This window comes from Pseudomonas sp. VS40, from assembly GCF_018587885.1.
In the GTDB taxonomy this organism is placed as follows: Bacteria; Pseudomonadota; Gammaproteobacteria; order Pseudomonadales; family Pseudomonadaceae; genus Aquipseudomonas; species Aquipseudomonas pergaminensis.
Genome location: NZ_JAGYWD010000002.1, coordinates 342,892 through 400,562, shown reverse-complemented (window position 1 = coordinate 400,562; position 57,671 = coordinate 342,892). Strand labels below are relative to the sequence as shown.

At 61.5% G+C, this 57,671-nt stretch carries 47 protein-coding genes (1 of these 47 running past the window's edge); 20 read left to right on the top strand and 27 right to left on the bottom strand.

Annotated elements, in window-relative coordinates; translation table 11 throughout:
• Window positions 1-40: 40 nt before the first annotated feature.
• From KHP07_RS06905 to KHP07_RS06880, 6 genes are all read right to left on the bottom strand, one after another.
• Complete coding sequence (locus KHP07_RS06905; protein WP_214496856.1) at window positions 41-2,566, bottom strand: acyl-CoA dehydrogenase; 2,526 nt, start codon at window positions 2,564-2,566, stop codon at window positions 41-43.
• A 267-nt stretch (window positions 2,567-2,833) separates the two neighbouring features.
• On the bottom strand, window positions 2,834-4,288 hold the full coding sequence (locus KHP07_RS06900) for an outer membrane protein transport protein (RefSeq protein WP_078048770.1): 1,455 nt from the start codon (window positions 4,286-4,288) through the stop codon (window positions 2,834-2,836).
• Window positions 4,289-4,419: 131 nt separating this feature from the next.
• Window positions 4,420-4,914: an alkane oxidation protein activator PraB gene (gene praB, locus KHP07_RS06895; protein ID WP_078048771.1), complete on the bottom strand. Its 495-nt coding sequence runs from the start codon at window positions 4,912-4,914 to the stop codon at window positions 4,420-4,422.
• A 132-nt stretch (window positions 4,915-5,046) separates the two neighbouring features.
• On the bottom strand, window positions 5,047-5,541 hold the full coding sequence (gene praA / locus KHP07_RS06890) for an alkane oxidation protein activator PraA (protein ID WP_028616492.1): 495 nt from the start codon (window positions 5,539-5,541) through the stop codon (window positions 5,047-5,049).
• 133 nt (window positions 5,542-5,674) lie between these two features.
• Window positions 5,675-6,955, bottom strand: a complete 1,281-nt coding sequence (locus KHP07_RS06885) for an alkane 1-monooxygenase (RefSeq protein ID WP_214496855.1) — start codon at window positions 6,953-6,955, stop codon at window positions 5,675-5,677.
• Between the two features lie 294 nt (window positions 6,956-7,249).
• The gene (locus KHP07_RS06880; protein ID WP_214496854.1) at window positions 7,250-8,248 is read right to left on the bottom strand and encodes an alpha/beta fold hydrolase; all 999 of its coding nucleotides are present in this window, start codon (window positions 8,246-8,248) and stop codon (window positions 7,250-7,252) included.
• A gap of 266 nt (window positions 8,249-8,514) precedes the next feature.
• Here KHP07_RS06880 and KHP07_RS06875 point away from each other — a divergent pair, with 266 nt between their 5' ends.
• Genes KHP07_RS06875 through KHP07_RS06865 form a run of 3 tightly spaced genes read left to right on the top strand, consistent with a single transcriptional unit; the run spans window position 8,515 to window position 11,789 of the window.
• Window positions 8,515-10,053 carry a flavin-containing monooxygenase gene (locus KHP07_RS06875; RefSeq protein WP_214496853.1) on the top strand — a complete coding sequence of 513 codons (1,539 nt, stop codon included), beginning with the start codon at window positions 8,515-8,517 and terminating at the stop codon, window positions 10,051-10,053.
• A complete protein-coding gene (locus KHP07_RS06870; protein ID WP_099491625.1) occupies window positions 10,050-10,940 on the top strand; it encodes an SDR family NAD(P)-dependent oxidoreductase in 891 nt (296 codons plus the stop codon). The genes KHP07_RS06875 and KHP07_RS06870 overlap by 4 nt, the downstream gene beginning before the upstream one ends.
• A gap of 15 nt (window positions 10,941-10,955) precedes the next feature.
• Complete coding sequence (locus KHP07_RS06865) at window positions 10,956-11,789, top strand: metal-dependent hydrolase (protein ID WP_078048776.1); 834 nt, start codon at window positions 10,956-10,958, stop codon at window positions 11,787-11,789.
• Here the strand turns inward: KHP07_RS06865 and KHP07_RS06860 are convergent.
• Window positions 11,783-13,861, bottom strand: coding sequence for a PTS sugar transporter subunit IIC/EAL domain-containing protein (locus tag KHP07_RS06860; RefSeq protein ID WP_099491629.1), 2,079 nt, complete (start codon window positions 13,859-13,861; stop codon window positions 11,783-11,785). The genes KHP07_RS06865 and KHP07_RS06860 overlap by 7 nt on opposite strands.
• A 252-nt stretch (window positions 13,862-14,113) precedes the next feature.
• On the opposite strand from KHP07_RS06860, the gene KHP07_RS06855 reads away from it, so the two are divergent.
• Window positions 14,114-14,443, top strand: coding sequence for a DUF6388 family protein (locus tag KHP07_RS06855; RefSeq protein WP_078048778.1), 330 nt, complete (start codon window positions 14,114-14,116; stop codon window positions 14,441-14,443).
• Between the two features lie 4 nt (window positions 14,444-14,447).
• Here the strand turns inward: KHP07_RS06855 and KHP07_RS06850 are convergent, their stop codons facing one another.
• The 16 genes from KHP07_RS06850 to tssA are packed head-to-tail and all read right to left on the bottom strand — an operon-like array spanning window position 14,448 to window position 34,156.
• Window positions 14,448-15,293 (bottom strand): serine/threonine-protein kinase, encoded by an 846-nt coding sequence (locus tag KHP07_RS06850; RefSeq protein ID WP_214496852.1) that lies wholly within the window; start codon window positions 15,291-15,293, stop codon window positions 14,448-14,450.
• A complete protein-coding gene (locus KHP07_RS06845; protein WP_214496851.1) occupies window positions 15,290-16,003 on the bottom strand; it encodes a PP2C family protein-serine/threonine phosphatase in 714 nt (237 codons plus the stop codon). Before KHP07_RS06845 ends, KHP07_RS06850 begins: the two co-directional genes overlap by 4 nt.
• Entirely contained in the window at window positions 16,000-19,362 is a 3,363-nt protein-coding gene (tssM, locus tag KHP07_RS06840) for a type VI secretion system membrane subunit TssM (RefSeq protein ID WP_214496850.1), read from the bottom strand. The genes KHP07_RS06845 and tssM overlap by 4 nt, the downstream gene beginning before the upstream one ends.
• Before the next feature lie 15 nt (window positions 19,363-19,377).
• A complete protein-coding gene (gene icmH / locus KHP07_RS06835) occupies window positions 19,378-20,241 on the bottom strand; it encodes a type IVB secretion system protein IcmH/DotU (protein ID WP_214496849.1) in 864 nt (287 codons plus the stop codon).
• Window positions 20,242-20,246: 5 nt separating this feature from the next.
• Window positions 20,247-21,575 carry a type VI secretion system baseplate subunit TssK gene (gene tssK / locus KHP07_RS06830; RefSeq protein WP_078048781.1) on the bottom strand — a complete coding sequence of 443 codons (1,329 nt, stop codon included), beginning with the start codon at window positions 21,573-21,575 and terminating at the stop codon, window positions 20,247-20,249.
• 1 nt (window position 21,576) lies between these two features.
• Window positions 21,577-22,062 carry a type VI secretion system lipoprotein TssJ gene (tssJ, locus tag KHP07_RS06825; RefSeq protein ID WP_214496848.1) on the bottom strand — a complete coding sequence of 162 codons (486 nt, stop codon included), beginning with the start codon at window positions 22,060-22,062 and terminating at the stop codon, window positions 21,577-21,579.
• 5 nt (window positions 22,063-22,067) lie between these two features.
• Window positions 22,068-23,240 (bottom strand): type VI secretion system-associated FHA domain protein TagH, encoded by a 1,173-nt coding sequence (gene tagH, locus KHP07_RS06820; protein WP_214496847.1) that lies wholly within the window; start codon window positions 23,238-23,240, stop codon window positions 22,068-22,070.
• A 16-nt stretch (window positions 23,241-23,256) separates the two neighbouring features.
• Window positions 23,257-23,388 (bottom strand): type VI secretion protein, encoded by a 132-nt coding sequence (locus tag KHP07_RS29465; protein WP_078048784.1) that lies wholly within the window; start codon window positions 23,386-23,388, stop codon window positions 23,257-23,259.
• A 42-nt stretch (window positions 23,389-23,430) separates the two neighbouring features.
• Complete coding sequence (locus tag KHP07_RS06815) at window positions 23,431-24,963, bottom strand: sigma-54 interaction domain-containing protein (protein ID WP_214496846.1); 1,533 nt, start codon at window positions 24,961-24,963, stop codon at window positions 23,431-23,433.
• Window positions 24,960-27,392: an AAA family ATPase gene (locus KHP07_RS06810; protein WP_214496845.1), complete on the bottom strand. Its 2,433-nt coding sequence runs from the start codon at window positions 27,390-27,392 to the stop codon at window positions 24,960-24,962. Before KHP07_RS06810 ends, KHP07_RS06815 begins: the two co-directional genes overlap by 4 nt.
• Before the next feature lie 12 nt (window positions 27,393-27,404).
• On the bottom strand, window positions 27,405-28,412 hold the full coding sequence (gene tssG / locus KHP07_RS06805) for a type VI secretion system baseplate subunit TssG (protein ID WP_214496844.1): 1,008 nt from the start codon (window positions 28,410-28,412) through the stop codon (window positions 27,405-27,407).
• The gene (gene tssF, locus KHP07_RS06800) at window positions 28,376-30,163 is read right to left on the bottom strand and encodes a type VI secretion system baseplate subunit TssF (protein WP_214496843.1); all 1,788 of its coding nucleotides are present in this window, start codon (window positions 30,161-30,163) and stop codon (window positions 28,376-28,378) included. The genes tssG and tssF overlap by 37 nt, the downstream gene beginning before the upstream one ends.
• Window positions 30,153-30,554, bottom strand: a complete 402-nt coding sequence (gene tssE / locus KHP07_RS06795) for a type VI secretion system baseplate subunit TssE (protein WP_214496842.1) — start codon at window positions 30,552-30,554, stop codon at window positions 30,153-30,155. The genes tssF and tssE overlap by 11 nt, the downstream gene beginning before the upstream one ends.
• Window positions 30,555-30,568: 14 nt before the next feature.
• Complete coding sequence (gene tssC / locus KHP07_RS06790; protein ID WP_214496841.1) at window positions 30,569-32,044, bottom strand: type VI secretion system contractile sheath large subunit; 1,476 nt, start codon at window positions 32,042-32,044, stop codon at window positions 30,569-30,571.
• Between the two features lie 28 nt (window positions 32,045-32,072).
• Window positions 32,073-32,570, bottom strand: coding sequence for a type VI secretion system contractile sheath small subunit (tssB, locus tag KHP07_RS06785; protein ID WP_078048791.1), 498 nt, complete (start codon window positions 32,568-32,570; stop codon window positions 32,073-32,075).
• Window positions 32,571-32,602: 32 nt separating this feature from the next.
• A complete protein-coding gene (gene tssA / locus KHP07_RS06780) occupies window positions 32,603-34,156 on the bottom strand; it encodes a type VI secretion system protein TssA (protein WP_214496840.1) in 1,554 nt (517 codons plus the stop codon).
• Between the two features lie 443 nt (window positions 34,157-34,599).
• On the opposite strand from tssA, the gene KHP07_RS06775 reads away from it, so the two are divergent.
• On the top strand, window positions 34,600-35,115 hold the full coding sequence (locus tag KHP07_RS06775) for an Hcp family type VI secretion system effector (RefSeq protein ID WP_078048793.1): 516 nt from the start codon (window positions 34,600-34,602) through the stop codon (window positions 35,113-35,115).
• A 52-nt stretch (window positions 35,116-35,167) separates the two neighbouring features.
• Here the strand turns inward: KHP07_RS06775 and KHP07_RS06770 are convergent, their stop codons facing one another.
• Entirely contained in the window at window positions 35,168-35,989 is an 822-nt protein-coding gene (locus KHP07_RS06770; RefSeq protein WP_214496839.1) for an aldo/keto reductase, read from the bottom strand.
• A 106-nt stretch (window positions 35,990-36,095) separates the two neighbouring features.
• Here KHP07_RS06770 and KHP07_RS06765 point away from each other — a divergent pair, with 106 nt between their 5' ends.
• The 15 genes from KHP07_RS06765 (at window position 36,096) to KHP07_RS06695 (ending at window position 55,252) form a co-directional block, all read left to right on the top strand.
• Window positions 36,096-36,590: a DUF1543 domain-containing protein gene (locus KHP07_RS06765; protein ID WP_078048795.1), complete on the top strand. Its 495-nt coding sequence runs from the start codon at window positions 36,096-36,098 to the stop codon at window positions 36,588-36,590.
• Between the two features lie 97 nt (window positions 36,591-36,687).
• On the top strand, window positions 36,688-37,788 hold the full coding sequence (locus tag KHP07_RS06760; protein ID WP_214496838.1) for a polyamine ABC transporter substrate-binding protein: 1,101 nt from the start codon (window positions 36,688-36,690) through the stop codon (window positions 37,786-37,788).
• A gap of 25 nt (window positions 37,789-37,813) precedes the next feature.
• On the top strand, window positions 37,814-39,232 hold the full coding sequence (locus KHP07_RS06755) for an aminotransferase (protein ID WP_078048797.1): 1,419 nt from the start codon (window positions 37,814-37,816) through the stop codon (window positions 39,230-39,232).
• A gap of 65 nt (window positions 39,233-39,297) precedes the next feature.
• Window positions 39,298-40,146, top strand: coding sequence for a response regulator transcription factor (locus tag KHP07_RS06750; protein WP_214496837.1), 849 nt, complete (start codon window positions 39,298-39,300; stop codon window positions 40,144-40,146).
• 88 nt (window positions 40,147-40,234) lie between these two features.
• A complete protein-coding gene (locus KHP07_RS06745) occupies window positions 40,235-40,516 on the top strand; it encodes a peptidylprolyl isomerase (protein WP_003174386.1) in 282 nt (93 codons plus the stop codon).
• A 130-nt stretch (window positions 40,517-40,646) separates the two neighbouring features.
• Window positions 40,647-42,506 (top strand): extracellular solute-binding protein, encoded by a 1,860-nt coding sequence (locus KHP07_RS06740; RefSeq protein ID WP_214496836.1) that lies wholly within the window; start codon window positions 40,647-40,649, stop codon window positions 42,504-42,506.
• The gene (locus KHP07_RS06735; protein ID WP_034104519.1) at window positions 42,506-43,567 is read left to right on the top strand and encodes a microcin C ABC transporter permease YejB; all 1,062 of its coding nucleotides are present in this window, start codon (window positions 42,506-42,508) and stop codon (window positions 43,565-43,567) included. Before KHP07_RS06740 ends, KHP07_RS06735 begins: the two co-directional genes overlap by 1 nt.
• Window positions 43,567-44,589 carry an ABC transporter permease gene (locus KHP07_RS06730; protein ID WP_214496835.1) on the top strand — a complete coding sequence of 341 codons (1,023 nt, stop codon included), beginning with the start codon at window positions 43,567-43,569 and terminating at the stop codon, window positions 44,587-44,589. The genes KHP07_RS06735 and KHP07_RS06730 overlap by 1 nt, the downstream gene beginning before the upstream one ends.
• Before the next feature lie 10 nt (window positions 44,590-44,599).
• Window positions 44,600-46,171 carry an ABC transporter ATP-binding protein gene (locus tag KHP07_RS06725; protein ID WP_214496834.1) on the top strand — a complete coding sequence of 524 codons (1,572 nt, stop codon included), beginning with the start codon at window positions 44,600-44,602 and terminating at the stop codon, window positions 46,169-46,171.
• A gap of 141 nt (window positions 46,172-46,312) precedes the next feature.
• Window positions 46,313-47,722, top strand: a complete 1,410-nt coding sequence (locus KHP07_RS06720) for a sigma-54 interaction domain-containing protein (protein ID WP_214496833.1) — start codon at window positions 46,313-46,315, stop codon at window positions 47,720-47,722.
• A 286-nt stretch (window positions 47,723-48,008) separates the two neighbouring features.
• Window positions 48,009-49,400: a GntP family permease gene (locus KHP07_RS06715; protein WP_099491666.1), complete on the top strand. Its 1,392-nt coding sequence runs from the start codon at window positions 48,009-48,011 to the stop codon at window positions 49,398-49,400.
• A gap of 7 nt (window positions 49,401-49,407) precedes the next feature.
• The gene (locus tag KHP07_RS06710; protein WP_046034061.1) at window positions 49,408-50,181 is read left to right on the top strand and encodes a 3-hydroxybutyrate dehydrogenase; all 774 of its coding nucleotides are present in this window, start codon (window positions 49,408-49,410) and stop codon (window positions 50,179-50,181) included.
• A gap of 162 nt (window positions 50,182-50,343) precedes the next feature.
• Entirely contained in the window at window positions 50,344-52,302 is a 1,959-nt protein-coding gene (locus KHP07_RS06705) for an acetoacetate--CoA ligase (RefSeq protein ID WP_214496832.1), read from the top strand.
• A 135-nt stretch (window positions 52,303-52,437) separates the two neighbouring features.
• On the top strand, window positions 52,438-54,933 hold the full coding sequence (locus KHP07_RS06700) for a PAS domain-containing hybrid sensor histidine kinase/response regulator (RefSeq protein ID WP_078048806.1): 2,496 nt from the start codon (window positions 52,438-52,440) through the stop codon (window positions 54,931-54,933).
• A gap of 43 nt (window positions 54,934-54,976) precedes the next feature.
• A complete protein-coding gene (locus KHP07_RS06695) occupies window positions 54,977-55,252 on the top strand; it encodes a peptidylprolyl isomerase (RefSeq protein WP_003174397.1) in 276 nt (91 codons plus the stop codon).
• Window positions 55,253-55,300: 48 nt separating this feature from the next.
• Here the strand turns inward: KHP07_RS06695 and KHP07_RS06690 are convergent, their stop codons facing one another.
• The 3 genes from KHP07_RS06690 to KHP07_RS06680 all read right to left on the bottom strand — a co-directional run.
• Window positions 55,301-56,209, bottom strand: coding sequence for a sugar kinase (locus tag KHP07_RS06690; protein ID WP_214496831.1), 909 nt, complete (start codon window positions 56,207-56,209; stop codon window positions 55,301-55,303).
• Between the two features lie 117 nt (window positions 56,210-56,326).
• Entirely contained in the window at window positions 56,327-57,535 is a 1,209-nt protein-coding gene (locus KHP07_RS06685; protein WP_078048808.1) for an amino acid deaminase, read from the bottom strand.
• An 8-nt stretch (window positions 57,536-57,543) separates the two neighbouring features.
• Window positions 57,544-57,671, bottom strand: partial view of an IclR family transcriptional regulator gene (locus tag KHP07_RS06680; protein WP_078048809.1) — the final stretch only. The gene runs 637 nt beyond the window's last position; the window shows 128 of its 765 coding nt (coding positions 638-765); its start codon lies beyond the right edge, outside the window — the gene reads right to left on this strand; it ends in the stop codon at window positions 57,544-57,546.

The following is a 57,671-nucleotide window of genomic DNA, read 5'->3' as shown; positions in this document are numbered from 1 at the left end:
CTTCGCAGGCAAGCCAGCTCCCACCTTGACCGTGATTTTCCTAATTGACCGAGGCGTTTTCGCTTTGGTTGTTGCGACGTTTCGTCGTCGGTTCCAACGCCTGCTTGCGCTGCTGCAACGCTTCCAGCAAGCCGAAGTCCTGGGGGAAGTCGTCCACCTGGATGCCGTGGTCGGCGTATTCCACATAGCGCCCCAGCAAGGTGTCTTCTTCGTCGCTGATCAGGTCCAGTGCCCGCGCCTTGACGCGCCAGGCGGTAAAGGCCGTGGCCGAGATCGGCATCGGCGCGATCAGGCCCTGCTTGACCGCCGGTTTGAGTCGGGCCTCGATCAACTCGACTTGCGGCAGCAGGCGGAAGCCCAGTTCGCCGTAGGCCAACTTGTCGATTTCCGGACGGGGTATGTAGGAATTGGCCAATAGTCGGTCGCGGGTTTCGCCCGGTGTCTGCACCACATCAGCAACTTCGGCCAGCAGGCGGTCCGACGGTTTGCGCAGCGGGATACCGAACGGGAACGTCAACGCCTTCAGCACGCTTGCGGCCACTTTCGACGGGTAGTTATCGAGCACTTCGGCCAACGCTTCATGGGCGCGCAACAACGCGTCCTGGGCCGACCAGTGCACCAGCGGCAGGTCTGCCTGGGGCCGGCCGTCATCCTCAAAGCGCTTGAGCACGCAGGACAGGATGTACAGCTGCGACAGAATATCGCCCAAACGCCCGGTGATACTTTCCTTGCGCTTGAGGGCACCGCCCAGCACGCCCATGGAAATGTCCGACGTCAGCGCGAGCACCACCGACAGGCGATTGGCCTGGCGGTAGTAGGACGCCAGTGCCGGATCGGTCTTGGCCGGGGCAGAAATCAACCGCCCGCCTGTCAGGGCATGCACCGCTGCGCGGACGGTATTGGCCAGCACGAAACTCACGTGGCCGAACATCGCGCTGTCAAACGCTTCCAGCGCCTGGCGCCGGTCCGGGTTGCGCGCGGCTTCCATCTCACGGAACACATAGGGATGGCAGCGGATCAGGCCCTGGCCAAAGATGATCAGGCAGCGCGTCATGATGTTCGCGCCTTCTACCGTAATCGCGATGGGGCTTTGCTGATAGGCACGGGCCAGGAAGTTGTTCGGGCCCATGCAGATGCCCTTGCCGGCCACGATGTCCATACCATCATTGACGATGATCCGCGCACGCTCGGTGACGTGGTACTTGGCGATCGCCGAGATCACCGACGGTTTCTCTCCCGCATCCAGGGACGCCACCGAGACCTTGCGCACCGCATCGCAGGCATACAGGTGCCCGGCCATGCGTGCCAGCGGCGCTTGCACGCCTTCGAACTTGCCAATGGGCAGGCCAAACTGCTTGCGCATCGCCGCGTAGGCGGTGGTGCCGCGCACCGCGACTTTGCCCAGGCCGACGTTGGCCGACGGCAGGGAAATCGCCCGGCCGGCTGCCAGGCATTCCATCAACATGCGCCAGCCGTTACCGACTTGCTCGCGGCCACCGATCACCCATTCCAGTGGGATGAAGACATCCTTGCCGGTGGTAGGACCATTCTGGAACACGGCATTGAGTGGCCAATGGCGGCGACCGCTGTTTACCCCCGGATGGGACGTCGGGATCAACGCACAGGTGATCCCCAGCGAGCCGGGCTGGCCAAGCAAGCCATCCGGGTCTTCGGCGCGAAACGCCAGGCCGAGCACCGTGGCAATCGGGCCCAGGGTGATGTAGCGCTTGTCCCAGGTCACGCGGAAGCCCAGGACTTCCTCGCCTTCATGGGTACCTTTGCAGACGATGCCCAAGTCGGGAATCGCCCCGGCATCGGACCCCGCATACGGGCTGGTCAGGGCAAAGCACGGGATGTCTTCACCCCGCGCCAAGCGCGGCAGGTAGTAATTGCGCTGGGCATCGGTGCCGTAATGCAACAGCAGCTCGGCCGGGCCGAGGGAGTTGGGCACCATCACCGAAATGGCGGCCGCCGAGCAACGCGTCGACAGCTTCATCACCACCTGCGAGTGCGCGTAGTGGGAGAAGCCTTTGCCGCCGTATTGCTTGGGAATGATCATGCCGAGGAACCCGGCATCCTTGGTGTACTGCCAGCCTTCGGGCGACATGTCCTGCCAGACCTGGGTGGTTTCCCAGTCGTTGGCGATATCGCACAGGGTTTCGACTTCGTTATCGAGGAAGGCTTGCTCTTCAGCGCTCAGGCTGGCCGGTGCGGCTTGCAGCAGGCGCTGCCAGTTGGGCTTGCCGCTGAACAGCTCGGCATCCCACCACACGGTACCGGACTCGATGGCCGCACGTTCGGTGTCGGACATAGCCGGCATGATTGTACGAAACAGGCCCAGGGCCTTGCTGGTGAGCAAGGTGCGGCGCAGGGGTTTGATCGTCATCATCGCTGCGGGCAACACCACCAGGAGCGCCGCAACGCTCATGCCGAAACCGGCCACCACGTTGAACAGGTAACCCGCCGCCAGCCAGAACAGGCCTGCCCCCAACCAGTGGATGGCAGCGGCTTGTCGATACGCCAGGGCAATCGCAGCTGCGAAACCCACCAATAACCAGATAATCATGGGGATACCTCAATTCGATTCAGGGCACGACCATTACGCTGGCCGCTCGATGTGAGCTGCGGCGTAAAGCCACACTACAAACTCGGAACGCTAAATTCAAATATTGTTTTGAAATTTTTATTTAATACTTGGGCGAAAAAAGAGTGGCTGAACACGTCAGCCGGGTATGTCACTACGCTGGAAACTACCCATGAAATGAGGATGAATGCCTGGACGAAGGCACCAAGATGCGCTTGATGCCTCCCTGCCATCACTCTCCACAACGCATCAGAACGCGTAAGTGGCCGATACGCTGACCACATCACCCGACGACTCCGCCTTGCCATCGAGGCTTGCACCGCCCAGGCGATCAACGTTTTGAGTCTTGAGCTTGACCTCTTGCACGAACTGATGGGAATAGGCCAGGTCGACACTCAGCCCCTTGATTGCTTTCACGTCATAGCCAGCCCCCAACGACAGGAATGTACGGTCGCCATCCGGGATCCGCGGGTCGCGGGTCGAATTGCGTGTCGGCGTCTGATCAAGCGCGACACCCGCTCGCAGGGTCAGCTCGTCGGTCAAGCGATAGTCACCACCGAGGGAGTACATCCAGGTGTCCTTATAGTTATACGGGATAGACACAATCGTGTTGCCACCGGACTTGAGCGTCAGGTCTTTGAATGAGGACCACTGCGTCCAGGTCACGCTGGCCCCCAAGGTGAAACGATCGTTGAACTGGTGTACCCAGTCCAGACCCGCTGTGGCAGGAATATCCAGTTGGACACTGGCGTGCGCGCCGTCCGGCATGAGCTCCAACCCTGGATAAGCGGTGTTCACCAATGTACCGCTGCCGCCAAACGGGCTCGGCTGTGTCATCAGGTTGTAGGAAAACTGATCGGCGTACATGTTGTATTTGCCGGTCATCTTGTTCTTGATCTTAGCGTGGTAATTCAAGCCAAGCGTATCGCGCTCGGTAGGTTTCCAAACGACGCCGGTAAACCAGCCAGCCGAGATATTGTCAACTTTGACACGCATAAGCGCACTGCCGACATCCGACGGGAAATTGATCCCTCCCAGCACCGAATCGGACACTGCCGCGGCAGATAACAAGTCGACGTTCTGACTGACGAATCCCTTACTGTGCTGCACGATCACACCACCACCGATGGAGAATTGATCATTCACTTTGAAAGACAGGGACCCGGTCAAACCTACGGTTTCAATTTTGGTATCCACGGCAAAGTCGCGCAGTTTAGAGTCCTGGTCCCAAGTGGAACGCATACCCTGGGGCACCACCTGGCTCAAGCCGAATGCGAAGCGATCCCCCAGGGGCATGACCATGAAACCGGTCGGCAACCAGGCAGTAAACCCGCCTTGGCCGCCATCGTTGTTATTGACCGTGGTCGCCGCAACATCGGGAAAACCATTGGCATCCAATGGCGTATTGGAAATGGGGTTGCCCGCATAATCAGAGGCATCGCCCTTGTACTTGATCTTGATGCGCGCGTAGTCGACGGTAAATTGCGCAACATTGTGCTCCACAAACGCCATGGCCGCCGGGTTGTTGTATGCCGAGCTGGGGTCATTCTTGAACAGCGAACCACCGCCAAATGCCCGCCCCCAACCTGGCGCGCCGTAGGTCGGTGTCGAAAAACCACCGGCCTGCACCGGGGCGGTCGCCATTGCCCCGCCAATCAACGCCAGCCCCAACAAAACCTGCACATGTTGTTTCTTATTATTCATGCGGCACTCCTTATTGTTATCTCTCTGAGCCAGCCCTGCCGGTTCGTCTTTCGGCTTGCAATTCATGAACTGGCGCCCAGTCAAGGCGCCAGTTTTCAACGGGTGATCAACCCTTCGTTCTTACGCGCGCCTCAAGGCACGATCGTCAACGCAGGGCTTGGGGTGACGCTCAGGCTCACCACGGTGCAACTGCCACTCAGGGTCTGGTTGGCAGCGGTCAGCACACCACCGCTGTAGCCCACGGTAATCGTCGAAGGGCCGCAATTGGAGGCTGGGTACAGAATCGAGCTGGCGATGGTATAGCCGACGTTTGTCACCGAACCGGCGGCAGGGCCGGTGGCAGTCAGGGTCCAAGGCAGACCGGTGATCTTGGGCAGCGCGCACAGGCCGCCACCGGTGACCGCGACGCCGGTGATCTTGGCAACGCCTGTCGCATCGACATTCCCGGTAAACGTGGCACCACAGTTAACGGTGGCCTGGAAGGACGAAGGCGACTTCACCGAGATGGTGCCTGGCGCAGTGAAGCTTGTGCTTACAGGACTGATGCTGTAGGCGTTCGCCATCGAAGCAGCACCCATGCAAACAGCCAAAGCAGACAACGATACGAGGGTTTTCAAGCTTTTCATTGTTTTTCCTCACATGTTATGGCGAAGTCATTTCGCCAGGGGTAATGGCCATGAACGAGAGGTCACGGTGAAACTGCAGAACTTCCCTTTCCAGCCAAATTTCAATTCAATTACCGCAACAACATCTAACGCTTATTCAACAACTTTGAAGTTCGGCGGCATCTTGATCGACACCGTCTTGATCTTGCAGTCTTCGCCGATCGGGACATTGGCGGCTTCCAACTTGCCGGTGGCGTTATCCCAGGTACCGTCGGCGGTCGAGGGGCCGCACTTGCCGCCGAGGCCGAATGCATGCACATCGACGCTGATCTTCGACATGGAGCCGCTCTTGGTGTCTTTGGCCACTAAGATCCATGGCAAGTTGGTGGCTTCGACCCGGCTGCACTTGAGGCCACCGTCGAATTCAACTTTGTCCACGTTCACTGATGAACCATCGGCTGCGACCTTGCCGGCCACCTTGATGGTGCAGTCGGCACTGATCAGCGCACCTTTGGAGAAGCTGATGGGACCCTGGGCCGTAAAGGCGCTACCGGCCGGCTCGATACGCGCGGCCTGGGCCTGGTGATAGGCGATCAGGCCCAGCGCGGCCAACACGATGTGGGTGGTGAACTTGGCAGGTGCTTGCATGGTGTACGTCCTTCCCTTTAATTATTTTTGTTCGGGTCAAACACTTTTCTTGCAACTGTTCTGGAAAACCTTGGGCGATCGAGGCCTGCGCGGCACGCAGGCCCCGGGTACGCAAACAATGTGTTACTTGAACTTAAAACGGTTTGGCGCTGTTGCTGTACTTCTCCAGGTACTTCAACCGTTGTGAAGGTTGAAGGTTGGTCAAAGTGATATCCCCGGCGTAATGATTCAGTACACGATGGTCCATGCGGCGGCGCCACAAGTACGGCACATATGCCCAGACAATCATGCTCGCGTAGCCATAGGGCAGTTGCGGCGATTCATCAAAGTGGCGCAACGACTGGTAACTACGGGTCGGATTGGCATGGTGGTCAGAGTGCCGTTGAAGTTGGAACAGGAAGATATTGGTGACAATACGGTTGCTGTTCCAAGAATGCCGTGGCGAGCAACGCTCATACCGACCATTGGGCAACTTCTGGCGTTTAAGCCCGTAGTGCTCGACGTAGTTGACCACTTCCAGCAGCGAGAAGCCGTAGATGCCCTGGATGATCAGGAACGGAATCACCGCCGCCCCCAGCCAATAAATCATCGCGCCCCACAACACCACGCTGTACATCCAGGCGCTGAGTACGCCGTTCTGCCAGTGCCAAGCCGGCAGGCCGAGCTTGCGCAGGCGTTCACGTTCCAGGTTCCACGCCGAGCGGGCACTGAACCAGACCGAGCGTGGCAGGAAAGCCCAGAAGCTTTCCCCGAGGCGCGAGCTGGCCGGGTCTTCTGGCGTGGCGACGCGCACGTGATGCCCACGGTTGTGTTCGGTGTAGAAGTGCCCGTAGAAAGTCGGTGCCAGGGTGACCTTGGCCAGGAATACTTCCAGCGCGTTGGGCTTGTGCCCCAGCTCATGGGCCGTGTTGATCGCAATGCCGGTGGCGGCGCCGGTCGACATGGCCATGCCCAGGTAGGTAAACCAGCTCGGCTCGCCGTGCAGTTGGGTGCGGGCGGTGATGTAACTGGCGGCGTGGGACAACGCACTGGACGGTTCCAGGTTCGCGGCAGCCTGCAACAGGCCGCCCTGGATGATCCAGTCGATACCGCCAGCGGCGAGCCAGCCGGTGATCACCACTGACGAGATCACGAACACTACGCCGGTGTACACGATCCAGCGGTAGTAGCTCTGGGATTCAAGGTGGGTGACGGCGGACTCAGGAGGGTTGCTCACGTCTTCACCGAGCAAGCCATCGATCAGCGGAATCAGGCCGAAGATCACCAATACACCAACCCACCAGAGTTGCTGGACACCGGTGGTGATAGCCAGGGCGCCGGAGAGCAGAGGTGTGGCCAGGGGCATGATGCCCAGCCACCACAGGTGACGCTTGCCGTCGGTCCATACGCTTGGGGCTGCCAGTGTCTGATTCATGGCAACCTCCGTGGGAGGGCAGTGGAAAACAGGTTCAGGGAGCGCTGAATGCTCCAGGAATTCAACCATGCGATAAAAGACGTTTTTTTCATTTTTATTCGCTCTTAGGCATTTCAAAAATCATTTCAAAATAAACATTGAAATATTTTTTTAAAGAAATAGCGCGGAATCGATAGGTCGTCAACTACTTTTTCGAACCCTGTTGAACGTGACTCGGCAGTCTCTTTTTCAGCCGTTTGGTCAGGTCTCTAGGGCAAGCATTTGCGACGAACCGCTGCGCAGTAAGGGCCACCATTATTTGTTCGCCAAGGCGAACGGTGGATGCAGAATCGCGGCGCTTTCCGGAGGTCGCACACGCTTGGCCAACTGCTGCACCGCCTCTACGACTCTTGCGGTGGCGGTGATCGGCAACATATGCCCGCGCCCTTCCACCACCTGCAGCTTCAGGCCCGGGACCTTGTCGGCCAGGGCCTGGCCGTGTTTGCGAAAATCCAGGACCTTGTCCCGCGCGCCGTAGATCAAGCTGATGGGCAGCGTCAGTTGCGGGTAGCGCTTGACCATGTCCGGCAGGTCGTCATTGACCCGAGCGATCTCGCTGGACGCGGCGTAAAAGTTGTCGGGCCGCATGCCCAGCAGCCCGCCGCCGCGGGTGGCGAAATCCTCGGGGGCACTGTCGGGGGCGAACACGCCCTTGACCACTGAGCGGCGCGTCAGCAGGCCCATGGGCACGGTCAGCGTGTAGGACACCCATCGCCGCAGCCAGGCCGGTCGCACCGCCAGTGACCAGAACACCAGGGGCAACCTGGGTTGTGGATGGGTCAGTGGCGCCACCAGCACCAGCCCCGATACCGCGTGAGGATGGTCAAGCGCCAGCGCCAGGGAAATGGCGCCGCCGAGGGAATGCCCCAGCACCAAGGGCTTATCCAGGCCCAGCGTATGGATAAAGGCCGCCACTTGGCGTGCCTGGGCAGGCAGGTCGGCGGCGGTGCCTTTATGGCGCGTGGAATAGCCCGACCCCGGACGGTCGAGGGTGATGACGCGAAACTGCTCACGCAGTTGTCCGGACAAGGCGTAGGTCAAGTTGCGACTGCTGCCCATCAGCCCGTGAATCATCACCAGCGGCGGGCCTTTGCCTTCTTCGTAATAATGAAAGCGCTCGCCCTCGACCTCCACGAAGCGCCCATTGATCGGAACAGCGGCCTCGATACGCCGCGTCATCCATGTGCTGAAGCCCCACAAAACGGCGCTCGCGCCTATAAATACAGCCGCAGCGATAACCCATTCAACAGCCATAGCTCGGTCCTCTGCATCCCTGCAGCTGGCGACCCGACCGGTATTGATCGGGCCTCAGCCATCGTCCACACCCTGGACCTGAACTTCGTGCCTGCCCGTCGGACAGCGCGCACATGAGGAACCTGGGACTAGCGTAGGCGATATTTTCAGGTAGATTATTTAAAATCTTTTTTAAAATAAGTAATTCAATTTTTCTTTGCAATGGTGTTCTATCTAAAAGACACAACAAGAAAAGGCGCACACCCGATGCCGACGAGGGACTACTTATGACTGCCCAGCGTGACTCAATCGACATCGCCATCATCGGCTCCGGCTTTGCCGGACTGTGCATGGCGATCAAGCTCAAGGAAGCCGGGTTTACCGACTTCTTCATCGCCGAGCAGGCTGACACCCTCGGCGGTACCTGGCGGGACAACCACTACCCCGGCTGCGCCTGCGATGTGCAGTCCCATGTGTATTCGTTTTCCTTTGCGCCCAACCCGGACTGGACGCGGCAGTTCGCGCCGCAAGCGGAAATCCGTGCGTACCTGGAGCAATGCGCCACGCGTTTTGGCCTGGCGCCCTACTTGCGTTTCGGTATGGGGCTTACACGTGCCGTGTTCGATGAGCAGCAGCAACGCTGGCAGTTGAGCTTCAGCGATGGCCGCCAGGTCAGTGCGCGGGTGCTGGTGTCGGGCATGGGCGGCCTGTCGCGCCCGGCGCTGCCGGATATTCCGGGCCTGGACAGTTTCAAGGGCAAGCACTTTCACTCCCAACAGTGGGACCACAGCTACTCCCTGAAGGGTAAACGCGTGGCGGTGATCGGCACTGGCGCCAGTGCCATTCAGTTTGTGCCGCAGATTGCACCGCAGGTGGCTCATCTGGACCTGTTCCAGCGCACCCCACCGTGGATCATGCCCAAGCCCGACCGGCCGATTTCTCCCGTCGAGCGCTGGCTGTTCAAGCACCTGCCCTTCACCCAGCGCCTGGTGCGCAGCGCGTTCTACTGGGCGCTGGAGGGCCGCGTGGTCGGCTTTGCCCTGCACCCGCGGCTGATGAAGATGGTGCAGAAAATCGCCCTGCGCCACCTGCACAAGCAAGTGGCGCGTCCGTCCCTGCGCAAGACCCTGACCCCGGACTACACCATCGGCTGCAAGCGGGTGCTGATCTCCAATGACTACTACCCCGCCTTGTCGCGCAGCAATGTCGAGGTGGTGACCGAGCGCGTGCTGCGCATCGAAGCGGACGGTGTGTTCACCAGCGACGGCATCAAGCACCCGGCGGATTGCCTGATCTTCGGCACCGGCTTCCAGGCCACCGATCCCCTGCCCCGCGACTGCATCATCGGGCGCGGTGGCGTGGACCTGATGGACACCTGGCAAGACGGCGCCCATGCGTACAAGGGCACCACGGTGCCTGGCTATCCCAACCTGTTCCTGATCGTCGGGCCCAACACGGGCCTGGGGCACAACTCGATGATCCTGATGATTGAAGCCCAGGTGACCTACATCCTCGACGCGCTCCAGCAAATGCAACGGCATCGCATCGCCACCGTGGACGTCAAGGCCGCCGTGGAGAGCACCTACAACCAACAACTGCAAGCCAAGCTCAAGCGCACCATCTGGAACACCGGCGGTTGCCAGAGCTGGTACCTCGACCCACGCACCGGCAAGAACACCACCCTGTGGCCCGGCTCGACCTGGCGCTTCAAACAGGTGACCCGCCAGTTTGCGCTCAAGGATTACGTGGCCGACCTGCTACCGATCAATCCACCCAGCCGGCCCGTGTCGGCCCCCCACTCCACCCCGGAAGGCAGCCTGTCATGAAGTCATTCAATGGCCGCGTAGCGGCAATTACCGGCGCGGCATCCGGCATGGGCCGCGCCCTGGCAGTGGCCCTGGCGCGGGAAGGTTGCCACCTGGCGCTCGCGGATAAAAACGGCCAGGGACTGGAGCAGACCCTGGCGCTGATCAAGTCCTCGACCCTGGCCCCCGTGGTGATCACCACCCAGATACTGGATGTTTCCGATCGCCAGGCCATGGAGGATTGGGCTGCGCGCTGCGTGGCTGAACACGGCCGGGTCAATCTGGTGTTCAACAATGCCGGGGTTGCCCTGTCGAGCACCGTCGAGGGCGTGGACTATGCCGACCTGGAATGGATCGTCGGCATCAACTTCTGGGGCGTGGTCCACGGCACCAAGGCGTTCCTGCCGTACTTGAAAGCGTCAGGCGAAGGCCACGTGATCAACACCTCCAGCGTGTTCGGCCTGTTTGCTCAACCAGGCATGAGTGGCTACAACGCCACCAAGTTTGCGGTGCGCGGCTTTACCGAATCCCTGCGCCAGGAGCTGGACATGCAGGGCTGCGGCGTGTCGGCCACCTGCGTGCACCCCGGCGGCATTCGCACCGATATCTGCCGCAGCAGCCGCATCGACGCGAACATGACCGGTTTCCTCATCCATAGCGAACAGCAGGCCCGTGCCGATTTCGAAAAGCTGTTTATTACCGACGCCGACCAGGCCGCCAAGGTGATCCTGCAGGGCGTGCGCAAGAACAAGCGTCGCGTGCTGATCGGCCGCGACGCGTATTTCCTCGACCTGCTCGCCCGTTGCCTGCCGGCGGCCTATCAAGCGCTGGTGGTGTTCGCCAGCAAGCGCATGGCCCCCAAGCCGCGCACGCCGGTGTTTGAAACCAACGACGAGCCTCGACTCTGAACAGGAGCACACACTATGTTGCCGATCCGCCGTGACATCCGTTTCGCCCTGCCCGCCGAGCGCATCAAGGACTGGCATGAACAGGGTCCGTTCATTACGCATTTTTTCAATGCGCTGTCGTTGCTGTTCCCCCAGGGCGAGCTGTTTTTCATGGACAGCGTGCGCCACTACCGCCAGCACATCGACGACCCTGAACTGAAAAAAGAGATCCAGGGCTTTATCGGCCAAGAGGCTATGCACAGCCGCGAGCACGTCGCCTACAACGACCTATTGCAATGTGCAGGGCTGCCGGCGCACACACTGGACCGACGCCTTAAATTCATCCTCGACCTGCAGAAGAAACACCTGCCGCCGTCCTTCAACCTGGCGGTGACCATCGCCCTTGAGCACTACACCGCGATGCTTGCGGAAATACTCTTGAGCGACCCGTCGCGCTTTGGCGACTCACTCAAGGGCTACCAGCAGATGTGGTACTGGCACGCCCTGGAGGAAACCGAACACAAGGCCGTCGCCTTCGATGTGTGGAACCGCGTGATCAAGCCGGGGCCCAAGCGCTACCTGCTGCGCACCGGGACCATGCTGACCACCACGGTGTTCTTCTGGCTGGTGGTGTTCGACTTCCACCTGCGCCTGCTGATAGCCGACCGCAAAGCCGGTGGGCACTTGAAGGGCTTCTGGCGCATGTTGAAGTTTCTATATGGGCCGAGGGGTGTTTTCCCACGGATGCTGGTGCCATGGCTGCACTACTTCAAGCCCGGCTTTCACCCTTGGGACCACGATAACCGTGCGCGCCTGGCCGGCATCGACGGGCTGCTCAAGGACATCGAGCAGACTCAACGCGGCTATTGAACCTGTGCCAAGGCGGCGCGCTCACGCACGAAGCCTTCCAACTGGTCACCCGGCAGCGCCTTGCTGAAATACCAGCCTTGGATAATCAACTCGGCGCCGTTGTTCAGGAAGGCCAATTGCTCGGCAGTCTCGACGCCCTCCACCACCACGCCCAGGTTCAGCGCCTCACAGAAGCGCAGCATGCCGGTCATGACCTGGGCGCCCTTGGGGTCGTGCTGGGCCACCACGAAGCTGCGGTCGATCTTGATGAAGTCGACCGGGAATTGGTGCAGGTAACTCAAGGCCGAAAACCCGGTGCCGAAGTCGTCGATGTAGACCTTGGCACCGATGGCCTGCAGCTTTTGGATGGTCTGGCGCGTGACCTGGATATCGCTCACCAACGCGTCTTCGGTGATTTCCACCGACACCTGCCCATGGGCCTGGGCGAGGATGTTCACCAGGCGCTCACCGTAAGCCGCGTCGGTGAGGGTCGCGCTGGAGATATTGATGGTCATCGGCAAGGCAAAACCGAGCTTCTGCCACTTCTGGTACTGGCGAACCGCCTGGGACGCCACCCACACATCCACGTCAGGCATCAACCGCGCCTGGGCCAGCCACTGCAGGAACTCCCACGGCGAATGCACCGTGCCCTGAGCATCGCGGGCGCGCATCAGCGCTTCACAACCGGTGCACAGGCCGGTGCGGGTCGAGACCTGCGGCTGGAATTCAAGGTAGAACTCGTAGTCGCTGATCTGCTGGATACGGCTCATCTCAGTGGCCTGGCGCGCCAGAATCTTGTGGGAGGCGAGTATCGGGTCCAGCTCTCGCAGGCGGCCCTTTTCCTCAAGCCCACGGAAGGTCATGTCCAGGGACTTGAGGTACACCGTACCGCCTTCGGTGGCCTGGCGATGGATTGCGCGCACATACGGCGCATACACCAGGGTGCCCAGGCCCAGCAGCGCCACTTGCAAAACCACCGCAGCCAAATCGCCGTGGGTACTGAGGTAGGCATTGAGCAACACCGGCGCCGTGAAGGGCACGCTGACCACCGCCGGCGACACCCACCCCATCTGCACCACTGTCAACGCCACCACGGCGTTCAACGCGGGCACGATCAGAAACGGAATGAACAAACGCGGGTTGAGGATGATCGGCAAACCGAACAACAGCACCTCACTGACGTTGAACAGCGACAGCGGCAGGCTCGCCACCGCTAACAGGCGCATGGATTGGCTCTTGGAGAACAGCAGGATTGCCAGCAACAGGCACAAGGCACCGCCCGAGCCGCCGATAAACGCAAAGCTGCCCAACAGGCCACTGTTCAACACATATTTGATCGGCTCACCCGCCGCCAGTGCCAGGTTATTGAGCACCACCGCCTGGTCCAGCACGTCGAATAGCGGTTGCATGGCGTACACGCCGTGGATGCCGAAAAACCACAGCAGCGAATTCATCAGGGTCACGAACAGGCCGCTGCCGTAGGGCGACTGCAGCGCGTTCAGCACTTGGGGGCCTTGCAACTGCGCTACATACGGAATCTGCAGCAACAAGGACAACACCACCACCAATGCCAGGGCGGTTATGGCCCCCGGCAGCACCATATTGATGGCGCCCCGCAGGTTGTGCCCCACCAGGTCTTCATTGACCAACCGGGTCCAGCGAAACCGGTGCAGCCAGGCAATCACCGGCACATTCAGCAACGGCGATGCAATCGCGATAAACAGTACGAAGGTGGCCGAAGCCCTGGGGTATTCGCGCAGGATAAAGGTCGCTACCACCACATGGGCCAGGCACAGGAACGCCACCGGCAGTTGCGGCAGACGATGCTGGATCGCCAGCATATAACCGATGGAAGCGGCGACCAGCAGCGGGATCACCGAGCTGATCTGGTTGTGCAGGCCCGCCAGGAACGCCACCACTTGCGGGTCGAAGCCAAGGACGCGGGCGCATTCGGACAGGATCAGAAAGCCCGCCGATACCAGCAGGCATGGCAGGATCCACAACAACCCTTCGCGAATCGCCCGCAGCGACTCGGTGCTGGCCAACGCAGCCAGACGTTGCGTGAAGAACAGCTTGAACAGCGTTTGTGCCATGACCCATCCCCCTGCCCATCGCCCACTGTCCCTGAAAGGCAGGGCCGGAAACACGGGCTAACGCTACACGTCCTGGCACGATGAGCGAAAGCCTTTTGCCATTCATCCGGGTGAATTTTCCGCAGTGGACGACAGGCAATTCCCTGATCTTGCCAAAAAATTGAATGTCCACACCCAGACTTATCCCTGGATCTGCTTCAATGAGGCCTGTGTGAATGTCCGCCTGACCCTCTCTATGTTTGGAGTAAGCCCTTGTCACAACCCGGTGATAACCACCAGCTCGCGCTGGACAGATTCCTCGACGAACACCCCGATGTCGCCACCGAACTCGATAGCCTGAACCCGCTGGCCGCCCAGGCCAAGGGCGAAACCCTGGCCCAATACCGCGCCGAGCGTCTGCATGAAGCCTTCGAAGCAGAGGCCGAGCGCCAGGGCCTTTTTGCCTGGGAATTGACCCTCAAGCTCACCAGCGAATCCGCCGAAGCCTTCGAGGCCCAACGCCTTGAGGTGCACAAGGAGGTGGCGCAGATGGCAGGGCTGAGCTGGACCGAGTACTGCCAGCTGCATGACCTGGCCGGTTGACGCATTACCCCAGGAACCAGCGACGTCGCCGGTTCGCCAACGCCTCGCGCAGTTCGGCGACGCTGACCGTTCGCTGCTCGGGGTCCATCGCCAGCGCTGAGCACAACGACGGCCAGCAATGCCTGGGCAATTGCCTGGGCCGAGGCAGCCGTTGATGGCCCTGGCGATCACCGGGGCGTCGCCCCTCGGCCAGTTCATAAAGCACACACGCCGCCCCATACAGGTCGGCACTGGCCGACGGTGCCCCTCCCGCCATCAACTCCGGCGCGGCATAGGCCGGTGTCCAGGCGTTCAGGCGACTGCGGCTCAAGCCGGGTAGCCCGGCCCTCGCCTGCACCTCGGCATGCCCCAGGCCAAAGTCGAACAGGCGCATCCCCTGCTCTCCCACCATGATGTTCGCCGGTTTCACATCGCCATGCAGGACACCCTGTCGATGGGTGTAGTCCAAGGCGTCGAGCAGTTGCAAGGCCATGGGCTGCAACGCGTGCCAGGGCAGCCCCTGGGGGCACTCCGGCAGCATGCGGTCCAGTGTCAGGCCTGGCATGACTTCCATGGTGAAAAATGCCAATTGGTGGGCGGTGTCGACCTCGAAAGAAAACACACGGACGACGTGCTCATGATGCAGGCTGCGGGTCATAGCGAACTCGCTGTACAGCAACACATGGGCGTCGTCGCACATGGAAAGAGGTTCACCCAACAGCTTCAACGCCACTCGGCAGTCCGGCTCGCCGAACGCCTCATGCAGCAGGTCCCGGGCACGATAGACCACGCCCATGCCGCCACTGCCAAGGACTCGTTCAAGCTGATAGCGCCCCGCAAGCAGGCTTGGCAAGGCCGGCGCCTCGCTCATGACTGGACCACCACGGCAGTCAGGTCATCCGGCGCCGGCCCACGCAGCACATCGCTGAACAATCGGTCCACCACCTGACGTGGCGTGCCTGCGCTCATGGCGCTCCCCAGCGCGCTGTGGCTGAGCCCCTGGTACAGGCCATCACTGCACAACAAAAACACATCCCCGGCGTGGACGCCCAGTTCCAGCACCTCGAGGCTCAGTGGCTGTCGAGCACCGATCGCGCGGGTCAAGGCTTTTGCGCCGGGATGAGCCTGGGCCAGCTCGGGACTCAAGTGCTGTTTGTCCATCAGATGCTGCTGCAAGGAGTGGTCACGCGACAGCTGATACAAACGCTGCCCGCGCCATAGGTAGCAGCGACTGTCCCCGGCCCAGATACACGCCGCGCGGTCGTGTTCGAGCACCAGCACAACGACCGTGCTGCCTATAATGCCCGACAGCCCATCGGCGGGTTGCAGTTGGCTGTCGAGGCCGCGCAGGCTGCCTCGGATCGCCTTGACCCGCTGGTCCAACCCGCCTTCGCCCGACAGCGCAGCAAGGCTGCTGACCACCCGTTGACTGGCGACATGCCCGGCCGTGTGGCCGCCCATGCCATCGGCGACCGCCCAGCAACCGCGTTGCGGGCAGTCGAGGAAGGCATCCTCGTTGTGCGTGCGACGCTTGCCTTGCGCCGTTTGCCCGGCGCTTCGCCAGGAGAGCGCCCGGCTCACAGTTGCTCCGGCAGGCGGAAGGTCCGCCATGTCGCCATCTGGAACGGGCTGGGGTTGCGTTGACTGGTGAGCAGGTAATTGGCACGCAAGCCGGCAAGGTCAGCCTTGAGGATCTGCGCGTCCCTGCCGCTGGCGGCCTCGTTTTGCATCAGCTCGAAAAGCCGGAACAGCGACCAGGCGCCCCGGTCTTTTTCTATGCCCAATGGCCGCTCTGCACCGCGTTCCAGTATCAGGCTGCTGCGACCGTTATCGGTGTCGATCGGCCAACGGAAGGCCATTGGCACAATCGGGCCATGCCGGTATTCCAACTGCTGATCACCTACCCGCAGCGTCGCCCGGCTGACCGCCTGGTCCAGGCTGTAGGGCGCCAGCGTAAACCGAACGGCCCAATCCCCCTGGTCCTCGGTGAAAAAACCTTGGCGGATGGTCTGGGCCTTGGCCAGTTGATCCAGCAGCGAACGCGACACCGGCAGACTGTGCCCCTCCAGACTGCGCAAACGATAGCGGCTACCCTCGGCACTGACGAAGGGCCGCAGGAAGCCATCATAGAAGCGCTCCATCGTCCCTCGCGGTTTGAAGAAGGCCTGGAAATCATCCAGGGCGACGTCGCCGCCAGCATGGGCATTGAACGGGTAGCGTTGCCGAATCGCCTTCGCGTAAAAGCCATGGACCTCACTTTGATAACGCTGATTGATATACACATAGGCGTCATCCAGCAGGTGGCGCCAACTCTGCTCGGCAACCCCTTCGAACCAGCCCTTGAGCGGCGCAGGCAAGCGCATGGCCGTATCCCGCAGGTTGCCCAAGAGCGGTTGCTGCCCCTCCATGCGTTGCCTGGCCAGCTTGTACGCTGCCTGCTCCGGCGAACTCTCCCGGCTCAGTGTCGACAATTGCAGCTGCAGCTCGTCCAGCAGGCGCAATGCCTGCATCCACTCGCCAGCGGGGTTCTGCTCGTCATCGAGCAATTGGTGCAATGGCTCGAAGCGGCGCTGCAATGCACGTCGGGCGGTATCCGCCGGCACCACGCTGTTCAGCACGGCTGTGGCTGCCGTGCCCAACGCACCCGCGTGCTGGCTAACCGCCTCAAACCGCTGCGATGCCGGCACCAGACGGGTGTTTTCGCGCACCTGCTGCAACACCTGCAGCACCCCCGACTGGCTGGATGCAAGGCTTGCCAACTGCTGCGCACTTTGTCTCAGGCTGTCACTTTCTACCAGTCGGAGTCGACCAAGCGCTTCACTCCAGGCATCGGCGTATTCACTGAAATAGCGCTGCTCCAGCTCCAGCATCAACTTACGCAACGCCATTACGCTGAGATCAGTTGCCTCACCAAGCACCCAATTATCCTGGGCAATGGCATTGACCAACTGAGGGCCCTGCCGCTCGAAATACTCAACGTACTTTTTGGTATAGAACCCCGGAACGGCTGACTCGCCCCTGGAGAACGCCGGACCTGCAGCCAAGTGGTGAGGCTCCAGATTCCGCGCGTGATCACGCAGTGCACGGTAGACCACCTCGGCCAGTGATTCGCCGCGTAACGCCTGGCGAGCCTGGGCTACCGACTCATCGTTCAACGCCACTTCAAAGGGTTGTTCAAGGAGCCGCATGAGGTGTTCGCTCAGTCGCTTATGTGCCGATGTATCCCCTGCATTCCCCGCAGGCCATTGCCCGGCCACATATTCCGCCAGCCAAGCCGTATCACGTCGATCGCGCAGGTTAAGCATCAGGTAGGCGCGCAGGCTATCCAACAAGCGCTCGCGGTCACCCAGGCTCGCTTGCACCTGCGTTTCGAGCAGGGAGGTGACAAAGGGCAGCAGTTGCTGACGCAGGGACTCTTCATAGGCGCCGTCCAACAGCGCACGACTGACGTCGCCTTGATATAAACCGGCCCGATCGACCCATCGTGCCGCTGCCTGCGGTGGAAATACGCGTGTCGCGGCCAGCCGACTGTCCAGCAACGCCAACAATGCCGGGCTATCGTCCAGGCTGAGCGGGGTTGAAGGCGTGGAGCTGGTCAATGCCAGCAGCTGTACCAACCGCTGATGGTTGAACGAATAGCTGTGCATCCATAACGCTGCCGCTGCGCCGATAAGGATTGATGCAGCCAGCGCCAATGCCCCGTGGCGTCGACGTATACGCTGCCGCTCCGGGGAATGCAGCCCGGCCAGATCAGCCTCGGCAAAAATCACGCGATTGAACAGGCCCTGGACAAAGTGAGCACGTCCATCGCTTGACTTCGCGCTGGTCAGGTAGAACCCTCGCAGGCCATTGATACGCTGATAACGATGGGCGGAAAACGCAGTCTCGATAAACAGGCCCAAGCCATCGCCGAGGCGTGCAACCTGCCGGGGGAACTCCAGCATCTGGCCCCGTTGCTCAAGGTTTCGCTCCTGATGCAAACGCGGGATCAGCTCGGCGCCCAGGCGCTGCAACAACGCGTCGAATGCTTCACGCACTTCGGCGACGTCAATGCCGGTCGTACCGGCTGCCAAGCAACCACCCAACACATCGTCGGCGCTGTCGCCCTGTTGCGCATCGAAGAACTCGGCAAATCCAGGCAAGCGATCAGCCTGGGTCAATGCCAGGTAAACCGGCACATCCACATGCAATACCTGCTGAATATCCTGCAAGCGGGTGTGCACGTTACGCGCCTGCAGTTGCAGGTCGTGTTCATGGCTGCGCAATAACGTATCAACTGACAGCGTCACCACCACGCCATTGAGCGGCCGTGATCGGCGCCACGATTTGAGCAGGCCCAGCAAGGCCGACCAACCTGACCCGTCTACCGAAGGGTCCGGCTGGTCCAAGTAGCGGCCAGCCAATTCGACCAGTACCGCCTCATCCGCGAAATACCAGTCACAGTAGGCGCTCGTGCCTGGACGCGCCGCTTCGGTCCGGTCAAGGGGTGACTGCAACCCATTGGCGGACAGCAACGCCGTCTTGCCGCTCCCCTGCTCGCCGATCAACAGATACCAGGGCAGCTCGTTGCGTGAGCGTTCGCTGCGTTCACCATAGCAGCGTGAAGTTTTCAGGGTGTGCAGGGCCTCTTTAAAGCGCCCGCGTATGTGCCCGATTTCGTTGCTGATCAATGCCTGTCGTCGATGACGGTCCTGGTGTTCAGGCTGATCGAGGCGAACAGCGCGACGTGCGCCTACCACAACCATCGCCAATCCCCAGAACAACAGCATCGCGCTGATGGTCAGCAAACGGGCAGTGGAACTTTGCCAGAAACGGTAGTCATCCACCGCCAGCAAAGGCCCGAAAAACCACACCAGCAGCGCACAGGAAAACACCAGTAACAGGCTCCAGGCCCAACTCTTGCGCAGCACCGTGCCCGCGCCCTTGAAGAATGCGTTCATTCATTGCTCCCTGCGTTACAAGGGCGTCTGGGACGCGCCTGACACCGACGATTGAAAAGGTTGCAGCGCCGTCATGCGCTCCTGCCCCAAAACCCAGGCAAAGCCTGAATACATCACGAGTAAGCAGGCCAGCACACCGAGGGCAACCCAGGTGAAAGAAATAAAGCGGACGCGCGACCGAGTTACCTTCATCGACGCGGGCGAAAGCGAAACAGGCAGTCGCTCACCGCGCACATGCCGGATCTGGCGATACACCGCATCCTGCATACTCTCAAGCTGCACCCTGCCCCGCTCCATGACCCGGTATTTGCCCTCGAACCCCAGCGACAGGCACACGTACATAAGCTCCAGCATGGCCACATGCTTGACAGGATCGCGGGACAAGCGCTCCAGCAACTGGAAGAACTTTTCACCGCCGAAGGTTTCGTTGTGAAAGCGGCTCAACAAGCTCGTCTTCGACCAGTCGCTGCGACTGCCCCAGGACGTGGTGACCACCGCCTCATCAATCACAGTGCAGAGCACATAGCGCGCCGACATCACCTGACTATTTTCAGCGCCCTGGTGCAGGGCTCGTGCCTCAAACGCATTGACCTCGGATGAAAGCTGGTCATTGAGCGACAACAGGCTTTCCCGAGCAGGGCCGGTTTTCAGTTGCACGAGCTGCAACAAGAGTTCCCAGGCCGCTGCCAGGAGGATATTGGAGCCCACGCTGAAGCGCTGCGCGCCCTGCAAGTGGGCGCTATAGATCATGCGGTCTTCCAGTTGCTCGAAACGTGGCGGCGATGGGAAGTCCGTGACGGCCCCATGCGCCGGGCCTAGCCCCTCTCGGTCGAGCAGCACGGTTTTTTCGTCCTGCGGGTATTCACTGTCCATCGTCATGGCATTCAGTTCCTGATAGCCCAGAAGTTGAGTTGCAGCTCGGCAAACTCGCCGCTGGCGTGAAAGGCGAAACCACCCGACTGCTCCAGTTGCGCGATGTCGCGGGGACTGAGTTCGAGCATGAAATAGGTCTTGCCCGCGTGGAACGGAATCTGCCTCGGCGCTACCGGCAGCGGCTTGACCTTGATGCCGGCGAGGTGCAGGTTCACCAGCTCGCGGATGCGCTCAACGGGGCCGATCTTGAGGTGTGATGGCAGGCGATGGCGCAGCTCCTCTGTATCGCACTGGGCAGTGGCCGCCAGAATGAACGTGGCCGAGCCGAGTAGCTTGAGATCGTTCACCGGGCAGACCAATACCCCGTACTGGCGCGGTTGCAACGTCAGTTCAATGGCATGTTGTTCCAGCACCCATGAAAGCAAGGTGCGAAGCCCCTCCATCAGCCCACGGAAGCTCGCGCCTTGATCACCGTGCTGGTAGTGCACCGAGCATTGCGCGCGCTTGTTGTCGCTGGCGAACGTTGACAGCTCGCCAAGAATCGACAGCAACTCCCGAAACACCTGCTCCGGACGGACCTGCGCCTGGCTCAGGTAGTGACGCAAAATCAACTCCGCACGATTGATCAATTGCAGCATCAGAAAATCACCGACCTGTGCCCCGGCAGAGGCACCACTGCCCTGGATGCGGGCGGCAATCGCCTCGCCACGGTTGGCCAGCAGGCTGATCACTTCCTTGACGCATGACGACACATAGCCGGCGCCTTGCAGATAGAGAAACGTCGGCACGAAATCCGCCTCCAGCCGCACCCCACCTTCCTGGGTCGAAGCCAACACCTGGGCGACCTGCAGTTTCACGTAGGACGGATCACTGGGCTGCTCCCCCAACACCAGGCGCAAATCCGGGCGTGCACAGTGGACCTGGCACAGGGAATCGACACCGGCATTGGTGTCCCCTATCTCGGTTTCATAAGCGACGTAACGCGCCAGGACATCGCTTTGCTCCTGCCTGCGCACGTGCACCTGATTGTCAGTCGCCAGCGGCAACGCCAGGTAGACCGCTTGCCTGCCTGCGTTGGCAGGAACCTGTAGCACCAGGGGCTCCATCGCACCGCTGAGTTCGAACAGGCTGCCATCGGGTAATACACCGCTGGCCTGGGTGACAACCACCTTGCCCAGGTTGAGGTATTGCACGTCCACTTCCAGGGTCAGGAAACCCCAGGCATCGCTGTTCAGCAGGCGCGTGCGGTTGAGTTGCCGATGGTAGTAGCGATCGCTGTGCTGCAAATGCTGGGGCCTGAGCAGCATGCCTTCTTGCCAGATAACGTTGTGGGTTTGCATCTCAGTCCTCCGTCCTGTCGGTATGACGGGGTGCTATCCGCATACCCTGTTGGTCCAGCATGATTTCGGCCCGGCTCCGTTGCCCAGGGACCACGGGCACCACCAGCCGCCATTGCACGTGGGGCAAGTCGCGATAAGCTGCGAGCACGCCGACATACCGGCTGTGTGGCCCGACACTGAGCTTGAGCGCCGTCTGCTGACCCGGACGCAGCTCCAGTTCCTCGCTGGCGACCCAATCCTTGGGCAGTGTCTGCTCGGCCCGGCCGTAGAGGCTGAAGAAGTCGGCGTGTTCAAAGGCCACGGGATGGCGCAACTCAAGCAGGTGCACCACCACTGGCGATGGACGACCATGAAGGTCGGGGTTGACGTCGTCGCTGGACGTCAACGTCAGGTCCAGTTTGGTCAGGGTCGACAAAGGCGAAAGCGTGCTGCACCCAGCCAACAGGCCAAGCACCAGCAGCATTGAGCTGGCAGTGACTCGATACATGAGCATCATCCTGGGTACCCGGAATGCAGCGTGGAGACCAGGCGCACCTGCTCCTCATAGGCCTTGGAAAACTCAGTGCGTAATAATTGCTCGCCCAGGGACGTGTCTTCAGCCAGCCGTCGATAGTGGCGTTGATAGGCTCGCCAATGCACGCCATCGGTGTGGAACCGCGAGGGCTTGCCTTCGCGCTCGAAACACAGCAACAGATGCCCTGGCGCAAAAGCCGCCAACGCGCTCCTTACGGTGGCTCGACAGGCGACGATCAGGGCCAGTTGATGAACCTGCAGGTCTCGACACACCTGGGCAACGGCCTGCTCGGCCGACAGTTGGCCCGGCTCGCCAGTCCCCAACAGCGACGACACGACAGCCTGGGTGTCGGCACAGTCGTTCAACGGGTTGCGGGTATGACGCACCGGGACCACCAACGCGCCCTGGATCTCACTGTTCAGCTCATCACGGGTGCGAAGGCTTTGCTGTAACCCTTCGAGGGTTTGCCTGAACAGTCCCGCGACCTTGATCGCCAGGGCTTCGCGCCCCGATGTATCGAGGGTGTCGACCTGGATGCCCAATGCCTGCGCAAACTGCGACCAGAATGCGTCCGGGCTGGCAGGTGCAGCCATTGCCGGGAGAGGCGCAGTCACTTGTTCGTCCGGCTCAGCCCACCTTGGCAACACCAAGTGGTCGCGGTCCACGGGCCCCTGGCACAGCGAGGGTGGCATCGCCTGTGCGGAGGCGTCCAAGGTGTCCGGCAACGCTGACGCATCGCCACGAAACGGCTCGCGATCCAACTCATGAACAGGGTCAAGTCCCAGAAATGCATCGTCTGGAATCACGTCATCCATGGCCAAGGACTGCCGGGCAGGCTCCAGCAGGCGGGCACGAATTTCCAGGGTTCCCAATTGGTACACATCCCCCGCACTGATCAACCGTGCCTGCCCCTTGCACAGCCGCTCCATGCTGCCTGACACGCCGATGCCGTTGCTGCTGATATCCGTCAGGAAGTACTGGCCCTCTCGAAAGCTGACCAGGCCGTGGTGACTGGAAATCAGGCGATTGGCGTCAGGGATAATCCAGTCGCACCCCGCCCCACGACCGATTACGCCGCCGACGCCGTCAAACGTCTTGCGAGCCGGCGGCAAGTCGCTGGTGGTCCTACAGACTTCGAATACTAATTGCATGGCTGTGCTCCCCTGCTCACTGGCCACGACGCATCGCCTCGGGGTCACCCAACGGACGGTAGTCGGCATCATCAAAGACATAATTGGCGTTGCAGCCACTCAACAAACACAACACAAGCACAACGGCTTGCCACCGATGAAAAGGCATCAGGTTTCTCCCATGAAATTAAGCCGCCCATACGTTTCCCACTCAGCACTCCTCACGGGCATCTCCAACCGGGATCTTCAAACGCGCCAGACGGTAGAGCAGCGTGCGCCGTGCGACGCCCAGTTCACGAGCCGTACGGGTACGATTGCCACGGTTCTTGTGCAGGCAATCGATCAGGAATACCCGCTCGACCCGCTCCAGGCGTTGGCGCAACGTCGCATCGACGGGTGCATTGGCAGGGGGCGCAGACAAGTGCAAATGCGCCGGCAGGATCACACCGTCGTCACAGAGCAGCACCGCGCGCTCAACCAGGCATTTGAGTTCACGGACATTGCCGGGGAACGCATGGCTCGAGAGCTGATCAAGGGCAGCGTTGGACCACATCACCGGCTCACGCCCAAGCGCAGTAGAAGCCTGTTGCGCGAATTCACGGGCCAACAGCAACACATCGCCTTCGCGTTCACGCAAGGGCGGCAGCTCGATGGGAAATTGCGCCAGCCGGTAGTAAAGGTCTTCGCGAAAACTGCCATGGGCGACCATCGCGGCGAGGTCTCGGTGAGTCGCGGCGATGATGCGCACATCGACCTTATGCGCCGTAGTCGCGCCCAATGGGCGAACTTCGCCTTCTTGCAGGACCCGCAATAACTTGGCCTGCAGTGACAGCGGCATATCACCGATTTCGTCCAGCAGCAGCGTGCCGCCGTGAGCCGTGTCGAACAGCCCGGTGTGGTTGCGCTCCGCCCCTGTGAATGCGCCCTTGCGATAACCGAACAGCTCACTCTCCAGCAGCCCTTCGGGAAACGCCGCGCAGTTTTGCACCACGAATGCCTTGCGGCTGCGCGGGCCGGCAGCGTGGATCGCGCGCGCCACCACCTCCTTGCCGGTGCCGGTTTCGCCGCGCAACAACACGGTATAGGGCGCATGCAGAACCTTGCCGATCAGCCGATACGTTTCGTCCATGGCGGTGCTGCTGCCGATCAAACCCAGCGCCGCACGGGGTGGTGGCGTACTGTCACACGTTTGAGTCAAACGGCCTTCGGAACACGTGCGACGCTGCAACGCCAATTGAATCAGGGCAAAGCTGCCCAGTTGGCTCAAGGCGTCGCTGCACTCCTGCAAATGTTGCGGACGCTGGCTGGCACACAGCAACACGCCGATGATGGCCTTGTCTCGATTGAACAACGGGACGCATAACAACGCTCGCCAAGGTGACGCCAGCGCAGGCAGGAAGCCGCATTCGTATACGCCACCGCTGAGATCTTCCAGGCTGAAGGCGGCGCGGTGGCTGAGTACATGGTTCAACACTTGTTCATGCTGAAAATCCTGAGTGCAGGCGGGATCGACGGCGGGCTGCGCACCGGGCAAATGCTGGGCAATCAGTGCAAGCTGGCCGGTGGACTCATTGCGCCCGTACAACTGGCTGAGTTCACACTGGCTCAGTTGCGCCGCCGCCGCGACACACAGGCCGGGCAACGTGGTTTCTTCGCCGTCGATGCCCAGGCGAATGAACCAGGCAAGCAGTTGGTCGGCGTTGGCCTGGGGCTGGGCGATCGGGGTAAATGCGGTATCCCTCATTGGCTGAACTCACAAAAGGGATAGCCCTCACTGTCCACGCGAGCATGCACCCGTGACAGCGTTTCGCCCCGGGCCATGGCTTCCAGCAATCGGTCCACCACCTGCGGCAACAGATGGCGCTCAATCCATTGGTCAATGTAACGGGCACCGCTGTCAGCGTGGGTGCACCGCTCGGCCATGTGTGCGACCAGTTCCGGCGTATAGCTGAAGGCAAGCTTGCGCAGGTGCAAACGTTGTTCCAGGCTTTCGAGCTTGAGCCTTGCCAGGTCATGCAGGATTTCGTCCGAGATCGGGTAATACGGCACCACGTGCATCCGAGCCAGCAACGCAGGCTTGAAGTGGTCGCGCAGCAGCGGGCGAATCGCCTCTTGCAGTACCTGCACATCTGGCCGCTGGCCGTCTGCGCATAATTGGCCGATGCACTCACTGCCCAGGTTGGATGTCATCAGGATCAGGGTGTTGCGAAAGTCGATCTCCCGGCCCTCCCCGTCATTGGCCAGGCCTTTGTCGAAAATCTGATAGAACAGGTTCAACACTTCCGGATCGGCCTTCTCGACCTCATCGAGCAGCACCACCGAATACGGGCGTTGGCGTACGGCCTCCGTCAGCCTGCCGCCCTCGCCGAAACCGACATAACCGGGTGGCGCGCCAATCAACCGCGACAGCGAATGTTTTTCCTGGAATTCGGACATGTTGAGCGTGGTGACAAAACGCTCACCGCCGTACAGCAAGTCGCCAAGCGCCAGCGCAGTCTCGGTCTTGCCCACCCCACTCGGGCCTGCCAGCAGGAAGACACCCACCGGTGCGTCGGCCTTATTGAGCCCCGCAGCGACGGCCCGCTGGTTGCGGTCCAAGGCCTGTATCGCTTGCTCCTGGCCACGAATGCGCGAACGCAACACATCGGCAAAGCCCAGCACCCGTGCACTGTGCTCGAATGCCAGTTGCTCAACCGGGATACCGGTCCAGGCACTGATAACCTGGGCCACCAGGCGCGGGCACACCTGCGGCGCCAATGCCTGCTGTTCTCGCCAGCCTTGCTCCAGGTGTTGAAGCTCATCGTCCGCAGCGTTCATGCGCAGGCTTAACGTGTGCAAGACCTGTTCATCCACACTGAGCCCGGCATCCCGGTCGCGAGTCAATGCCTGCTGTTGCCGCGCGCCTTCGGCCAGCTCCGCGTTCAGCTGCTGCAATGCTTCGGGCGGCGTCTCCCGACGGGTACGCAAACGAGCGCAGGCGGTGTCGAGCACATCCACCGCTTTGTCGGGTAACTGCCGCCCGGCCAGGTAGCGGGCACTCATCTGCGCCGCCGCGACGACAGCATCGTCGCGCACGTAAACACCGTGGCTGCGCTCATACACCGGAACCAACCCGCGCAGGATTGAAATCGCCTGGTCGACACTCGGTTCCCCAACCCGCACAGGTTGAAAACGCCGCGCCAACGCCGGATCTTTCTCGACGTATTTCTTGTATTCCGTCCAGGTGGTCGCTGCGATGGTGCGCAGTTCACCACGGGCCAGGGCCGGCTTGAGCAGATTGGCCGCATCGGACGCACCGGCCTGGGCGCCCGCCCCCACCAGCGTGTGCGCCTCGTCAATGAACAGGATCACAGGTTTTGCCGAGGCGTTGACCTCGTCGATCACACCTTTGAGGCGCCGCTCGAACTCGCCCTTGATACTCGCCCCGGCCTGGAGCAGCCCCATGTCCAGGGTCAACACCCGCACGTCCTTGAGCGCGCCCGGCACCTGTGCGGCGGCGACACGCAGCGCGAGGCCTTCGACAACGGCCGTCTTGCCCACACCGGCTTCACCGACAAGGATCGGATTGTTCTTGCGCCGACGCATGAGTATGTCAATCAACTGACCGATCTCGGCGTCACGGCACAACACCGGGTCGATGTGACCTTCGCGAGCCTGGCGTGTCAGGTCATGGGTGAAGCGCCCCAGCAAGGCCTCACTGCTCGGCGCAGGCGCCGTTTGGGCCGCCTGGCTCAATGCAAACCCAAGTACACGCGTGGCATCCAAACGGTTTAACACCCGCTGATAAGCGCTGCCTGCGTGTTGCAGCGGGTGACGCAACAGCGCCAGCAGCAACGCTGCGTGATCGACGTCAGTCTGCCGCAGCTCCAGATGGGCAACCATCAAGGCCTGTTGCAACCATTGCACGAGCGCCGGGGCAAACACAGGATTGCGCGACGCGCTCGACTCGCCTTTAGGTTGCAGCGCTGCGTGCAAGTCGCCGGCTTCGATGCCTGCATCCCCCAAGGCACGCATCAACAGGCCGTCGTGATGTTCCAGCAGGGTCAGCAACAGGTCCTCTACAAGCACTTCCCTGCCGCCGCGCGTGACGCACCGTTCGGCTGCGCGCTCCAGGTCTCGACGGGTCGGGAGGGTCAATGTCTGGATAAGTTGTTGCAGGTCCACATTCATCATAATGATTCATCCCTAGTGAGCGGTGCTCGGCACAATGACCACACCGTCGGCGCATTCATGCGCCAGCCAACTGGTCCAGCCGAGCCGGCATACGTTGTTTTCACCCAAGTGCAGCGGCCTGATTTCAGCCTTGGCCAGTACGAGCCGCAGGTCATATTCCAAGGGGTCACGCACCGTCAGCCGCACCAATGAGCACAGCAGCGGGTAGTCAGCACCGGTAGGCAGAAACCCATGGAACTGCTGCCAGCCCAGGCCTTGCAGATGCACCCTGAACTTGCCGCTTCGATCCGCGACCCGGCTCCCCAGCACGTGGTCGTGGCCAAGCATGCTGTTCGCAGCACCGAGGCGATTTCGCTGTGACGCAGCGATGACAACCCTGCGCTGGACCCACTGCTCGATGAACAAGCGGTTGTGTTTGAAGTAGTAACGCAGCACCGTCTCGATCAAGGCGGCCGAATGCGCGCGCAGGCTGAGCAGCCCCAGGTAGGGCAGCAGCCGTGTGCAGTTCAATGGCGCAGCACTGCGAATCTGCTGCCCTCTCAACCCGACCAATGCAAACATCTGCTCGGAAAAAGCATCCCTGGCGTCTGCCTGGAAACACGTCCGATAGCGATACTTGCGCCAGATCGGCAGCATCAGCCGTTGCAGACGGTGGTGAAACATGTCAAGGAAGTCGCGGGTCGCCCTGCCTGCCGCTCCGTCGGCACAGGCCTGCTCGGCATAAAACGCCGGCAAGGGCGACCCCGCGCCACATAGGCCCAACACGTTCAGGCGCAAACGCGCACGCAATTGATCGTGCTCAATGAAAAACTCCACTCGATCAATATCGTGTCCCGGAAAACCAAGGCCCGGGTTGGCTTGAAACTCCAACAGGTCGTACAGCGCGTCGTCATCCAGCAGCGGATGGGTATCACGCAGGCGCTGGATAACCTGCAGAACCGCCTGGAACAGCGTGTATTCGCGAATGCTTAGGCACAGTTGCGTCAAAGCAGGGGTTGCAGCCCCATCCGTGGTGGCCATAGGTACACGTCTCCTTGTGTGCTGGTGACTCTGAGTTCGTGAAAGGCGTTGAGGCTGGCGTAAAGCGCAAAGAATTCGTTGAGCACCGACGCAAACAAAAACACTTCGCCCTGCCCCAGAAAGCCCTGTGGATCGATGACCAAGTCGATGCGCACGCCGCGAAACGGCACGCCACGGTGCAGCCGATCAACCGCTGCGTGACTGACCGATCGCATCGCGCCCAACCGCCTTGCGCTGACCTTTTGGGCTTGCCGATCGTGGTAGCGCGGCACGTCGTAGGTTCCGAGGACCACCCGCAAGGCATTGATGTCACTCAATGACAGGTAGTTGAGCGACATGTTGCTGATCAGTCGCCATAGAAAGTCCTGGTCCAGGGGTGCGGAGAAGCTGGCAGTCGGTGCGCAGATATTGCGGAACGACAAACCCTCGGGCATCTGTTCGCCAGGCTGGTTGATGTCGCCTACCTGCAGCAGGCTCGGCAGGTTGTGATTGGTGCACGTCATTTCGATCGACAGTGTTTGCTGGTCCAGCACCAGCCCGCTGCCGAACCCGAGCCAGGTATCGAGTCCGGCATGCTGTGCCGAAGGCCGTTGGCGAATGCTGTAGCTTGGAGCCCCTCCAGACGGGTGGGTATCGCCGTGATGCTCGAAGGACTCGAACGGGACGTAGGCCTGGTACCCAAGCCCTCCAGGCTGCCAACCGGTGACGCGGTCTACAGAAAAGACACACGCATTCTCCCGTGAGTATTCGCCAGGAATCAGCAGGTACTCATCCTGCTTGCCATCCAGGCGAATCGGCACTGCGTCATGTTTGAACAGGTTGACGATGGGTGTGCAGTACAGCTTCACGTTTTCCAGGGTAGGCTTCTGGGACTCACGCCACGGGCAGCGCAATTCAAAACGCAACACCACCCCCCTCACCTGCTTGAGCAACTCGCCAGGCAACCGATGCAGTACATCCAACCCCCCCACGTCGACAAACAGGTATTTGTCGGGAAAGGCGAAGTACTCCTGCAGGTGTCGATACCCGCGAAAGGTATTCTGCGGATACGGGATCAAGGCTTGCTCCTCACTGAACCCCACAGGCTGCACCTGATCGGCACCCAGCCGGAATGACAGCACCTGCCCGTCCGCCCCAATCAATGGCAGGCCATCGTCACCAAAAGGCAGCACCTCGATGCCTTCAAGTTGACGCAACAGGCTCAGATACAGCGCCTGGCTGATATAGCGATCTCCCGCCAGATGCAGGCGCAGCTGATCAAAGGTCCACTCGCTGAAATTACCTTCGGCGCTCATGCCCAGGCGCAGGCTCAATACCGCCTGCTCGCCCTGGGCAATGTGCTCCAGCGCATTCAGTTGCAGCGGCAGGACCTGCGTGTCGTAGCAGGTACGAAAGCGACAGCGTTCTTGATTGACCGAGGTGCTTTCAACCGTTGTGTCCCGCGCGACCCACACACCTGGGCCTGAGTGTTTGAGTGGATCAAATTGCAGGATGCTGAACGCAGGGACCGGGCGCATGTAGTTGGGCCAGAGCAAATGCATCAACGAATGCGTCAGCTCTGGAAGCTCGTCATCCAGCTTCTGGCGCAAGCGACCGGTGAGAAACGCAAAGCCCTCCAGCAAACGCTCGACATCCGGGTCCTGGCCAGACTCGGCAAGAAAGGGCGCCAGCGCCGGGTTGCGTTCGCTGAACCGTCGCCCGAGCTGCCGCAAGGCACTGAGCTCGCTTTGGTAATAACGGTTAAACGACATCCGGCAATACCTCGACCCGGCCGCCGTCACTCAGGCGCGCGGTGAACACCACGGGCTGCCGGGCCCCCTTGACCACCAGCGTCGCCTCAATAGCGAACGCCAGGGCCAAAGGGTCATGATCCCGGGGCAATGACCTGACCCGCACGTCCTTCAAACGCGGTTCGTAAGCCCGGATAAATCGCTCGATCAACAGGCGCGACTGACTCAACGATTCATGCAGGCTCTGGTTCATGTCATTGAGGTCGGGCAAGCCGTAGTCCGGCAATGTCTGCGCACTGCCCGCACGGATGCTAAGCATTTTCCCCAGATGGATGGCGACAGAGGTCACGCCAGAGTCGGGGTTGGCTGCCGGGCGTTCGAGTCGCTCGAAAAGGCTTCGGTGGTAGGTCATTACCTGGGCTCTGCTCATTCTTTATCGAGCTTGCCAACCAGGGACAGCGTGAAGTCAGCCCCCATGTATTTGAAATGCGGTCGCACGCTCAGGTTGACGCGGTACCAGCCGGGCTCGCCTTCGACGTCACTGACCACAATGCGGGCTGCGCGCAGGGGCCGTCGCCCACGGACTTCGGCACTGGGGTTTTCCTGGTCGGCAACGTACTGGCGAATCCATTTATTGAGCTCCAACTCCAGATCGGTGCGCTCCTTCCACGAACCCAGTTGTTCACGCTGAAGCACCTTGAGGTAGTGGGCCAGGCGATTGACCACCATCATGTAGGGCAACTGCGTACCCAGGCGGTAATTCAGCTCGGCGTCCTTACCTTCGGGACTGATACCGAAATATTTCGGTTTTTGTACCGAGCTGGCCGAGAAGAACGCCGCATTGTCACTGCCCTTGCGCATCGTCAAGGCGATGAAGCCCTCTTGCGCCAGCTCGTACTCACGGCGGTCAGAAACCAGTACTTCGGTCGGGATCTTGGTTTCGATCTCCCCCATGCTCTGGAAGTGATGCAACGGCAAGTCTTCCACCGCCCCACCGCTTTGCGGGCCGATGATATTCGGGCACCAGCGGAACCGCGCGAAACTGTCGGTCAAGCGCGTGGCAAACGCATAGGCCGTATTGCCCCACAGGTAGTGCTCGTGGCTGTTGACCACGTTTTCCTGGTAGGCGAAGGTCTTCACCGGACATTCAAGGGGATCATAGGGCGTACGAAGCAAGAAACGCGGCACCGTCAGCCCGATGTAGCGTGCGTCTTCGCTCTGGCGAAAACTTTGCCACTTGGCAAATTGCGGGCCTTCGAAATGGTCCTTCAGATCCTTGAGGTCCGGCAGGCCGGTGAAGCTTTCCAACCCGAAGAACGCCGGCCCCGCAGCGGCAATAAACGGCGCATGTGCCATGCAGGCCACGCTGGACGCGTACTGCATCAGCTTCACGTCAGGCGCACTGGGGGACAGGAAGTAATTGGCGATGATCGCGCCGACGGGCTGGCCACCAAACTGGCCGTATTCAGCGCTGTAGATGTGTTTGTACAACCCGGACTGGGTCACTTCCGGTGAGTCTTCGAAGTCGTCCAGCAAGTCTTGGCGCGAGACGTTCAGCAGCTCAATCTTGATGTTTTCGCGGAAGTTGGTGCGGTCAACCAACAACTGCAGCCCCTTCCAGGACGCTTCCAGGGCCTGGAAGTCCGGGTGGTGCAGGATCTCGTCCATCTGCAGGCTCAGTTTCGCATCGATCTCGGCGATCATCCGGTCGACCAGGCGCTTTTTGACCGGCTCGCCCTGATTCTGCGGTTTGATCAATTCTTCGATAAATGCCGAGACGCCTCGCTTGGCAATGCCATACGCCTCGTCGTCCACGTTCAGCAGGGTCTGGGCAACGATAGTGTCGAGAATGCTGTGGTGTTCAGCGGTTTGTGCCGGCAGCGAGTGTTGTTGTGTGGTCATGCGGTCAGTGTCCTTTTACTGAAGAATGTCAGGCGACAGGAGTGTCCAGCCCCAGCTCCGCCAGGACCCTGGCGCGGGAATCGTCATCTGCCAGGGCCTGTTCGATTGCCTTGCGAAAGCTCGGCGTGTTGCCCAAGGGCCCTTTGAGCGCCATCAGTGCTTCGCGCAGGGCCATCAGCTTGTGCAACTCGGGAACCTGCTCAACCAGGTTCGCCGGATTGAAATCCTTCATGGAATTAATGCGCAGCTGAATCGCCAGTTCCTCAACGTCCGCCTCTTCCTGCAGACGGTTGGGCACGTTCAGCGTCAGGCTCAATGCCTGCTTGGCCAGCACGTCATCGAGGGTGTTCTTGTCGATCGCGATGGGCTTGCGGTCTTCAAGCTTGCGGGCATCTTCACGCTGGGTGAAATCCCCCAGCACCAACAGTTTCAACGGCAGCTCAACGTCTTCCTGCGCCCCGCCGGTGGCGGGTTTGAAGGTGATGTTGATGCGTTCCTTGGGGGCTACCGAACCTTCTTTGGCCATGGTGTCTTTCCTTTTTCAAGTGGCTCGAAAGCCTATTCAAGTACCGCTTCCAGATCGAAGAGGCACAGCCTGCGATGGGTGTCTTCCTTGCGCTCGCGCACGGCGTGGTCTTGCGGCAGGAGGTCGCAGCAGCGGTACAGAAGCTGCATCACGTGAAGCGCCAGCTCCGGCTCCCAACGCTCCAGGCCGGTACGTTGCAGTTCGAGGTCCAGGTGTTCGAGCTGGATCTTCGCCAGCTCATGCTTGCCCGCGTTGATGCACAGGCGCGCCTGGGCCAACCGCCAATAAAAGCGTGCGCGATCACTGTGCGCGGCTTGCATGCCGGGTTTGAGAGCTTGAATAGCAGCCTTGAGCCCGTCTTTTCGAAGGCGAGGCGTGGCAGCCTGCAAGGCGAGCTCCCAGGGTTCGGTTTCGGCATCCACAACCACCGCGGGCGACTCAGGGTTTTGCAGGTGACGCGTCACCTGCAGCGTGATCCACTCGCGAGTGGCGGCGTCGGCAAACGGTACGCCGTCGTGAAAGCAAAACGCTGGCAAGTCCGGCAGGCGTTGCAACAACAGTGCAAACGTCACTTCCAGTTCGGTCTTGGCCTGCTCGGCTTGCAACGCGTCAAGGCATTGCCAGAGCAGGTGCAACCCATCGAACCAGAACATCGCACCCGCCAGGCTGGCCTCGAGTTCAAGCACCAGGTCGGCGTGATGCCCCTGGGTGAAAAGCGCCTGGTACCGCTTGAGCTTGTCTGGGGCGGGCCCACGCAGAGCGCTGACGCGTTCGTTGCTGGCGTCCGGGTAGCGGGTGAGTGCCAGCCACATCAATGTTCGATTCAGGCGCAATGCGCGTAGATCAGTGGCGTTCTGACGCAACCACCATGCACACAATGGACGGGCCTGTTCCTGCAAGGCGCGCAGTAACCGATGGGCGTCTTTTTCGCTGTCCACCACGGCCTCGGGCTTGAGCAGTTGGCTGGTGGCTTGCTTGACGTGGGCAATGACGCCGCTCAACCCTGGCGTAGGGGAATCGCCCTGCGCAGCACGCTCCAGGCGCTGGGCCAATTGCCTGCGAATCGGCAACAGCAACGGCGCGTCATCTCCCAGGTGCTCGGCCCACACCTCATCAAGACGCACCAAGTGCTCATGCACGGCGTGAAACAACGGCAGCTGGTTCTGGAGTGCCAGGCCTTGGGTAAACAGGGGTTCAAGGCGCAGGACCAACCATCCGAAGGCCGCCCCTCGGGTACGCAGTTTTTCGGGATAGACCTGCGGCCAATGATGGTCGCAGAGGTAGCGCAGCAACCCGAGCCCGGCCAGCAACCCCGGGTAGGACTCACGCTGGTGCAATGCCCAGGTGAGCCACACCGCCACCCTCAGGTCCTTGGACTGCTGGCGCAACACCCACTCGCCGGTCTCCAGCACTTTGTGCCAGTCAGGCTGACCGTTGCCATGCATCGATTGCGCCTTGGCCAGCTCATATTCCAGAACTTCATACTCACTCGAAAACCGCACGTCTTCGCCAGCAAAACGTGTTTGCATGCAAGGCGACCGTGCAAGTTCAAGGTAATGATCATAAAGTTTGTCTGAATAAGACATGCGGCATCCTGCGCAACTAACGAAACAAGCAGAGGCAACTACCCCCCTGTAAACTTCGCTGGCTTTCCTGCGAAGCTCACGAACCTTAGTCATGCCTAAAACATTCAGCAAGCAATGGAGCGTTACTTAATCTTTTTCCTACAAGACCCTTAATTTATCGAGTGCGCAGCATTTTGCGCACCCGCTCCTGCTACTCCTGTGAAAATTCGTTTATTTACAACACCAATAACATGAGCAAATAAATGCGCACTAACGCGCACCCTTTCACCTATAAATTCTAGTTTTATTGCCGCAACTAACTCACCATCACCCTCCCAACAACATCACACCCCTTATTTCATTGACCGGAACACTTTCAGGCACGCTTCTTGTTATAGGCAACTTACCCAGCCGACAAACGCTTCGGTTGGAACTACCTCATCAATCAGACAAGGAACTCCGTCATGCCAACACCCGCGTATCTCTCCGTTACCGGTGTAAAACAAGGTTTGATCACGGCAGGCACGTTTACCCAGGACTCGGTAGGCAACATTTACCAGGAAGGCCATGAGGACCAGATCCTGGTCCAGGGCTTCTCCCACCAGGTGATCATTCCGCGCGACCCACAATCGGGCCAGCCAACCGGCCAGAGGGTCCACAAGCCCTTGATGATCAGCAAAGTCTTCGATAAGTCCTCACCTTTGCTGTTCAGCGCATTGACCAGCGGCGAAGAGGTCAAGTGCCGGCTGGAATGGCTGCGCACTTCGTCAGCCGGCACCCAGGAGCACTACTTCACCATCGAACTGGAGGGTGCAACCATCGTGGACATCCAGTCACGCATGCCCAACTGCCAGGACCCGGACAACGCCCATTTCACCCACCTGGAGGATGTGTACTTCACTTATCGCAAGATCGTGTGGACCCATGAAGTGTCCGGCACTTCCGGGTCGGATGACTGGCGCAGCCCGGTAGCGGGTTAAGCCGGGCCTACCCAGGTGCGGCGCCAAGGACGGCGCCGCGCCTGACAGGCGACTAGACCATCGCTAGCGGGTGCTTGCGCTGGGGTGCACCAAACACGCGATCAATGGCGTCGAGGTCGTGCTCATCCAGCACCAGCTTGGCGGCGGCAGCGTTGAGTCGCACATGCTCGGGTGTGACGGCCTTCGGGATCGCGATGACGCCGTCCTGGCGCAGCACCCAGGCCAGGGAAACCTGGGCGGGTGTGACCTCGTGACGGCGGGCGATCTGCTTGAGGGTCGGGCTGGACAACAGTTCGCCGCCCTGGGCGATTGGGCAGTACGCCATCAAGGGCAAGTGGTGCTGTTTCCACCAGGGCAGCAGGTCGAACTCGATGCCGCGCTCTTCGATGTTGTAGAGCACCTGGTTGGTGGCGCAGGCCGGGGATGCGAGTTCCTGCAGGTCGGCGACATCGAAATTGGAGACGCCCCAACGTCCGATCTTGCCGGCCTCGCGCAGGCGCTCGAAGGCTTCGACGGTTTCTTCCAAGGGGTACTGGCCGCGCCAGTGCAGCAGGTACAGATCGATGTATTCCGTGCCCAGGCGTTGGAGACTGGCTTCACAGGCACGAGGCACACCTTTGTGGCTGGCGTTGTGCGGGTAGACCTTGCTCACCAGGAACACTTGGTCGCGGCGCCCACGAATGGCTTCGCCGACCACCGTTTCGGCACCGCCCTCACCGTACATTTCGGCCGTATCGATCAGGGTCATGCCCTCGTCGATGCCCAGTTGCAACGCCGCGACTTCGGCGCGGTGCTGGTCGGGGTTTTCGCCCATGCGCCAGGTTCCCTGGCCGATGACTGGGACGGGAACGCCCGCCAGATCAATGGTACGCATGACAACCTCCTGATGAGTTCGCGGATTAACAGTGTGGCATTGGCCGGACAAAAGGGTTCAATCGAAGTATGGTTAGCCTCTGCCAAGTCGCCAGGAAGAACCTGCAATGCTGTTTGTCGTCATGCTCGGGGGTAAGCACCCACGGGCGAAAATTGAAGTTCACGATGTGGTGTTTGCGGTGGCGGACACGCTGGAAGCGGCCTACCCGCAACTGCGCGCCGACTGGTTCGGCAGCCCAAAAGGCGTGCATATCGATTCGTGGATGGCGGTGGATGGCGTCGACGGCTGGAAAGTCGACATCAGCCCTCTGGCACCTGCCGCCGGCGCCCATCACCTGTACTTCATCAACCTTGGCGGTTACGAGGCCAACAGCTTTGGCGAAGCCCACCACTACCTGCTGGTGGTGGCGCGCAACAAACAGGAGGCCATGAGCAAGGGCAAGCAACAGATGCTGCGCCATTGGTCCCAGCCCCACACCGATGGCGTGCTGGATATCGACGACTGCCTGCCCATCGACCTGGTGGATGGTCGCTATGTCCACCTGGTGCAAGGCCCGCACCGACCGATCATCCAGCAGAACGACTATATCGTCCTGACCTGAACCCTACCCGAACGGGGTATGGCGCCTGCCCGCCACCTGCCTGACAGTGCAATCAGTCCCTCGGCCTGACAACACGCACAACTCAAGGTGGGTCCCCATGCGTAAAGCCCTTATCGTCCTGTTCAGCGTCGTATCGCTTGCTTGCTCCACCTTGAGCCAGGCCGCCGACGACCCAGGCAATACCTTGCGTATCTACAACTGGGCGGACTACATCGGCGACACCACCCTGGCCGACTTCGAGAAGGCCACGGGGATCAAGGTGATCTATGACACCTACGATTCCTACGAAACCGTACAGGGCAAACTGCTGTCCGGGCGCTCCGGCTATGACCTGGCCCTGCTCAACGCCTCCCTGGTGCCGCTGCTGATCAAGGGCAACGTCTTCCAACCCCTGGATAAGGCGCAGTTGCCAGACTGGCAAAACCTCGACCCCCTGGTGCTCAAAAGCCTGGAGGCCCACGACCCCGGCGTCACCTATTCCGCGCCCTACACCTGGGGCAGCAATGGCGTGACCTACAACGTCGACATGATCAAGGCGCGCATGCCGGACGCGCCCATCGGCTCCCTGGCGATGATCTTCGACCCAAAGGTGATTTCCCGTTTTGCCGATTGCGGCATCACCTTCATGGACTCGCCCACCGACATGATTCCCCTGGCCCTGACCTACCTCGGCCTGGACCCCAACAGCGTCGCGCCCAAGGACTTGAAGGCCGCCCAGGACGTGCTGATGGCCGTGCGGCCCTACATTCGCAAATTCGACTCCAGTGGGTTCATCAATGGCTTGGCCAATGGCGACCTGTGCCTGGCCACCACCTGGTCGGGCGACTACGCCACGTCCCAGGCTCGCACGACGGAGGCCGGGGCCAAGATCAAGCTGGATTACTTCATCCCCAAGGAGGGTTCGTTGATCTGGTTCGATAACTTCTACATTCCGGCCGACGCGCCCCATGTCGCCAATGCCCACAGGTTTATCGAATTCCTCCTGCAACCCCGGACCATGGCGGGCGTCAGCAACACCATCCATTACGCCAACAGCAACCTGGCATCCAAACCGCTGGTCAACGCCGATGTCCGCGACAACCCCGCGATCTACCCGGACCCAGTGACGATGCAGCGGCTGTTCACCCAGAAAAGCCAGCCACCGGCCGCCGTGCGCCTGATCACCCGTACCTGGAATGCCGTCAAGACCGGCAAGTGACCCCCAGCCATTGAAGGTAAATGCCATGACCCTGCCAAATCCTGCTTTCTTCGCCCAGTTCGACCACGACGCGCTGGACACTGCCGACAAAGCCCACTACATGCACGGTTTCCATATGTTCGACGAACACCGAGAACAGGGTTCGTTGAACATCGCCATGGGCGATGGCGCCTACATCTACGACACCCACGGTAACCGCTACTTGGACGCTGTCGGCGGCATGTGGTGTACGAATATCGGCCTGGGCCGTGAAGAAATGGCCGAGGCGATCGCCAACCAGGTGCGCCAACTGGCGTACTCCAACCCCTTCTGCGACATGGCCAACGTCACCGCCATCGAACTCTGTGCCAAGCTCGCCAGCCTGGCACCTGGCGATCTGGACCACGTGTTCCTCACCACGGGCGGCTCAACGGCGGTCGATACGGCTTACCGCCTGGTGCAGTTCTATCAGAACAGTCGCGGCAAGCCGACCAAGAAGCACATCATCTCGCGCTTCAGTGCCTACCACGGCAGCACGTTCCTGACGATGTCCATCGGCAACAAGGCTGCCGACCGCGCACCGGAATTCGATTTCATGAGCGATTTGTTCCACCACATCTCCTGCCCCAACTACTACCGGGCGCCAGAGGGGATGAGCGAGGCGGACTTCCTCGATTTCCTGGTGAACGAGTTCGAAGACAAGGTGCTCACCCTCGGCGCGGACAACGTGGCGGCGTTTTTTGCAGAGCCGATCATGGGGTCGGGCGGCGTGATCATCCCGCCCAAGGGTTACCACCGGCGCATGTGGGAAATCTGCCAGCGCCACGACGTACTGTATGTCGCTGATGAAGTGGTGACGTCGTTCGGGCGTCTCGGTGCGTTCTTTGCCTCCGAAGAGGTGTTTGGCATGCAGCCCGATATCATCACCACCGCCAAGGGCCTGACTTCCGGCTACCTGCCCCTGGGGGCGTGCATTTTCTCGGACCGCATCTGGCAAGTCATCGGCGAACCGGGCAAGGGTCGCTGCTTCACCCACGGGTTTACTTACAGCGGCCATCCGGTGAGCTGCGTGGCGGCGCTTAAAAATATCGAGATCATCGAACGGGAGCACCTGCTGGCGCATGTCGAGGATGTCGGCGTGTACCTGGAACAGCGCCTCAAAACCCTGGCCGACCTGCCACTGGTAGGCGATATCCGCTGCCAGCGCTTGATGGCCTGCATCGAGTTCGTCGCCGACAAACGCACCAAGGCGCTACTGCCAGACGCCGTCAACATCGGCGAGAAAATCCACCTGCGCGCCCAGGCCAAGGGTTTGCTGGTGCGCCCCATCGGGCATCTGAACGTGATGTCACCGCCCTTGATCATCACCCACGCCCAGGTCGATGAAGTGGTGGAAACCTTGCGCGAATGCATCCTCGACACAGCGGCAGAGCTGCGCGAGAGCGGCGAGTACCAGGGCCGATGACCGCCAGCGCCGAGCCTGTCTCGGCGTGGTGGCCTGGGCACAGGCAGCCGGGTAGACTGGCCGTCATGACGACCGCCAGCCCTGCCCCCACCCTGCAGCAACTGGAAGCCTGGCACCACGCCCTGGGCCAGGCGCTTATTCATGTGGACGAGGCGTCGTTCCTCGAACACCTGGCCACTGCCCTCTGCACCCTCACCCCCATCGAATCGATGATGATCAGCCTGGAACGCCAGGGCCTGCCTCCGCACCTGCTGTACCAACAGGGCATTCCCCGGGCCTACCAGGATGAAATCATCCACCGCTACTTTTCCCGTGGCTACTTGCTCGACCCCTTCTGCCTCGCGGTGGACAAGGGCCTTGCCGAAGGTTTCTACCCCCTGGCCGAGATTGCCCCGGACGACTTCTTCAACAGCGAGTACTACAAGACCTACTACTTGCGCAGCGGCGGTGCCCAAGAGAGCTACTACATTGTCGACCTCTGCCCCCAGAGCAAGATTTCGCTGTGCATGTTCCAGGGCCTGAGCGCCGGCCAGTTCACCGGGCAACAGTTGGCCGTGCAGAAGGCCACCCAGGCCATGGTCCGCGAATTGCTGCGGCGTTTCGGTACCACGGGCGGCCTGGCCAAGGTAATCAGCGACGACGCCTTCACCCAGACCCAGGCGCATCAGCAGATAGAAGCGGCGTTCATGGGGTTCGGCAGCGGCGTGCTCACGGTGCGTGAGCGGGAAATCGCGCACTTGATCCTGCGCGGGCATTCGGTGAAATCCACCGCCCAGGTCCTGGGTATTTCACCGGAAACCGTGCGCATGCACCGCAAGAACCTGTACACCAAACTGGCGATCAGTTCCCAGGCCGAGCTGTTTGCGCTGTTTATCGAATGGTTTACCCGCAGCGGCGCCATGGCCCGCGCCTGAGCCACTCGAGTCATCCGGCGGAACTTTGCCAGGAAATAACCGACTGAATCCGGTAGGCTCACCTTTTTTATTCAAGGAGTTACTTCCCATGGCCAAAGCCACCGCCCGTCACATCCTCGTTTCCACTGAAGACAAGTGCAACGAACTCAAGGCCCAAATCGAAGGCGGCGCCGATTTCGCAGAAGTCGCCAAAGCCAACTCCAGCTGCCCATCCAGCCGCCAAGGCGGTGACCTGGGTTCGTTCGGTCCAGGCCAGATGGTCAAGGAATTCGACACCGTCGTGTTCAGCGCGCCGGTCAACACCGTGCAAGGCCCGGTGAAAACCCAGTTCGGCTACCACCTGCTGGAAGTCACTAGCCGCCAGGACTGATCCAGTCTGTGCTGATGCTATAAACAACGGCCCGCCTTTTGGTGGGCCGTTGTGCATGTGATGACTGGCGACGCTGATGCCGTTAGCGTACAAATCCATTTTCTTCTTCATACGGCGTTCAAGGCTGACAATGCGATTGGCTTTTTCCTACATGCTGAGCTCGACCCTGGCCCTGCTGCTGGCCAGTTCCGCCGTGATCGCGGCGCCCCAACCCTACCTGACGGTGTACGGCGAACCGGCCAAGTACCCCGCCGGCTTTACCCATTTCGACTACGCCAACCCCAACGCCCCCAAGGGCGGTAGCCTGCGCCGCTCGGCCATCGAGATCGGGCGCTTCGACCATGTGCTGCCGTATATCGACAAAGGCATCGGTGTGTCCCAGGTCGACGGTTGGCTCTACGCCCCTCTGGCCCAGCGTTCCCTCGACGAGCCCTACACGGTCTACGGCCTGGTCGCCGAGAAAATGGAGCGCGCCGACGATGGCTTGTCGCTGCGTTTTTACCTCAACCCCAAGGCACGCTTCGCCGACGGCAAGCCGATCACCGCCGAAGACGTGCGCTACAGCTTCGACCTGCTGATGACCCAGGGCAGCCTGCGCTTTCGTACCCTGTTCGCCGACGTCAAGCACGTCGAAGTCGAGGGCGAGCGCCAGGTGCGCTTCGACTTCTCCAGCAACGAAAACCGAACCCTGCCTCTGGATATCGCGACCCTGCCGGTGTTCCCGGAGCACTGGTGGAAAACCCGCGACTTCGCCAACGGCGGCGGCTATGAAGCCCCGCTGGGCAGCGGCCCGTATACCGTCAGCAAGATCGACTCCGGCAGCACCATCACCTTTACCCGTGACCCGAACTGGTGGGGCAAGGACTTGCCCGTCAGCCGTGGCCTGTACAACTTCGATCACCTGAGCCTGGAGTATTTCGGCGACACCGAAGTGGCCCGCCAGGTATTGCGTGGCGGCGCCTACGATTTCAACCGCGAATTTTCCGCCACCGGTTATTCCATCGGCTACAACGGCCCGGCCCTGGATGACGGTCGCCTGCAACGCGCACACCTGGCCAAGGAGATGCCGCAACCGGCCCAGGGCTATGTGTTCAACGTGCAAAAACCGATATTCAAGGACCGCCGCGTGCGCCAGGCCCTGGCGATGCTGTGGGACTTCGAATGGGCCAACCGGCAGATGATGCGCAACATGTACATCCGCCAGCAGAGCTTCTTCTCCAACAGCCCGCTGGCGGCCAGCCAGCCGCCGACCCCAGAAGAACTGGCGATTCTTGAACCCTTGCGCGGCCAGGTGCCGGACGAGGTGTTCACCCAGGTATTCAAGGCGCCGGTCACCGACGGCAGCGGCATGATCCGCGACAAGCAATTGCAGGCCCTGGCCTTGCTGGAGGAAGCCGGCTGGAAACCGGACGGCGACAAACTGGTGAACGCCGAGGGCGAGCCGCTGGAATTTACCTTCCTCAACGCCCAAAGCGGCCTGGAACGCCTGTTGCTGCCGTACAAACGCAACCTGGCGCAGATCGGCATCACCCTGAATATCCGCCGCATTGACTCCTCCCAGTATGTGAACCGGGTGATGGCACGGGACTACGACATGATCGTCACCGGCTTTCCGGTCACCACATCGCCGGGCATGGAGCTGTACAACTATTTCGGCTCGGCCGCCGCTTTTGACCCCGGTGCCAACAACTACATGGTGCTCAAGGACCCGGCCGTCGACAGCCTGATCAAGGGCCTGGTCAAGGCCGATACCCAAGCGCAGATGCTCACCTACGCCCACGCGCTGGACCGCGTGCTGCAATGGAACTACCTGTGGATCCCCAACTACTACCCGCCCGGCACGTCCGCCGCGTGGTGGAACCGCTTCGGCCGCCCGGCCATCGAGGCGAAAAACGACGAAGCCCTGGAAACCTGGTGGGAAATCAGCCCCACGCCACTGACCAACGAGCAAATGAACGCTGAACTGAAAAAACGCGGAGGTGCGCGCTGATGTTCGCCTATATCGTGCGGCGCCTGCTGCTGATCATCCCGACGCTGGTGATCATCCTGCTGGTGAATTTCGTGATCGTGCAGGCCGCCCCTGGCGGCCCGGTGGAACAGGCCATCGCCCACCTGCAAGGGATCGGCGGCGGCGGTGTCGGCGGCTCGTCCGGCGAAGGCATCAGCGGCGGCTCTCGCGCCAGCCGTGGCCTGGACCCGAAGCTGATCGCCGACATCGAGAAACAGTACGGCTTCGACAAGCCCGCGCCGGAACGCCTGTGGCTGATGCTCAAGAGCTATGCCCAGCTGGACTTCGGCAACAGTTTCTTTCGCGGCAAGACCGTGATCGACCTGATCCTGGAAAAAATGCCGGTGACCATTTCCCTCGGCCTGTGGGCCACGCTGATCACCTACCTGGTGTCGATCCCCCTGGGGATTCGCAAGGCCGTGCGCCACGGCAGCAGCTTTGACGTGTGGAGCAGCACCGCGATTGTCATCGGCTATGCCATGCCGGCGTTCCTGTTCGCGATGTTCCTGATCGTGGTGTTTGCCGGTGGTACGTCGCTGAACTGGTTCCCGGTGCGCGGGTTGGTGTCGGAGAACTTCGATGAGCTGAGCACTGTGGGCAAGATCGCCGACTATTTCTGGCACCTGGTCTTGCCCGTGACCTCGTTGGTGATCGGCGGGTTCGCCACGCTGACCATCCTCACCAAAAACTCATTCCTCAATGAAATCACGCGCCAGTACGTGGTGACCGCGCGCGCCAAGGGCTTGAGCGAGCGGCGCGTGCTTTACGGGCATGTGTTCCGCAACGCGATGTTGCTGGTGATCTCCGGCATTCCCCAGGCGTTCATCGCCGTGTTCTTCGCCGGCTCCCTGTTGATCGAAGTGATCTTTTCCCTCGATGGCCTGGGGCGCATGAGCTACGAAGCTGCGGTGTCCCGCGATTATCCGGTGGTGTTCGGTTCGTTGTTCATCTTCACGTTGTTCGGCCTCTTGATAAAGCTCATCGGTGACCTCTGCTACACCCTGGTGGACCCGCGTATCGACTTCGCCGCGAGGAACGCCTGATGCTTAACCTGTCTCCCGTGGCACGCCGGCGTTTCGAACGGTTCAAGAAAAACCGGCGTGGCTGGTGGTCGCTGTGGCTGTTTATCGGCCTGTTTATCCTCACCCTCGGCGGTGAGTTGATCGCCAATGACAAGCCCCTTGTGCTGAGTTTCAAGAACGAGCTGTATTTCCCGGTGTTCAAGCGGTACACCGAGCAACAGTTTGGCGGCCAGTTACCCTTCCAGGCCGACTACCGCAGTGACTACGTGCAAAAGCTGATCAAGCAGGACGGCGGCTGGATGCTGTTTCCGCCGATCCCGTTCAGCGACGACACGCCCAACTACGAACTGACCCACCCTGCCCCCAGCCCGCCCTCGGCGGTGAACTGGCTGGGCACTGACGACCAATCACGGGATGTGTTGGCGCGGGTGATCTTTGGTGCGCGGGTGTCGATCCTGTTTGCCCTGGCGCTCACTGCGATCAGCGCCGCCATCGGGATTGCGGCCGGCGCATTGCAGGGCTATTACGGCGGCTGGGTGGATTTGATTGGCCAGCGCGTGCTGGAGGTGTGGTCCGGGCTGCCGGTGCTGTACCTGCTGATCATCCTGTCGGGTTTTGTCGAACCGAATTTCTGGTGGCTGCTGGGGATCATGGCGCTGTTTTCCTGGCTGGCCCTGGTGGACGTGGTGCGCGCCGAGTTCCTGCGCGGGCGCAACCTGGAATACGTCAAGGCTGCACGGGCCCTGGGCCTGGGCGACGGCAAGATCATCCGCCGGCATATCCTGCCCAACGCCATGACGGCCACCTTGAGCTACCTGCCGTTTATCCTGACCGGGGCGATTTCTACCCTGAGCGCCCTGGATTTCCTCGGCTTCGGCATGCCCGCCGGCAGCGCGTCCCTGGGTGAGCTGATCGCCCAGGGCAAGCAGAACCTGCAAGCGCCCTGGCTGGGCCTGACGGCGTTCTTCACACTGGCGCTGATCCTGTCGCTGTTGGTTTTTATCGGCGAGGCATTGCGTGATGCCTTCGACCCACGCTCATGAGTGCCCCCCTATGAACCTGATCGAAATCCGCGACCTCAGCGTCGCCTTCAGCGGCCAGACTGTGGTGCGCAACCTGTGCCTGGACGTGCGCCCCGGCGAGTGCCTGGCGCTGGTGGGTGAGTCGGGCTCGGGCAAGTCGGTGACGGCCCATTCGATCCTGCAATTGCTCCCGGAGGCCGGCACTGAAACCACCGGCTCCATCAAGTACCGTGGCCAGGAACTGGTCGGCGCCTCGGCTACCATCTTGCAGAAGCTGCGCGGCAACCGCATTGCCATGATCTTCCAAGAGCCGATGACCTCGCTCAACCCGCTGCACAGCATCGAAAAACAGATCGGCGAAACCCTGCTGCTGCACAAGGGCCTGGGTGGCAAGGCAGCCCAGGCGCGCATTCTGGAATTGCTTGACCTGGTGGGCATCCAGAAACCCCAGGAGCGGCTCAAGGCCTATCCTCATCAACTGTCCGGCGGGCAACGCCAGCGGGTGATGATCGCCATGGCCCTGGCCTGCGAGCCGGAACTGCTGATCGCCGACGAACCCACCACTGCGCTGGACGTGACCGTGCAGCGCAAGATCCTGCTGCTGCTCAAGTCCCTGCAACAACGCTTGGGCATGTCGCTGCTGCTGATCAGCCACGACCTCAACCTGGTGCGCAGCATCGCCCAGCGCGTGTGCGTGATGCGCGCCGGCGAGATTGTCGAGCAGGCCGACTGCCAGAGCCTGTTCAATGCGCCGCAACACCCGTATAGCCGCCTGCTGCTGGACGCCGAACCGGACGGTGATGCGCTGTGCAGTGACGAACGCGAAACCGTTTTGCAGGTGGACGACCTGACCGTGCAGTTCCCCCTCGGCGGCGGGTTGTTCCGGCGCAAGACCTACCTGCGTGCTGTAGACGGCATCAGCCTCAGCGTGCAACGCGGCAAGACCCTGGGGATTGTCGGCGAGTCCGGCTCGGGCAAATCCACCCTGGGCCAGGCGATCCTGCGGCTGCTGGACTCCACCGGCAGCATCCGCTTCCAGGGCGAAGCCCTCGACCCGCTGAATAACCAGCAGATGCGCCCATGGCGCAAGCAGATGCAGGTGGTGTTCCAGGACCCCTACGGCAGCCTCAGCCCACGCATGACCGTGGAGCAGATCATCAGCGAAGGCCTGGAGGTGCACGCGCCGTGCAGCCTGGCCGACCGCGATGCGCAGGTGATCCAGGTGCTCAAGGACGTGGGCCTCGACCCCGCCAGCCGGCACCGTTACCCCCATGAGTTTTCCGGTGGCCAGCGCCAACGCATCGCCATCGCCCGCGCGCTGGTGCTCAAGCCGGCGCTGATGCTGCTCGATGAGCCGACCTCGGCCCTTGACCGCACCGTACAGAAACAAGTGGTGGCGTTGCTGCGCGAGCTGCAAGACAAGTACGGCCTGACTTACCTGTTTATCAGCCATGACCTGGCCGTGGTGCGCGCCATGGCCCATGACATGATCGTGATCAAGGACGGCCAGGTGGTGGAGCGCGGCGCCAGCCATAAAGTGTTCGATGCACCGCAACATCCGTACACCAAAGAGCTGCTGGCAGCGGCGCATATTCCCTTGTAAACACGCCCTCTGTGGGAGCGGGCTTGCTCGCGAAAGCGGTGTATCAGTGCCGGATATGCTTGCTGACACGCCGCCTTCGCGAGCAAGCCCGCTCCCACAAGAATCGCGATTCCATGTCCAATTTGTGTTGGTAGCCTAAACATGAACATCACCGATAACCTCAAGGACTATCAGCAGGTGCGTGGCCTGGCCATCCAGTCGCTGTTCGAGATCATCGAACAGTCCAGCGAAGGCACGGTGATTGTCGACCGCGACGCCAATATCGTGTGGATGAACGAGCGCTACGCCAAGCGTTTCGGCCTCAAGAGCGCCGACGAGGCCATCGGCCAGCCGTGTGAACAGGTGATTTCCAACAGCCTGTTGCGCCAGGTGGTGCGCAATGACCAGCCGATCCTGCTGGATATCCAGGACACGCCCAAGGGCCCGCTGGTGGTGATGCGCCTGCCGATCCACAACGAGGCGGGCGCGGTGATCGGGGCGATCGGGTTTGCGCTGTTTGATGAGTTGCGCAACCTGTCACCGCTGATCGAGCGCTACCTGAGCATGCAGCAGGAATTGGCTTCCACGCGCTCGCTGCTGCGCTCACGCCAGAGCAAGTACAACTTTGCGCATTTCATCGGCACCAGCGCCGCCAGCCTCGAAGTGAAACGCCGGGCGCGGCGCAGCGCGAGTGCCGAGTCGCCGGTGCTGCTGCTGGGCGAGACCGGCACCGGCAAGGAGTTGCTCGCCCAGGCGATTCACGGTGCTTCCACCCGGGCGCACAAGGCCTTTGTCAGCATCAACAGTGCCGCCATTCCGGCTGACCTGCTCGAAGCCGAGTTCTTCGGCACCGCACCGGGTGCGTTTACCGGCGCCGACCGCAAGGGCCGTCCGGGCAAGTTCCAGATTGCCCAGGGCGGCACCTTGTTCCTCGATGAAATCGGCGACATGCCCCTGCCGCTGCAAAGCAAATTGCTGAGGGTGTTGCAGGAGAAGGAATTCGAGCCGGTCGGCTCCAACGAGATGCTGCACAGCGATGTGCGGGTGATCGCCGCCACGTCCATGGACCTGGAAGCGGCGATCAAGCGCGGCGAATTCCGTGCCGACCTGTATTACCGGCTCAACGTGTTGCCGATCCAAGTGCCACCGCTGCGGGAGCGACTGGACGATATTCCGGCATTGAGCGAGGCGATCCTGGAAGAACTGCGCAGCCAGCACGAACTGGACCGTGAAGCCTTGGCGCTGCTGGCGCAGCATGCGTGGCCAGGGAATATCCGTGAGTTGCGCAATGTGCTGGAGCGGGCGGCGCTGCTCAGTGATGACCTGGTGTTGAATGCCCCGGCCATCCGCGCAGCCATCGGCACCTTTACGCCGGTGGAACGTGGCAGCGCGGTGGCGGCAGTCGAGGGAGAAAGCTTCAGCGCAGCGCGGGAGCGGTTTGATCGGCAGGTGATCGGCGCGGCGTTGCGGGCCTGTGAGGGGAATGTGGTGGAGGCGGCCAAGCGATTGGGGCTCGGGCGGTCGACGTTGTACAAGAAAATGGTGGCGTTGGGTCTCGCTCAGTCTCACTAAAGAGACAACAATCTCAATATGAAGATAATCTGCTGTGGGAGCTGGCTTGCCTGCGATAGCGTTGGTTCAGCTGGACAATTGTTGACTGACACACCGCTATCGCAGGCAAGCCAGCTCCCACATTTGATCCCTATCCGTCTCAAAATAGAGACAACAGTCAAGAATGCCGCTACAAATTTATAGAAATTTTATGAATATCAATAAGTTATGAATTTGGCACATATCTCGCTATAGCCCTCCTCCAAAGCCTCACCCCACAAAAATAACAATCCGATGGAGACACACCATGAGTGTGATCATTGCCCTGGCAGCCCTGGCGCTGCTGATGCTGGCTGCCTACCGTGGCTATAGCGTTATCCTGTTTGCCCCCATCGCCGCCCTCGGCGCTGTCTTGCTCACCGACCCGTCCGCCGTCGCCCCTGCCTTTACCGGGGTGTTCATGGAGAAAATGGTCGGCTTTATCAAGCTGTATTTCCCGGTGTTCCTGCTTGGCGCGGTGTTCGGCAAGCTGATCGAGCTGTCGGGTTTTTCGCGCTCGATCGTGGCGGCGGCTATTCGCTTGCTCGGCACCCGCCAGGCGATGCTGGTGATCGTGCTGGTCTGCGCCCTGCTCACCTATGGCGGCGTGTCACTGTTCGTGGTGGTGTTTGCGGTGTACCCGTTCGCAGCGGAGATGTTCCGCCAGAGCAATATCCCCAAGCGCTTGATCCCGGCCACCATCGCCCTGGGTGCGTTCTCGTTCACCATGGACGCCTTGCCCGGCACGCCGCAGATCCAGAACATCATCCCCAGCACCTTTTTCAACACTACCGCCTGGGCGGCGCCGTGGCTGGGCCTGATCGGTACGATCTTTGTGTTTTGCACCGGCATGCTTTACCTGGCGCGCCAGCGCAACAAGGCCCAGCGTGCCGGTGAAGGCTATGGCACCGAGTTGCGCAACGAGCCGGAGACCGCCGAGAACCTCACCCTGCCCAACCCCTGGATCGCGCTGTCGCCGCTGATCCTGGTGGGCGTGATGAACCTGTTGTTCACCCACTGGATCCCGCAGTGGTACGGCAAGACCCACAGCCTCAGCCTGCCAGGCATGAGCGCCCCGGTGACCACTGAAATCGCCAAGCTCACCGCGATCTGGGCGGTGCAGGCCGCGTTGCTGGTGGGGATCATTGTGGTGCTGGTGTTCGGCTTTTCGGCGATCAAAAGCAAGCTCGCCGAAGGCAGCAAGAGCGCGGTCAGCGGTGCGTTGCTGGCGGCGATGAACACCGCATCGGAATACGGCTTTGGTGCGGTGATCGCCTCGCTGCCGGGCTTTCTGGTGTTGGCGGACTGGCTCAAGGGCATCCCCAACCCGCTGGTCAACGAAGCGATCACCGTGACCCTGCTGGCCGGTATCACCGGTTCTGCGTCTGGCGGCATGAGCATCGCCCTGGCGGCAATGTCCGAGAGCTTTATTTCGGCAGCCCATGCGGCCAATATCCCCCTTGAAGTGCTGCACCGCGTCGCGGCCATGGCCAGCGGCGGCATGGACACCCTGCCCCACAACGGCGCGGTGATCACGCTGCTGGCGGTCACCGGCCTGACCCACCGCGAAGCCTACAAGGATATTTTCGGCATCACGATCATCAAGACCCTCGCGGTGTTCGTGGTGATCGGTACTTTCTACGCCACCGGCATTGTGTGAGGTTTTCATGACGACATTGAACGGCAAGACCGCCCTGGTCACCGGCTCCACCAGCGGCATCGGCCTAGGCATCGCGTTGAGCTTGGCCAAGGCTGGCGCCAACCTGATCCTCAACGGCTTCGGCGACGCCAGCGCGGTGATCGCCCAGGTGCAGGCGTTCGGCGGCAAGGTCGGCCACCACCCGGCCGACGTCAGCGACCCGGCGCAGATCGCCGACATGATCGCCTACGCCGAGCGCGAATTCGGCGGCGTGGACATCCTCGTCAACAACGCCGGCATCCAGCACGTGGCGGCGGTGGAAGACTTCCCGGCGGAGCGCTGGGACTCGATCATTGCGATCAACCTGTCGTCGGTGTTCCACAGCACACGCTTGAGCTTGCCGGGCATGAAAGCCAAGGGCTGGGGGCGTATCGTCAATATCGCCTCGGTGCATGGCCAGGTCGGTTCGGTGGGCAAGGCAGCGTACGTGGCGGCCAAGCACGGCGTGATTGGTTTGACCAAGGTCGTCGGACTGGAGACCGCCACCAGCAACGTCACCTGTAACGCTATCTGCCCCGGCTGGGTACTGACGCCGCTGGTGCAGAAGCAGATCGATGATCGCGCGGCCAACGGCGTGGACCCGCAGCAGGCGCAGCATGACTTGCTGGCGGAGAAGCAACCGTCGCTGGAATTTGTCACCCCGCCGCAATTGGGCGAACTGGTGTTGTTCTTGTGCAGCGAAGCCGGCAGCCAGGTGCGCGGCGCCGCATGGAATATCGACGGCGGCTGGCTGGCCCAGTAACACCAGAGACTGGCGTTCAAAATGTGGGAGGGGGCTTGCCCCCGATAGGGCTGGGTCAGTCACCCCATGTATCAACTGATACTCCCGCATCGGGGGCAAGCCCCCTCCCTCATTTGAACGGTATTGTGTGGAAGACCTAGATAAGAACAAGAGACCTTGCTGATGTCCGACATTCTGTGGCAACCCTCCCCGGAACGCATCGCGAACACGCGGATGGACCAGTTCCGCCGCTACATCAACCAACGCTACAACGTGCTGCTCAGCGACTACCCGGCTCTGCACCAGTGGAGCATCGACCAGCGCCCGGATTTCTGGCGGGCCATCGTGGCGTTCTTCGATGTGCAGTTTCGCAGCCCGCCCACCGCGGTGCTGATCGAAGACGCCGAGATGCCCAGCGCCCAGTGGTTTCCCGGCGCGACCCTGAACTTTGCCGAGCACCTGCTGCGCCGCCGCGATGATCACCCAGCCGTGGTAGCCATCAGCGAAGACGGCCAGCGCGAACAGCTGACCTACGCCGAACTCGCCGCCCATGTCGCCGGCCTGCAACACAGCTTGCGGGCGGCCGGCGTGACCCAGGGCGACCGCGTCGCGGCGTGCATGCCCAACACCTGGCAGACCCTGGTGGGCATGCTCGCCACCACCAGCCTCGGCGCGATCTGGTCGTGTTCATCGCCGGACTTCGGCACCCAGGGCGTGATCGACCGTTTCGGCCAGATCGAGCCCAAGGTGCTGATCACCTGCGCCGGGTACCGCTATGCCGGCAAAGACATCGACCAGACCGCCAAGCTCAATGAAATCCTCGAACGCCTGCCGTCCCTGGAGCAGTTGATCATCGTGCCTTACGCGCGTCCCCAGGCAAGGATCGAGGACTATCAGACCCACGCCAGCGTCTCGCTGTGGCAGGACTTCTACCAACCCGGCGGCGCGCCTGAATTCGTCGCGGTGCCATTCGATCATCCGCTCTATATCCTCTATTCCAGCGGCACCACCGGCGTGCCCAAGTGCATCATCCACGGCACCGGCGGCGTGCTGCTCACCCACCTCAAGGAACACGGCCTGCATGCCGACCTGTCCCGCGAGGACTGCTTGTTCTACTACACCACCTGCGGTTGGATGATGTGGAACTGGCTGGTGTCGGTGCTCGCCATCGGCGCCACGGCGGTGCTGTATGACGGCTCGCCGTTTCACCCCGGCCCCGAACGCTTGATCGACCTGATCGACGCGGAGCAGATCAGCGTGTTCGGCACCAGCCCCAAGTTTCTCGCCACCCTGGAAAAAGCCGGGCTGCAACCGCGCCTGAGCCATGACCTGGGTAGCCTTAAAGGGCTGATTTCGACGGGCTCGCCGCTGTCGCCCCAGAGCTACGACTACGTGTACCGGGAGATCAAGGCCGAGCTGTGCCTGTCGTCGATGTCGGGCGGCACCGATATCGTTTCCTGCTTTGTGATCGGCAACCCGGTGTTGCCGGTACGGCGCGGCGAAATGCAGTGCAAGAGCCTGGCGATGGCCATTGAAGTGTGGGACGACCAAGGCCAACCCCTGGTCGGCGAAAAAGGCGAACTGGTGTGCACCCGGCACTTCCCGGCCATGCCCATTGGCCTGTGGAACGACCCGGACCGCCAGAAGCTGCGCGCCTCCTACTTCAGCCAGTTTCCCGGCGTGTGGGCCCAGGGTGACTACGCCGAGCAACGCCCCAACGGCAGCCTGCTGATTCACGGGCGCTCCGACGCGGTGCTCAACCCCGGTGGCGTGCGCATCGGCACGGCAGAGATTTATCGCCAGGTGGAAAAAATCCCACAGGTGCAAGAGAGCCTGGCGATCGGCCAACGCTGGCAGGACGACGTGCGGGTGGTGCTGTTTGTCCGCCTCAACGACGGCGTCGAACTGGACGCCGCCCTCGAACAGCAGATCCGCCAGGTGATCCGCGCCAACACCACGCCCCGCCACGTACCGGCAAAGATCCTCGCTGTCAGCGATATCCCCCGCACCATCAGCGGCAAGATCGTGGAATTGGCGGTACGCAACGTGGTGCACGGCGAGCCGGTGAAGAACACCGACGCCCTGGCCAACCCGCAAGCCTTGGAACAATTTCGCGACCGCCCTGAACTGACGGATGGATGAAAGGTTTCAGCCCTGGCGTACTGATTTGAGGACAAACCCCCAATGCATGCTATTTTTCGGGGGTAGTCACCCATTCCCGACTCGCGGGATAATGGGTGTTGTCATCTTTCAAAGCGTTACGCTCAGGGCTTTTACATGAAGGGAACATCCACCGGTAGCGACGCCGCTGCATTGATAGCGCGGCTGGACTGGGCGCAAAGCCCCCTCGGTGAGGCCAATGACTGGCCGCAAAGCCTACGCACCGCCGTGGATATCGTCGTGCACTCGCCGATGCCAATGCTCCTGCTGTGGGGCAACCAGCTCACGCAACTCTACAACGACGGCTTCGCCCTGCTGGCCGGCAACAAGCACCCCGAGGCCATGGGCCAGCCGGCGCACCAGACCTGGCCGGAGCTGGAAAGCTTTACCGCGCCCATCTACGACGCCGTGCTCAGTGGCCAGGTGCGCACCTTCAGCGAGCAGCGCTTCGTGCTGCAACGCCATAATCGCGACACCGAAATCTGGCTGGACCTGACCTACAGCCCGATCCGCGATGAAAGCGGCAGCGTGGCCGGGATCCTGGTCACCGCCATTGAAACCAACGAACGCCGCAAGGCCCGGCACAACACCGAACAGCGCCTGCAGCTCGCGCTGGCCGCCACCGATGCAGTGGGCACCTGGGACTGGGACATCGGTGAAGACCGCTTTATCGCCGACGCGCATTTCGCCTACCTGCACGGTGTCGACCCCAGTGAGGCAGGCCTGTTGCCGATCAGCGACTACCTGCACGGCGTGCACCCCGAAGACCGCAGCATGGTGGCGCGCAGCATCAAGCACTGCATCACCTTTGGCACCGAGTACGCCGAGGAATACCGCCTGCTGCAAGCCGACGGCCAAGTGCGCTGGGTATTTGCGCGCGGGCGTTGCTACAAGGATCACCAAGGCCGCCCGGCGCGCTTCCTCGGCGCCGCCCTGGACCTGACCGAACGCAAGCACACCGAACAGGCGCTGCGCCAAAGCCAGACCGAGCTGCAACTGATCATCAACGCCATGCCGGTGCTGATCGGCTATGTCGACCATGAACAGCGGTTCCGCCTGAACAACAGCGCCTACCTGGAGTGGTACGGCATGACGCCCCAGGAGCTGTACGGCAAGACCATCCGCGAAGTGCTCGGCGACGAGGTGTATGCCGGGCGCGCCGACAAGATCGCGGCCGCGCTCAAGGGCAAGGCCTGCAGCTTCATGACCGTCACCCCGCACCGGGACGGCCGGCCACGGCATGCCTTGATGAAGTACCTGCCGCGCTTCAGCAATGACGGCTCGGTGAATGGCTTCTACATTTTTGTGATCGATGAGACCGAACGCAAACTCACCGAAGAGGCCCTGCGCCACCTCAACGAAAACCTTGAGGAACGCGTGTCCCAGCGCACCCAGGCACTCGCCGAGGCCAACCAGCGCCTGCAGAACGAAATGTTCGAGCGCGAGCGCGCCGAAGACGCGCTGCGCCATGCGCAGAAGATGGAAGCGGTGGGCCAGCTCACCGGCGGCATCGCCCATGACTTCAACAATATGCTCACCGGCATCATCGGCAGCCTCGACCTGATGCAGCGCTATATCGCCGCCGGGCGCAGCGATGACATCGGCCGCTTTGCCGACGCCGCAGTGTCCTCCGCCCACCGCGCCGCTGCCCTCACCCACCGGCTGCTAGCGTTCTCGCGGCGGCAGTCGCTGGACCGGCGCCCGACCGACCCCAACCAATTGGTGGCGTCGCTGGAAGACCTGTTCCGCCGCACCAAGGGCGCGCACATCACGCTCAAGGTGCAACTGGGCAACGATATCTGGCCGGTGAACACCGACGCCAGCCAGCTCGAAAATGCCCTGCTCAACCTGGTGATCAACGCCCGCGACGCCATGCCCGATGGCGGCGAATTGCTGATCGAAACCGCCAACAGCTACCTGGACGGCACCGACATCACCACCCTGGAACCGGTCAAGGCCGGCGACTACGTGATGCTCGGCGTGTGCGACAACGGCACCGGCATGGCGCCGAAAATCCTCGCCAAGGCCTTCGACCCGTTCTTCACCACCAAGCCCATCGGCCAGGGCACCGGCCTGGGTCTGTCGATGATCTACGGGTTTGCCCAGCAATCGGGCGGCCATGTGACCATCCAGAGCGAGCCGGGCCAGGGCACCTGCGTGCGCCTGTACCTGCCGCGCCTGCATGGCACGTCGCTGGAAAGCACCCTGGCGCCGCACTCGGCCGAGGCGCCCCTGGCGCTGGCGGGTGAGGCTGTGGTGGTGGTCGAGGACGACCCGGCGGTGCGCATGCTGGTGGTCAATGTCCTCGACGAACTGGGCTACACCGCGCACCAGGCAGCGGATGCCCGCGCGGCCTTGCCGCTGCTGGAGTCGGACCTGCGCGTGGACTTGCTGGTCACCGATGTCGGCCTGCCGGGCATGAATGGCCGGCAATTGGCGGAGATCGCCCGCCAGCATCGCCCGGGCCTGCGCGTGTTGTTCATGACCGGCTACGCCGAAAAGGCCGCCGAGCGCCAGGGCTTCCTGGAGGATGGCATGGACATGGTTGCCAAGCCGTTTTCCATCGACCTGCTGGCGACCAAAATCCGCAGCATGATCAGCGTCGACCCATGAGTTCAGGCATAATCGCGCGCCGTCGCACACCTGGTAGAGATCAATGAAAGCCCAAGCCCGTCATATCCTGGTGAAAACCAGCGAAGAAGCCGAACAACTCAAGCAGCGCATTGCCAAGGGCGAAGCCTTTGATGTGCTGGCCAAGAAGTACTCCACATGCCCGTCCGGCAAGCGCGGCGGCGATCTGGGTGAAGTGCGGCCAGGGCAGATGGTGGGGGCAATTGATGCGGTGATCTTCAAGAAGCCGGTGAAAGTGGTGCACGGGCCGATCAAGAGCAAGTTCGGGTATCACTTGGTGCAAGTGTTCTACCGCGATTGATCAACACCCCCTGTAGGCGCCGGCTTGCCGGCGCCTACAGGGGCGGTGTCAGGCTCGGGGGATGAGTGCGCCAGGCACCTGGATGACCCGGCTTGCCAACCGATGCCCGGCCAATGCCGCCTGCTGCGGCGAGCCGCCCTTGAGCCGACTGGCCAGATACGCCGCACTGAACGAATCCCCCGCCGCCGTGGTGTCTACCACGTTCTCGACCTTCAGCGCCGGCACGTCAAAGCGCTTGTCGTTGCAGCGGATCAGGCAGTCATCGGCCCCCCGCTTGAGCACCACTTCGTCAATGGCCGGATACGCCGCGAACACCTGCTCGCTGTCGGCATACCCAAACAACGCACGCTCGTCATCCTCGGTGAGCAAGGCGATATCCACCTCGGCCAACACCGTGCGATACGCGGCACGCGCTGCCTCGACACTGGCCCACAGGCGCGGCCGATAGTTGTTGTCGAACACCACCTTGCCGCCTCGTCGACGGGTTTCGATCAGGGTTTGCAGTAAGCGCCCACGGCCAATCTCGCCCAGCACTGCCAGGGTAATACCGCTGAAGTACACCACGTTGTAGTCCGGCAAGGCGGCCAGGATCGGTTCAGCAGCAGGCGTGGTGAAGCAGTCGCGCACGGCGGCTTCGTTGCGCCAGTACAGGAATTTGCGCTCGCCCTTGGCGTCGGTCTGGATGCAATACAAGCCCGGCAAACGTCCGGCCAGGCGCTGGACCATGCCCAGGCCCAGGCCTTCTTCTGTCCATTGCTGGCACATGGCGTCGCTGAAACTGTCGTCGCCCAGGGCGGTGACGTAGTCGACGCTGCCGGTGTCGCCCAGTTCGCGGCGCAGGTACACCGCCGCGTTCAGGGTGTCGCCGCCGAAGCTCTGGTGCAGGCTGCCGTCGGCGCGGTGTTGCAGTTCGATCATGCATTCGCCGATGAGGGCGATGCGGGGTTGGGTGGTCATGGCGGGTTCTCGGGTGGGGCTGATGGCCCCTTCGCGAGCAAGCCCGCTCCCACATTTGGATCTGTGAATACATTCAAAATGTGGGAGCGGGCTTGCTCGCGAAGGGAGCGACTGGGTCTAGAAGCAGGTATGCAGGCTCTCAACCACCTGCAACTGCTCATCCACCAGGCAACCAACCTGCCATTTATCGAAGGTCAGGCATGGGTGGGAAGTGCCGAACGAAATGATGTCGCCAATGCGCAGCTCAACCCCCGGCGCCACGGTCATGAACGCGTGTTGGTCCATCACGGCGGTGACCTTGCACGCGCCCACGTCATCGCCTTCTGCCGGCACCATACCGGCCTTGTAACGTTTGAGTGGCACCGGCAGGCCAGCGTCGTAGGCCACGTCGCGCTTGCCCAGGGCGATCACCGCAAAACCCGGCTCGGGCAACGATTGCACGTGGGCCCAGACTTCCAGGGCTGGGCGCAGGCCTTCGCTGAGGTCGCTGCGGCGGTCGAGCACGCAGCATTGCGCTTCTTTGTAGATACCATGGTCATGGGCCACGTAGCTGCCGGGGCGCAGCACGCTGAGGAAGCGACCGGCAGCATTTTGTGCTTCGAACGACTCGGCGATCAGGTCGTACCAGGCCGAGCCCGAGGCGGTAACGATGGGCTTGGGCAGGTCGAAAGAGCCGTTGTTCTGCAGGTCCACCGCCAGGCGCACCAGGCTGGCGGCGAAGTCGCGAATGCCGCTGATGGCGTGTTCACCGTGGATCACGCCTTCATAGCCTTCGATACCGGTGAGGGCCAGGGCCGGCTGGGCCTTGATCGCCTTGGCCAGCTCGCGCACTTCCTGCTCGCTGCGGCACCCGCAACGGCCACCGACCACACCGTATTCGATCATCACGTTCAGGCGCAGGCCACGAGCGGCGAAGAACAGGCCCAGGTCGGCGACGTTATCCGGGTGATCGACCATGCAGTGGAAGTCGAAATCCTTGTCGGCCAGCAGGTCAGCGATCAGCGCCATGTTCGGCGCGCCCACCAACTGGTTGGCCATCAACACACGGCGCACACCACCGGCGTAGGCGGCGCGGGTCTGCACCGCGTTGGCCAGGGTGATGCCCCAGGCGCCCTGGGCGATCTGGCGCTGGAACAGCGCCGGCATCATGCTGGTCTTGCCGTGGGGCGCCAGTTCGGCGCCGCTCTTGCTGACAAAGTCCTGCATCCACCGGATGTTGTGTTCCAAAGCGTCGCGGTGCAGCACCAGGGCCGGCAGGCTGACGTCGCGGACCAGGTGGGCACCGACAGCGGCGGCGCCTTTTTCAACGGCGTTGAGGGCAGACATGGAAACTCCTATTCGTTAATGCGCCGGGCCAGGTTGTTGGCGCTTTCGATCAATACCCGGCGATAGTCGTTGTAGTTTTTGATCGCATCGGCGCGCGGCGCCACGATGCACAGGGTCGCAATGCTGATGCCTTGCG

Bases quoted from the DNA above. Each gene is read 5' to 3' on its own strand.
- KHP07_RS06905 (WP_214496856.1), bottom strand. From the start codon at position 2,566: ATGATTATCTGGTTATTGGTGGGTTTCGCAGCTGCGATTGCCCTGGCG.
- KHP07_RS06900 (WP_078048770.1), bottom strand. From the start codon at position 4,288: ATGAATAATAAGAAACAACATGTGCAGGTTTTGTTGGGGCTGGCGTTG.
- praB (WP_078048771.1), bottom strand. From the start codon at position 4,914: ATGAAAAGCTTGAAAACCCTCGTATCGTTGTCTGCTTTGGCTGTTTGC.
- praA (WP_028616492.1), bottom strand. From the start codon at position 5,541: ATGCAAGCACCTGCCAAGTTCACCACCCACATCGTGTTGGCCGCGCTG.
- KHP07_RS06885 (WP_214496855.1), bottom strand. From the start codon at position 6,955: ATGAATCAGACACTGGCAGCCCCAAGCGTATGGACCGACGGCAAGCGT.
- KHP07_RS06880 (WP_214496854.1), bottom strand. From the start codon at position 8,248: ATGGCTGTTGAATGGGTTATCGCTGCGGCTGTATTTATAGGCGCGAGC.
- KHP07_RS06875 (WP_214496853.1), top strand. From the start codon at position 8,515: ATGACTGCCCAGCGTGACTCAATCGACATCGCCATCATCGGCTCCGGC.
- KHP07_RS06870 (WP_099491625.1), top strand. From the start codon at position 10,050: ATGAAGTCATTCAATGGCCGCGTAGCGGCAATTACCGGCGCGGCATCC.
- KHP07_RS06865 (WP_078048776.1), top strand. From the start codon at position 10,956: ATGTTGCCGATCCGCCGTGACATCCGTTTCGCCCTGCCCGCCGAGCGC.
- KHP07_RS06860 (WP_099491629.1), bottom strand. From the start codon at position 13,861: ATGGCACAAACGCTGTTCAAGCTGTTCTTCACGCAACGTCTGGCTGCG.
- KHP07_RS06850 (WP_214496852.1), bottom strand. From the start codon at position 15,293: ATGAGCGAGGCGCCGGCCTTGCCAAGCCTGCTTGCGGGGCGCTATCAG.
- tssM (WP_214496850.1), bottom strand. From the start codon at position 19,362: ATGAACGCATTCTTCAAGGGCGCGGGCACGGTGCTGCGCAAGAGTTGG.
- icmH (WP_214496849.1), bottom strand. From the start codon at position 20,241: ATGACGATGGACAGTGAATACCCGCAGGACGAAAAAACCGTGCTGCTC.
- tssK (WP_078048781.1), bottom strand. From the start codon at position 21,575: ATGCAAACCCACAACGTTATCTGGCAAGAAGGCATGCTGCTCAGGCCC.
- tssJ (WP_214496848.1), bottom strand. From the start codon at position 22,062: ATGTATCGAGTCACTGCCAGCTCAATGCTGCTGGTGCTTGGCCTGTTG.
- tagH (WP_214496847.1), bottom strand. From the start codon at position 23,240: ATGCAATTAGTATTCGAAGTCTGTAGGACCACCAGCGACTTGCCGCCG.
- KHP07_RS29465 (WP_078048784.1), bottom strand. From the start codon at position 23,388: ATGCCTTTTCATCGGTGGCAAGCCGTTGTGCTTGTGTTGTGTTTGTTG.
- KHP07_RS06815 (WP_214496846.1), bottom strand. From the start codon at position 24,963: ATGAGGGATACCGCATTTACCCCGATCGCCCAGCCCCAGGCCAACGCC.
- KHP07_RS06810 (WP_214496845.1), bottom strand. From the start codon at position 27,392: ATGATGAATGTGGACCTGCAACAACTTATCCAGACATTGACCCTCCCG.
- tssG (WP_214496844.1), bottom strand. From the start codon at position 28,412: ATGGCCACCACGGATGGGGCTGCAACCCCTGCTTTGACGCAACTGTGC.
- tssF (WP_214496843.1), bottom strand. From the start codon at position 30,163: ATGTCGTTTAACCGTTATTACCAAAGCGAGCTCAGTGCCTTGCGGCAG.
- tssE (WP_214496842.1), bottom strand. From the start codon at position 30,554: ATGACCTACCACCGAAGCCTTTTCGAGCGACTCGAACGCCCGGCAGCC.
- tssC (WP_214496841.1), bottom strand. From the start codon at position 32,044: ATGACCACACAACAACACTCGCTGCCGGCACAAACCGCTGAACACCAC.
- tssB (WP_078048791.1), bottom strand. From the start codon at position 32,570: ATGGCCAAAGAAGGTTCGGTAGCCCCCAAGGAACGCATCAACATCACC.
- tssA (WP_214496840.1), bottom strand. From the start codon at position 34,156: ATGTCTTATTCAGACAAACTTTATGATCATTACCTTGAACTTGCACGG.
- KHP07_RS06775 (WP_078048793.1), top strand. From the start codon at position 34,600: ATGCCAACACCCGCGTATCTCTCCGTTACCGGTGTAAAACAAGGTTTG.
- KHP07_RS06770 (WP_214496839.1), bottom strand. From the start codon at position 35,989: ATGCGTACCATTGATCTGGCGGGCGTTCCCGTCCCAGTCATCGGCCAG.
- KHP07_RS06765 (WP_078048795.1), top strand. From the start codon at position 36,096: ATGCTGTTTGTCGTCATGCTCGGGGGTAAGCACCCACGGGCGAAAATT.
- KHP07_RS06760 (WP_214496838.1), top strand. From the start codon at position 36,688: ATGCGTAAAGCCCTTATCGTCCTGTTCAGCGTCGTATCGCTTGCTTGC.
- KHP07_RS06755 (WP_078048797.1), top strand. From the start codon at position 37,814: ATGACCCTGCCAAATCCTGCTTTCTTCGCCCAGTTCGACCACGACGCG.
- KHP07_RS06750 (WP_214496837.1), top strand. From the start codon at position 39,298: ATGACGACCGCCAGCCCTGCCCCCACCCTGCAGCAACTGGAAGCCTGG.
- KHP07_RS06745 (WP_003174386.1), top strand. From the start codon at position 40,235: ATGGCCAAAGCCACCGCCCGTCACATCCTCGTTTCCACTGAAGACAAG.
- KHP07_RS06740 (WP_214496836.1), top strand. From the start codon at position 40,647: ATGCGATTGGCTTTTTCCTACATGCTGAGCTCGACCCTGGCCCTGCTG.
- KHP07_RS06735 (WP_034104519.1), top strand. From the start codon at position 42,506: ATGTTCGCCTATATCGTGCGGCGCCTGCTGCTGATCATCCCGACGCTG.
- KHP07_RS06730 (WP_214496835.1), top strand. From the start codon at position 43,567: ATGCTTAACCTGTCTCCCGTGGCACGCCGGCGTTTCGAACGGTTCAAG.
- KHP07_RS06725 (WP_214496834.1), top strand. From the start codon at position 44,600: ATGAACCTGATCGAAATCCGCGACCTCAGCGTCGCCTTCAGCGGCCAG.
- KHP07_RS06720 (WP_214496833.1), top strand. From the start codon at position 46,313: ATGAACATCACCGATAACCTCAAGGACTATCAGCAGGTGCGTGGCCTG.
- KHP07_RS06715 (WP_099491666.1), top strand. From the start codon at position 48,009: ATGAGTGTGATCATTGCCCTGGCAGCCCTGGCGCTGCTGATGCTGGCT.
- KHP07_RS06710 (WP_046034061.1), top strand. From the start codon at position 49,408: ATGACGACATTGAACGGCAAGACCGCCCTGGTCACCGGCTCCACCAGC.
- KHP07_RS06705 (WP_214496832.1), top strand. From the start codon at position 50,344: ATGTCCGACATTCTGTGGCAACCCTCCCCGGAACGCATCGCGAACACG.
- KHP07_RS06700 (WP_078048806.1), top strand. From the start codon at position 52,438: ATGAAGGGAACATCCACCGGTAGCGACGCCGCTGCATTGATAGCGCGG.
- KHP07_RS06695 (WP_003174397.1), top strand. From the start codon at position 54,977: ATGAAAGCCCAAGCCCGTCATATCCTGGTGAAAACCAGCGAAGAAGCC.
- KHP07_RS06690 (WP_214496831.1), bottom strand. From the start codon at position 56,209: ATGACCACCCAACCCCGCATCGCCCTCATCGGCGAATGCATGATCGAA.
- KHP07_RS06685 (WP_078048808.1), bottom strand. From the start codon at position 57,535: ATGTCTGCCCTCAACGCCGTTGAAAAAGGCGCCGCCGCTGTCGGTGCC.